This is a genomic window from Flavobacterium hydatis, from assembly GCF_000737695.1.
GTDB lineage: Bacteria > Bacteroidota > Bacteroidia > Flavobacteriales > Flavobacteriaceae > Flavobacterium > Flavobacterium hydatis.
In genome coordinates, this window is the sequence record NZ_JPRM01000010.1 from 57,672 (window position 1) to 115,342 (window position 57,671).

57 protein-coding genes and 1 tRNA gene (2 of these 58 cut by a window edge) are annotated in these 57,671 nt (G+C 34.4%); 14 read left to right on the top strand and 44 right to left on the bottom strand.

Annotated elements, in window-relative coordinates; all coding sequences use genetic code 11:
* Both IW20_RS07865 and IW20_RS07870 read right to left on the bottom strand, forming a co-directional pair.
* Positions 1 to 140, bottom strand: partial view of a helix-turn-helix domain-containing protein gene (locus tag IW20_RS07865; RefSeq protein WP_035620649.1) — the 5' end (the start) only. Its footprint begins 709 nt before the window's first position; only the first 140 of its 849 coding nucleotides appear in the window; it begins with the start codon at positions 138 to 140; its stop codon lies off the left edge, out of view.
* Positions 141 to 450: 310 nt separating this feature from the next.
* Positions 451 to 1,173, bottom strand: coding sequence for a hypothetical protein (locus IW20_RS07870; protein ID WP_035620651.1), 723 nt, complete (start codon positions 1,171 to 1,173; stop codon positions 451 to 453).
* 413 nt (positions 1,174 to 1,586) lie between these two features.
* On the opposite strand from IW20_RS07870, the gene IW20_RS07875 reads away from it, so the two are divergent.
* Positions 1,587 to 3,200 (top strand): helix-turn-helix domain-containing protein, encoded by a 1,614-nt coding sequence (locus tag IW20_RS07875; RefSeq protein ID WP_051885643.1) that lies wholly within the window; start codon positions 1,587 to 1,589, stop codon positions 3,198 to 3,200.
* A gap of 53 nt (positions 3,201 to 3,253) precedes the next feature.
* Here the strand turns inward: IW20_RS07875 and IW20_RS07880 are convergent, their stop codons facing one another.
* The 7 genes from IW20_RS07880 to IW20_RS07910 all read right to left on the bottom strand — a co-directional run bounded on the left by IW20_RS07880 (position 3,254) and on the right by IW20_RS07910 (position 8,491).
* On the bottom strand, positions 3,254 to 3,622 hold the full coding sequence (locus tag IW20_RS07880; protein WP_035620653.1) for a hypothetical protein: 369 nt from the start codon (positions 3,620 to 3,622) through the stop codon (positions 3,254 to 3,256).
* 41 nt (positions 3,623 to 3,663) lie between these two features.
* Positions 3,664 to 5,421 (bottom strand): DNA integrity scanning protein DisA nucleotide-binding domain protein, encoded by a 1,758-nt coding sequence (locus IW20_RS07885; RefSeq protein WP_205625905.1) that lies wholly within the window; start codon positions 5,419 to 5,421, stop codon positions 3,664 to 3,666.
* Positions 5,422 to 5,559: 138 nt separating this feature from the next.
* Entirely contained in the window at positions 5,560 to 6,075 is a 516-nt protein-coding gene (locus IW20_RS07890) for a hypothetical protein (protein WP_035620654.1), read from the bottom strand.
* A gap of 110 nt (positions 6,076 to 6,185) precedes the next feature.
* The gene (locus tag IW20_RS07895) at positions 6,186 to 6,986 is read right to left on the bottom strand and encodes a hypothetical protein (protein WP_035620656.1); all 801 of its coding nucleotides are present in this window, start codon (positions 6,984 to 6,986) and stop codon (positions 6,186 to 6,188) included.
* A gap of 79 nt (positions 6,987 to 7,065) precedes the next feature.
* Entirely contained in the window at positions 7,066 to 7,512 is a 447-nt protein-coding gene (locus IW20_RS07900) for a hypothetical protein (RefSeq protein ID WP_035620658.1), read from the bottom strand.
* Between the two features lie 230 nt (positions 7,513 to 7,742).
* The gene (locus IW20_RS07905) at positions 7,743 to 7,985 is read right to left on the bottom strand and encodes a hypothetical protein (protein WP_051885646.1); all 243 of its coding nucleotides are present in this window, start codon (positions 7,983 to 7,985) and stop codon (positions 7,743 to 7,745) included.
* 77 nt (positions 7,986 to 8,062) lie between these two features.
* On the bottom strand, positions 8,063 to 8,491 hold the full coding sequence (locus IW20_RS07910) for a helix-turn-helix domain-containing protein (protein ID WP_035620660.1): 429 nt from the start codon (positions 8,489 to 8,491) through the stop codon (positions 8,063 to 8,065).
* A 687-nt stretch (positions 8,492 to 9,178) separates the two neighbouring features.
* Here IW20_RS07910 and IW20_RS07915 point away from each other — a divergent pair.
* From IW20_RS07915 to IW20_RS07925, 3 genes are read left to right on the top strand one after another with little or no spacing between them, the layout of a single operon-like run.
* Positions 9,179 to 12,214 (top strand): SusC/RagA family TonB-linked outer membrane protein, encoded by a 3,036-nt coding sequence (locus IW20_RS07915; protein WP_035620662.1) that lies wholly within the window; start codon positions 9,179 to 9,181, stop codon positions 12,212 to 12,214.
* Between the two features lie 13 nt (positions 12,215 to 12,227).
* Positions 12,228 to 13,613: a RagB/SusD family nutrient uptake outer membrane protein gene (locus IW20_RS07920; RefSeq protein WP_035620664.1), complete on the top strand. Its 1,386-nt coding sequence runs from the start codon at positions 12,228 to 12,230 to the stop codon at positions 13,611 to 13,613.
* Positions 13,600 to 16,200, top strand: coding sequence for an alpha/beta hydrolase family protein (locus tag IW20_RS07925; protein WP_035620666.1), 2,601 nt, complete (start codon positions 13,600 to 13,602; stop codon positions 16,198 to 16,200). The genes IW20_RS07920 and IW20_RS07925 overlap by 14 nt, the downstream gene beginning before the upstream one ends.
* 142 nt (positions 16,201 to 16,342) lie before the next feature.
* On the opposite strand, the gene IW20_RS07930 is transcribed toward IW20_RS07925, so the two are convergent.
* The 3 genes from IW20_RS07930 to IW20_RS07940 all read right to left on the bottom strand — a co-directional run bounded on the left by IW20_RS07930 (position 16,343) and on the right by IW20_RS07940 (position 19,221).
* Positions 16,343 to 16,624: a DUF6520 family protein gene (locus tag IW20_RS07930; protein WP_123869462.1), complete on the bottom strand. Its 282-nt coding sequence runs from the start codon at positions 16,622 to 16,624 to the stop codon at positions 16,343 to 16,345.
* A 76-nt stretch (positions 16,625 to 16,700) separates the two neighbouring features.
* The gene (locus IW20_RS07935; protein ID WP_035620669.1) at positions 16,701 to 18,212 is read right to left on the bottom strand and encodes a MauE/DoxX family redox-associated membrane protein; all 1,512 of its coding nucleotides are present in this window, start codon (positions 18,210 to 18,212) and stop codon (positions 16,701 to 16,703) included.
* 244 nt (positions 18,213 to 18,456) lie between these two features.
* On the bottom strand, positions 18,457 to 19,221 hold the full coding sequence (locus IW20_RS07940) for an XRE family transcriptional regulator (protein ID WP_035620671.1): 765 nt from the start codon (positions 19,219 to 19,221) through the stop codon (positions 18,457 to 18,459).
* An 85-nt stretch (positions 19,222 to 19,306) separates the two neighbouring features.
* Between IW20_RS07940 and dinB the strand changes: the two genes are divergently transcribed.
* Positions 19,307 to 20,488: a DNA polymerase IV gene (gene dinB, locus IW20_RS07945; RefSeq protein ID WP_089052153.1), complete on the top strand. Its 1,182-nt coding sequence runs from the start codon at positions 19,307 to 19,309 to the stop codon at positions 20,486 to 20,488.
* A 3-nt stretch (positions 20,489 to 20,491) separates the two neighbouring features.
* Positions 20,492 to 23,551 carry a DNA polymerase III subunit alpha gene (locus IW20_RS07950; protein ID WP_035620673.1) on the top strand — a complete coding sequence of 1,020 codons (3,060 nt, stop codon included), beginning with the start codon at positions 20,492 to 20,494 and terminating at the stop codon, positions 23,549 to 23,551.
* A 111-nt stretch (positions 23,552 to 23,662) separates the two neighbouring features.
* Here the strand turns inward: IW20_RS07950 and IW20_RS07955 are convergent, their stop codons facing one another.
* Positions 23,663 to 23,884 carry a helix-turn-helix domain-containing protein gene (locus IW20_RS07955; RefSeq protein ID WP_035620677.1) on the bottom strand — a complete coding sequence of 74 codons (222 nt, stop codon included), beginning with the start codon at positions 23,882 to 23,884 and terminating at the stop codon, positions 23,663 to 23,665.
* 62 nt (positions 23,885 to 23,946) lie between these two features.
* Between IW20_RS07955 and IW20_RS07960 the strand changes: the two genes are divergently transcribed.
* Genes IW20_RS07960 through IW20_RS07985 form a run of 6 tightly spaced genes read left to right on the top strand, consistent with a single transcriptional unit; the run spans position 23,947 to position 29,498 of the window.
* Positions 23,947 to 25,311: a hypothetical protein gene (locus IW20_RS07960; RefSeq protein ID WP_035620681.1), complete on the top strand. Its 1,365-nt coding sequence runs from the start codon at positions 23,947 to 23,949 to the stop codon at positions 25,309 to 25,311.
* Between the two features lie 3 nt (positions 25,312 to 25,314).
* Positions 25,315 to 26,358 carry a hypothetical protein gene (locus IW20_RS07965; protein WP_035620682.1) on the top strand — a complete coding sequence of 348 codons (1,044 nt, stop codon included), beginning with the start codon at positions 25,315 to 25,317 and terminating at the stop codon, positions 26,356 to 26,358.
* Between the two features lie 5 nt (positions 26,359 to 26,363).
* A complete protein-coding gene (locus IW20_RS07970) occupies positions 26,364 to 27,398 on the top strand; it encodes a JAB-like toxin 1 domain-containing protein (RefSeq protein WP_035620684.1) in 1,035 nt (344 codons plus the stop codon).
* Entirely contained in the window at positions 27,340 to 27,882 is a 543-nt protein-coding gene (locus IW20_RS07975; protein WP_035620686.1) for a hypothetical protein, read from the top strand. The genes IW20_RS07970 and IW20_RS07975 overlap by 59 nt, the downstream gene beginning before the upstream one ends.
* 54 nt (positions 27,883 to 27,936) lie before the next feature.
* Positions 27,937 to 29,019 (top strand): RHS repeat-associated core domain-containing protein, encoded by a 1,083-nt coding sequence (locus IW20_RS07980; protein ID WP_035620687.1) that lies wholly within the window; start codon positions 27,937 to 27,939, stop codon positions 29,017 to 29,019.
* A 5-nt stretch (positions 29,020 to 29,024) separates the two neighbouring features.
* Positions 29,025 to 29,498: a hypothetical protein gene (locus tag IW20_RS07985; protein ID WP_035620688.1), complete on the top strand. Its 474-nt coding sequence runs from the start codon at positions 29,025 to 29,027 to the stop codon at positions 29,496 to 29,498.
* Between the two features lie 60 nt (positions 29,499 to 29,558).
* Here IW20_RS07985 and IW20_RS07990 read toward each other — a convergent pair whose 3' ends face one another.
* From IW20_RS07990 to IW20_RS08000, 3 genes are all read right to left on the bottom strand, one after another.
* The gene (locus IW20_RS07990) at positions 29,559 to 29,837 is read right to left on the bottom strand and encodes a helix-turn-helix domain-containing protein (protein ID WP_035620843.1); all 279 of its coding nucleotides are present in this window, start codon (positions 29,835 to 29,837) and stop codon (positions 29,559 to 29,561) included.
* A 212-nt stretch (positions 29,838 to 30,049) separates the two neighbouring features.
* Positions 30,050 to 31,285, bottom strand: coding sequence for a site-specific integrase (locus IW20_RS07995; RefSeq protein WP_035620690.1), 1,236 nt, complete (start codon positions 31,283 to 31,285; stop codon positions 30,050 to 30,052).
* Positions 31,286 to 31,582: 297 nt separating this feature from the next.
* Positions 31,583 to 31,657: transfer RNA gene (locus IW20_RS08000), tRNA-Pro, on the bottom strand.
* A gap of 151 nt (positions 31,658 to 31,808) precedes the next feature.
* Here IW20_RS08000 and trxB point away from each other — a divergent pair.
* Positions 31,809 to 32,756 carry a thioredoxin-disulfide reductase gene (gene trxB / locus IW20_RS08005; RefSeq protein WP_035620691.1) on the top strand — a complete coding sequence of 316 codons (948 nt, stop codon included), beginning with the start codon at positions 31,809 to 31,811 and terminating at the stop codon, positions 32,754 to 32,756.
* Positions 32,757 to 33,005: 249 nt separating this feature from the next.
* Here trxB and IW20_RS08010 read toward each other — a convergent pair whose 3' ends face one another.
* The 5 genes from IW20_RS08010 to IW20_RS08030 form a co-directional block, all read right to left on the bottom strand.
* Positions 33,006 to 33,839, bottom strand: coding sequence for a GIN domain-containing protein (locus IW20_RS08010; RefSeq protein ID WP_035620693.1), 834 nt, complete (start codon positions 33,837 to 33,839; stop codon positions 33,006 to 33,008).
* 80 nt (positions 33,840 to 33,919) lie between these two features.
* Positions 33,920 to 34,660: a head GIN domain-containing protein gene (locus IW20_RS08015; RefSeq protein WP_035620695.1), complete on the bottom strand. Its 741-nt coding sequence runs from the start codon at positions 34,658 to 34,660 to the stop codon at positions 33,920 to 33,922.
* Positions 34,661 to 34,662: 2 nt separating this feature from the next.
* Entirely contained in the window at positions 34,663 to 36,393 is a 1,731-nt protein-coding gene (locus tag IW20_RS08020) for a PspC domain-containing protein (RefSeq protein WP_035620697.1), read from the bottom strand.
* Between the two features lie 2 nt (positions 36,394 to 36,395).
* Positions 36,396 to 36,728: a PadR family transcriptional regulator gene (locus IW20_RS08025; RefSeq protein WP_035620699.1), complete on the bottom strand. Its 333-nt coding sequence runs from the start codon at positions 36,726 to 36,728 to the stop codon at positions 36,396 to 36,398.
* A gap of 225 nt (positions 36,729 to 36,953) precedes the next feature.
* Positions 36,954 to 37,433, bottom strand: a complete 480-nt coding sequence (locus IW20_RS08030; protein ID WP_117614467.1) for a DUF4870 domain-containing protein — start codon at positions 37,431 to 37,433, stop codon at positions 36,954 to 36,956.
* Positions 37,434 to 37,664: 231 nt separating this feature from the next.
* Here IW20_RS08030 and IW20_RS08035 point away from each other — a divergent pair, with 231 nt between their 5' ends.
* The gene (locus tag IW20_RS08035) at positions 37,665 to 38,117 is read left to right on the top strand and encodes a DUF4442 domain-containing protein (RefSeq protein ID WP_035620700.1); all 453 of its coding nucleotides are present in this window, start codon (positions 37,665 to 37,667) and stop codon (positions 38,115 to 38,117) included.
* A 97-nt stretch (positions 38,118 to 38,214) separates the two neighbouring features.
* Here IW20_RS08035 and IW20_RS08040 read toward each other — a convergent pair whose 3' ends face one another.
* From IW20_RS08040 to IW20_RS26690, 23 genes are all read right to left on the bottom strand, one after another.
* Positions 38,215 to 38,427: a hypothetical protein gene (locus tag IW20_RS08040; protein WP_035620701.1), complete on the bottom strand. Its 213-nt coding sequence runs from the start codon at positions 38,425 to 38,427 to the stop codon at positions 38,215 to 38,217.
* Positions 38,428 to 38,753: 326 nt separating this feature from the next.
* A complete protein-coding gene (locus IW20_RS08045) occupies positions 38,754 to 39,395 on the bottom strand; it encodes a DUF6891 domain-containing protein (RefSeq protein WP_035620703.1) in 642 nt (213 codons plus the stop codon).
* Positions 39,396 to 39,440: 45 nt separating this feature from the next.
* Positions 39,441 to 40,397: a hypothetical protein gene (locus IW20_RS08050; RefSeq protein WP_123869464.1), complete on the bottom strand. Its 957-nt coding sequence runs from the start codon at positions 40,395 to 40,397 to the stop codon at positions 39,441 to 39,443.
* A gap of 66 nt (positions 40,398 to 40,463) precedes the next feature.
* Positions 40,464 to 40,826, bottom strand: coding sequence for a hypothetical protein (locus tag IW20_RS08055; protein ID WP_051885647.1), 363 nt, complete (start codon positions 40,824 to 40,826; stop codon positions 40,464 to 40,466).
* Between the two features lie 44 nt (positions 40,827 to 40,870).
* The gene (locus tag IW20_RS08060; RefSeq protein ID WP_035620705.1) at positions 40,871 to 41,752 is read right to left on the bottom strand and encodes an alpha/beta hydrolase; all 882 of its coding nucleotides are present in this window, start codon (positions 41,750 to 41,752) and stop codon (positions 40,871 to 40,873) included.
* Positions 41,753 to 41,767: 15 nt separating this feature from the next.
* Positions 41,768 to 42,253 carry a DinB family protein gene (locus IW20_RS08065; protein WP_035620706.1) on the bottom strand — a complete coding sequence of 162 codons (486 nt, stop codon included), beginning with the start codon at positions 42,251 to 42,253 and terminating at the stop codon, positions 41,768 to 41,770.
* A 10-nt stretch (positions 42,254 to 42,263) separates the two neighbouring features.
* Complete coding sequence (locus IW20_RS08070) at positions 42,264 to 42,944, bottom strand: GNAT family N-acetyltransferase (RefSeq protein WP_035620708.1); 681 nt, start codon at positions 42,942 to 42,944, stop codon at positions 42,264 to 42,266.
* A gap of 88 nt (positions 42,945 to 43,032) precedes the next feature.
* Positions 43,033 to 43,665 (bottom strand): LysE family translocator, encoded by a 633-nt coding sequence (locus IW20_RS08075; RefSeq protein ID WP_035620710.1) that lies wholly within the window; start codon positions 43,663 to 43,665, stop codon positions 43,033 to 43,035.
* A gap of 79 nt (positions 43,666 to 43,744) precedes the next feature.
* Complete coding sequence (locus IW20_RS08080; protein WP_035620712.1) at positions 43,745 to 44,272, bottom strand: MepB family protein; 528 nt, start codon at positions 44,270 to 44,272, stop codon at positions 43,745 to 43,747.
* Between the two features lie 241 nt (positions 44,273 to 44,513).
* Positions 44,514 to 45,440, bottom strand: a complete 927-nt coding sequence (locus IW20_RS08085) for an alpha/beta hydrolase (RefSeq protein WP_035620714.1) — start codon at positions 45,438 to 45,440, stop codon at positions 44,514 to 44,516.
* A 51-nt stretch (positions 45,441 to 45,491) separates the two neighbouring features.
* Positions 45,492 to 46,022 carry a hypothetical protein gene (locus IW20_RS08090; RefSeq protein WP_035620716.1) on the bottom strand — a complete coding sequence of 177 codons (531 nt, stop codon included), beginning with the start codon at positions 46,020 to 46,022 and terminating at the stop codon, positions 45,492 to 45,494.
* Between the two features lie 10 nt (positions 46,023 to 46,032).
* Complete coding sequence (locus IW20_RS08095; protein ID WP_123869466.1) at positions 46,033 to 46,611, bottom strand: hypothetical protein; 579 nt, start codon at positions 46,609 to 46,611, stop codon at positions 46,033 to 46,035.
* 67 nt (positions 46,612 to 46,678) lie between these two features.
* The gene (locus IW20_RS08100) at positions 46,679 to 47,503 is read right to left on the bottom strand and encodes a pepsin/retropepsin-like aspartic protease family protein (protein ID WP_165571415.1); all 825 of its coding nucleotides are present in this window, start codon (positions 47,501 to 47,503) and stop codon (positions 46,679 to 46,681) included.
* A gap of 190 nt (positions 47,504 to 47,693) precedes the next feature.
* Positions 47,694 to 48,734 carry a helix-turn-helix domain-containing protein gene (locus IW20_RS08105; protein WP_240478468.1) on the bottom strand — a complete coding sequence of 347 codons (1,041 nt, stop codon included), beginning with the start codon at positions 48,732 to 48,734 and terminating at the stop codon, positions 47,694 to 47,696.
* Positions 48,735 to 48,948: 214 nt separating this feature from the next.
* Positions 48,949 to 49,521: a pentapeptide repeat-containing protein gene (locus IW20_RS08110; RefSeq protein WP_035620723.1), complete on the bottom strand. Its 573-nt coding sequence runs from the start codon at positions 49,519 to 49,521 to the stop codon at positions 48,949 to 48,951.
* A gap of 41 nt (positions 49,522 to 49,562) precedes the next feature.
* Positions 49,563 to 49,763 (bottom strand): hypothetical protein, encoded by a 201-nt coding sequence (locus tag IW20_RS08115; RefSeq protein WP_035620725.1) that lies wholly within the window; start codon positions 49,761 to 49,763, stop codon positions 49,563 to 49,565.
* A gap of 70 nt (positions 49,764 to 49,833) precedes the next feature.
* A complete protein-coding gene (locus IW20_RS08120; RefSeq protein WP_240478469.1) occupies positions 49,834 to 50,748 on the bottom strand; it encodes a helix-turn-helix domain-containing protein in 915 nt (304 codons plus the stop codon).
* Between the two features lie 105 nt (positions 50,749 to 50,853).
* Positions 50,854 to 51,363, bottom strand: a complete 510-nt coding sequence (locus IW20_RS08125; protein WP_035620727.1) for a hypothetical protein — start codon at positions 51,361 to 51,363, stop codon at positions 50,854 to 50,856.
* A 17-nt stretch (positions 51,364 to 51,380) separates the two neighbouring features.
* A complete protein-coding gene (locus IW20_RS08130) occupies positions 51,381 to 51,941 on the bottom strand; it encodes a hypothetical protein (protein ID WP_035620730.1) in 561 nt (186 codons plus the stop codon).
* Between the two features lie 36 nt (positions 51,942 to 51,977).
* Positions 51,978 to 52,514 carry a GNAT family N-acetyltransferase gene (locus IW20_RS08135; protein WP_081912455.1) on the bottom strand — a complete coding sequence of 179 codons (537 nt, stop codon included), beginning with the start codon at positions 52,512 to 52,514 and terminating at the stop codon, positions 51,978 to 51,980.
* A gap of 236 nt (positions 52,515 to 52,750) precedes the next feature.
* Positions 52,751 to 53,128 carry a nuclear transport factor 2-like protein gene (locus tag IW20_RS08145; protein ID WP_035620733.1) on the bottom strand — a complete coding sequence of 126 codons (378 nt, stop codon included), beginning with the start codon at positions 53,126 to 53,128 and terminating at the stop codon, positions 52,751 to 52,753.
* Positions 53,129 to 53,481: 353 nt separating this feature from the next.
* Entirely contained in the window at positions 53,482 to 55,641 is a 2,160-nt protein-coding gene (locus tag IW20_RS08150; RefSeq protein WP_035620734.1) for a S9 family peptidase, read from the bottom strand.
* Positions 55,642 to 55,829: 188 nt separating this feature from the next.
* Positions 55,830 to 57,671 carry the 3' portion of a PKD domain-containing protein gene (locus tag IW20_RS26690; protein ID WP_081912456.1) on the bottom strand. Its footprint extends 1,827 nt past the window's final position, so only the last 1,842 of its 3,669 coding nucleotides appear in the window; its start codon lies beyond the right edge, outside the window; its stop codon occupies positions 55,830 to 55,832.

The window sequence follows — 57,671 nt, forward strand, 5'->3', positions numbered from 1 at the left end:
TATATTGTGCCGGACACCACCAAAAGGAGAGAAAACCAGTCTGGATTCATAAGGGTTTTGCGTGACTTAACAGATTTAAAATCTGTCAGATACAGGACTTTTAAATCCTTTTGCCAGCGTTTATTTTTTAAGGTGTCCAAAATGTTAGTGTTTTATATTAATAAAATGCCAGTCAAAGCGTTTCCTCGCTTAGTCAGCTTTTAGTACAACATGCGCACAGTGTAGTAAAAACAAATAGGATATTGCATAATGCAGGAATTAGAAAAACATAAACAAAGTCATGTGGATCGGAACTCTTAAGTCCCCCGTCAGCGAGATAACCCACCATTTCATCATAGCTCAGAAGATCTATGATGAAATAAAGGCTACCTACATTCAATGTTATGAGCAGAAATCCTGAAGCTATAGCAACAGTTCTCTCATAGCGTTCCAGCAGAATAATAATCCAGTTCACAGAGTGGGGTCGTTGCTTTGATATATCTCGACGGTTAATGCCATTTTTAGCCCAAGAATCAAGTTTTGCTCTGCACCGCTAACCGTCGCAGCAATACTGGTAACGTTGGTCTCCCAGTCTTTGTCCTTTCTTTTTTTCTCATAGGCTGCATATCTGGCAATTGAAGTAGCAGTTAGGATTATACGTTTATCCTCACCAGAGAATCCAGTATTGGCGAGAACACCTGCCTCATAGGAAACAATAACTGAATGGATATTATTATATGGATCATTAGCAACTAAAGGAAGGTTATTTACAAATGTTATAAAGCTTGCCTTGGCACTTACTCCCATTGTACATGATGTCAGCACATCATTAATAGCATTTCCGTTATTTACTATCCATGTGATTTCTGACAGTCTTCCGGACAGATTATAATCGCTGGATAATGGTATCAGCTCAGGGTGGGCAGCTGAGACCGAATCAATTAAAATAGCGATCTCTTCAATAGACTGGGAGTTAAAGTCGGTATCGCCGATAATCTCTAGGATTTCATTATGCATACTTCCTGCGGTATCGAAGGGATTCGCTGAATTACCAGGTCCAATGCCTGATTTTTTTGCACTTTCATTTAGATAAGCAATTTCCGTAGTCTTACCTGTATAATCACCTGTATAATCATCTGAACAGGCAACAGTGAATAATGGCAGGATTGCCAACAATACTTTTAAATTTTTCATGTGTACTAGTGTTAAATGTGACTGATTACTTTTTTTTCGTCAGTTCATTTTTCACCTCGAGGGAAAGCAGAACGGTGCTGGTTTTAAGCCAGACTTTGCTTTTGAATTCAGAGCAAAACTATTTGCTAAATGCAACATCGACAAATGGTTGTCTGGACATTTACAGTATTTTTACTATCGTTTTTCAGAAAATCGACACAGCCTTTTTGTGTCCGCTTTGTAGGTTTTTCCTGTTTTTATAGTATATTTGATATATTCATCACTATTTCGTTCGCCCCAACTCTCACTATGATACTTATTGTATTAAATGGGGGTGCCTACCAATGAAAATAGCTTAAACTTAACCTATGATTGTAAGATATTTCCTTGCAATATCTTTATGCTTTAGTCATTGTATACATGCACAAAAGCATATGATTCAAATTCCTGATTCGTTAAAGAGTAAGGATTTCGACTATATATTTGATCGTATCGAAGATGATAGTATAAGTGATGGTGTCAGATCAGTATACCTGACCTCATTTCTGATAAAGGCCAAGTCGGAGGAAAACTGGGAAGAACTTTCCAATGCCTATAAAAATTATGTCCATTATGCCACAGACCAGTCAAAGCTTGTCTACGCCGATAGTATGGTTTGGGCAGCTAAAAAATCAAACATCGATGAAATTATAGGATCAGCATACCTTTCCAAAGGCATTGCGTACTATGGTCAAAAACGTCTCAAAGAGGCAATGGATATTTACTTAGTCGCCGACTACTACATAAAAAAAACAAATGATCCATACCTCATTCACAAAACCAGGTATCAAATTGGGCAGATAAAACTTTATTTGGGATATTATAGGGAAGCGATCGCGCTTTTTAAAGAGTGCATCAGTTACTTTAAGAATTCCAATGTCAGGGCATACTTAAACTCTCTGCATGCATTGGGCGTCTGCTATAAAATGGTAGGCAATCACGGGCTGTGTTCTTCTACTAATAAAATAGGTATAAACGAAGGAATCAGGACCGGAAACCTCGACATGCAATCCTACTTCATATTTTCAGAAGGTGTCAACCAATGCCTGATACGTAACTATGCCATAGGCATTGAAAAGCTGCAAGCTGCAATGCCAAGCATTATGGATAGTAAGGACTTCTCTAATGAAATGGTGGGATACTTTTATATCGGGAAATGTTACTGGGGATTAAACAATAAGGAAAAGGCCCTGCGATACTTTAAAAAAGTTGACCAAATTTATATGGAGCGGGATTTTATGCGTCCTGACCTTAGGGAAGCATATGAGTTTATGATTACTTACTACAAGGACAGGAATATGATCAAGTTGCAATTACACTATGTCGAAAAATTACTCGAAATAGATAAAAAATTGCATCATACCTATACCTATCTTCAAGGAAAAATCCGTAAGGAATATGAAACTAATGAATTGCTGGCTGTTCAGCGCACGCTTAAGGGAAGGCTGGATAGGCAGAACTATAACAATCAGATATTGTTTTCTATCATTGGAGTAATGTTCATTTTTATAATATACGGGATAGTTAATTATTTTAAAAATAAGAGGGAGGCTAGGATTAAGTATGAAGAATTGTTGAAAAAAATTGAAAACTCAGAAAAGACTAAAGACAATAAGGTAGACGAGCACGATTTTTCAATGAGCAAAGATGCCGAAGACGCAGTTTTACATAGTTTGAAGAAATTTGAAAATAGTAAAAAGTTCCTTGAAAAGGATCTGAATCTAACTAAGCTGGCAAGCTATTTCAAGACCAACACTAAATATTTATCACTGATTATTGCCCGTCACAGAAATAAAAAATTCAATGAATATATCAATAGCCTTAAGGTAGACAATATCGCCAAGAGGATTCGTAAGGAAAAAAATCTTCAGAATTATACTCATGACGCACTCGCTGATGAAGCGGGATTCAGCAGTACGCGAAGGTTTGTAAAGGCCTTTGTAGCCGATACTGGAATAACCCCTAAATATTTTATTGAAGAATTAAAGAAGGAAGATATCCAGTTATAAAATGCAAAGAATCACGCTTAATATTAACCAGACAATTAAATGCAGTACTTATTTTAGTTATCAAAGTTTAAATTTATCCATCTATTACTATTATAGATCAATTTTGAGTAAAGAATTATTTGTCTCTCATTAAACTCTCTATCTGTTAGTTTGCTAAGAATTAAAATTATCAAATCTTTAATAATTCGATATTCGATCATTTCGTTTGAAAATTCTCTGTGGCTTAAAGTAATCAAATCGTGCAAATCTCTATAGACGGTTCTTTCGATAATATACCTATCATTTTCACTATTATAGCTAAAAATCAAATTGGCTTCAGAATTTGTTCCCATTCTGATTTGCTGAAAACTTAAATTGTCGTTACTCCAAAAGTAAAGATTATAGTTACTCCATAAATCTTTCAAAATATCTTCTGTGTTCATCTATTTGTTTATTTTATTTATTTATGAATTTAGCACCATAATTATTTGTAGTAGCTGTCGTTCATTTCCGGATTAGATTTCAGGTCGTCGTAAACGATTCGCATCTCTGCCAAATCAGTTTTAAATTTTTCTTCAATTTGCTTACGAGTATCGTTTATTTCATCACATTCGGATTGAGTTAAATAAAAGTTGATATTCTGGAAATCGCTCATTCCATAATTAAAAGATTTATGGTTCAAAGTACTTCCAGAAAGTATATCCTTAAATTTTGATATAGCTTCACTAATATCGTGTTTTTTTATTTGGGGCTTTAAATCAGGTATAAGATTTATCATGCCGTCTTCCGATATAATTACTAAAGCCAAACCACCTTTTTTACCGAACTGCTCATAATAACGAATTGCCGAATTGTATCTCGCTCCACGCGACGAATCTCCTTTTTCAGTTGCAAGTCCGTCCAGTATAACTCCAATTGCATAACAAAAACAGCTCCTGTCTAATAGTACAGCTCCATCTATGGAAGTAATCTGCTGAACTAAACTGTCAGTTAACTTAATAGGTTTTAGCGGGAAACACTGATTACCCAATCTTTCCGATTCCAAATTTGCATTATCGGAAATTACAAGCATCGTCCCATGCTTCTGTTTGGTTGCTTCCAAGGCAATATCCCACAAGTCGTTTATATCATCTTTAGAAATGGAATCAAAAAGCCGTGGAAGGTCGGAATAAAACTTTTCTCTGTTAATTTTTTCCTTTGGTAAACGAGGTTCCCGATATTCAACTTCCATCAGGATATTATTGTCATGAGAAAGCTCCCATTGAAAATGGCTTGTAAAATTGACTACGAAGACAGATTCTTCCTTTGGATTGTATTTGCCTTTTAATTCTCCAAGACCGTAAATGACTGCAGAGTCTGAAACTAATGCTGATCTATCATCAGAAATTTCCAAAAACTTTCTAACCTTTCTGTAATCACTCACCCTTATCGGAGCCTTGAGTTGAAGTGTGAATTTAAGATTTTTATGGTCTTTGGGAGCTAGTATCATTTTCCCCAATCCAATAGCACCTTCATATTTCATTGAAGCAATTTCATTGCATGCATCATATAAGCCATGCAATCCCATAATGTCGCCACCTGAAGATGCGGCAGTGTACATAAACTGGCGTCCAGCTTCTCTCAATAGCTCTTCAGCACGACGGTCAATTGCTCCGCCAGAAGTATTAGGATCCTTTAATGCATTTGAACACTCACCTAAAAAAATATTTATTGCACTTTTTATCAGAGATCGGAATATTGTATATCTGTCGTTAAAGAAGTCCTTGGCTAGCTCGTAATGACTGTTAAGCACTTTTTTATTTAAGGATAAAACGGTAAAGACGTGGTAGCCGTCAATATATGTTGGCGTTGCAACAAAATACTCCTTTTCTCCAAATACACTTTCCCGCTTTAGAATTTTGCTTATCGCCTCCTTGTATGATCTGGTAGTAATTCTTCTGTTATGGTTTTCCTGTGCTATCTCATGAGTGTGGAAAATTCTATTCTCTTCATCGACCTTTTCCAATTCTTTTGCCAATGAGTGCACGTCGGAAAAACGCTCCGGCAAAAAACCGATGTCTTCAGGTTCAAGGCAGATAGGATGCCTGTCTGGTTTTTCTTCAACGAGAACTCCAACAAAAAAAACTTCCGGATCAAGTCTAGCATCTATTTTTTTAAATAAACTTTCAGCACTCACTTTAAATGATACCTGTACGTGTAGCTGATATCCCCACATAAAATAATTAATAAGATTTCCCTTCATGTTTATTGTTGAATAATTTATATATTGGTGGTATTGTGAGTGAGATAATATGCCTGTGTTACTGACACATTCTTTGACGCGAAAGATACAAATTTAAGAAAATCTTGATCTCACTTTAGTTATATCAAATATAAATTATCAAATCGTTAAGGTTGGCAGTGTTATTTTCTTAACCTTTCCTCTTAGTAGTAAAAGGTCTTTTTTTGAAATATTGGTGCCTTGATAATGGTTTTTCCCATCATATAGATCACCGTTACTTAAATCTAGTTTTTGTCCCGTTTCTTCATTATGTGCATGCGGATTAGATGGAAGTGGATCTTTATCATATTTATGGATAACCCAAATTTCACCCTTGCTTTTTATTGTTTGCTCGTCAAGCCTCTTTAAAGCTCCATCGGGAAGAATAGATTCACTTAGCTCAATGATTTCTGATTCATCTGGAAATTTAAAATCGTGATCTTTCAGCATCTCAAATATTTGTTCGGCAGTGAGATTGTGTGATGCGGTGCGTGTACTATTCTCGGGTGTATAACCGTAATGTTCTGCCAAAGCCAGCTGGATGTCTAGGAACTCCAGATCATGAGACAGTTCCTCAATAAGTAGTAATTTTGCTTTTTCTACTTCTTCAATAAATTTGTTTAATTGTGAACTCATATTTTTAATATTAAATATATTTGGACAATATATTAGGTGATTTTACCATTGGATAACAATCTCTTTAAAAGGCTTATCATGACTAGACTTTCAGTAGCGATTCCCAGAATTTATTCTTGCAGATCTTTCATTAAGAAATAATCTTTTCTAGTTTTCAGATCTTCGAATATTTCGGTAAGCTTATGATCTACATACTTGTTTGTATAATCATCAGAGAAATATTTTAGATCTGGATAGTTTTTGAGCAATGAGCTTTTGTAAGTGGCTTTAAGTTTAGATTTATCGGCTGTCAGTCTTTCAATATCTGCAATTGCGTCAAAACAGTATTCAGCGGTTACGTGAATCAATTTATCTTTCGGATCACTTATGACAGAATTGTATTTTTCAAGCGATTCTACTGAATCTAAGTCAAAGAAAAAGTGCTTGTAAAACTCTTCAAAACCCGGGACCAAATCTTGCACGTATATATCTTTTTCACTTGATATCAATGCCCTAAAAGGGGCTCTTTCCATTGGATTAATATATTTTAGAATTCCTGCACCGCGACAGATTCCAAGGAGTATGAAAAGATAATTATGAAAGCGTATGTTGATTTCCTGAAAGTATGGTATCATTTCTCCCCAAGTGACTTCCTCTCCGTTTTTTAGTTCGATTCCGTCATCGAAGCCATGGGCTTCAATATGTAAAATAAAAAAATGATTCTCATCAACGGCCTTGCGTACCAGCTCCTTTAAAAGCCAGAATAAATTTTTTCGGTCACTGACATCATAAAATTCAGCACTTAGGTCTGGAAATTCAAATGTCTTATATTTTATTATCGTTGAATGTAAATTGAAACCGGTCTTTTTTTCATCATCAGGTAAAGACTCAATAATTACCAATCCAAACTGTTTAATTTCTTCGCTTGTCATAATCGAACTGTTGAGATTGATTTCAGATTAACACCAATATAAAATTTCTTTAGTAAACCGGGTATAGTTGGGATTATCGTCATTTGGTAAAATTAACCTCTACATTATCCGATGTATCTCTTATGATTGTACAGTTTACAAATCCTAGTTTTCTACACCATTTGCCGGTTGGAGTATTTTTAGCAGCATCAATATCACTCATCACTTTTTTATGATTTGAATACTCTAAAAGGTTAGTAGACATTCCATTTTCAAAATCCTTAAATTCTCCATCTTTATTCCAACTTGCCTTGATGGTTGTAATTGGAAAATCAGAATCAATTAGTTCAAATGCCTTTTGGAAAGCTGCGAAACCTATACCATATTTAAAGTTTGCAGAATCATAAATCTTTACAACACTAATAAAATCGCCATACTTATTACCAGCGCCCTCCGCAGAGCCAATTTCAATGCCCGATTCATCTAAAATCTGAAACGTTAGGTAATCTTTTGTTACGTAATTCGGGTTACTAAAAGTATATTTCATTGTATTTTTTTTACATAACAACTAAATTGTAAATAGTCATTATCAGTTTTTATCACCAAACCTACAAAACCATTTTTTCTCTACTTTACGGGTTTCCGTAACTCACTATTAAAACTTGCAAAATACTTATTTTAGTGATTAAAAGACCCAAGTATAATTACCTGTTTTGATTTCGAAAGGTCATAAAAAAAGATGCAAATGCATCTTGGTATTTTTATTCCTTGATATACTTATAATAGCCACTTTGCCATTGCCAGAGCTATTATTCCAAAAATAATAAGCAGGCCACCGGCAAGTGTTAAAAGATTCTCCCAAAAAGGGGTTATCAGTGAACTTCTATAATTTTTAAAGCCTTCGCCACCTAAAGAATTTCGGCGATAAAATCTTCTTCTGCCAATGAAGAGTTTAAGGAGAATTCCAATTACCAAAGCTAAAATGCCAAAAATTATTAAGACAGCATTGTTTCTATCCATAAGATTTCTTCTTTTTTATACTTATTTAATCACAATTAGATGTAATATGTTATAACATCTTAATAACTCCTTATGTACTATTTCTCAATAATGGTGCAATACTTATAAGTTTTATTTGCTTTTAGTTGCTCTATTTCCTCAATTGATATTGATGTTTTTTTAAGCTCGATTAGTCTTTTAATAACTTCACCATTCTCGTCAATATTTTGGCTTCGACTATTTATATCAAACAATTCTATTTTAAGACGAACCATATCATTAGTCATAATTTCATCTGGAAAGAAGTCAATATAAGATTTTAATTCAAGAGCATTCGCAATTCTTGCAAGCATTCTAATATTTGCCTTTGCAGTGTGTTTCGGATTTTCAATGTTCCCTATATAACCTTCCGACACACCAAGTTTTTGTGCTAGAGCAACTTGGTCAAGTCCAGCTTTAATTCGCAACTCTCTTATCTTTTCAGTGATATAGAAGTCAAGTTCAGATGTAATTATTTCAATAATCATAAGCTATTAATTCTATAGCAATGAAGGCATTTCAAAAATTAATTTCACATACCTATAGGTGTGTGATAAATTTTTAATATATTTGTTTCTGATTCAGAAATGAATCGTAATTTTGCGATTCTTCAATAAAAATATTTGAAGCATTCGCTTTGAATCTTGCTTAGAAAAACTGGACACTTTTTTAGCACCCAAGATGATAAGTGTAAATGCTCACGCCTTTAAAGGGCGTGGGCTCACTTATTTGCGTGCGGGTAGTCCAGTAAATCCTTCTAAGCAATAAGCTGAGTTCCGCGCCTCTTTTTTTTGGCTATATCTCAACTTATCAAAGCTACTTCACAATATCTAAAAGGATCGCAGCGTATCTGTACAACCTTTAACCGGTTTGCCTATGTTGTAGTTTCTTTATTTTCATTTTTATAATACCTGGCCCGTACTGGTATCCTGCTGAGTTAGTCGGGGGAAGGGCCGGGTTATTATGCTATCAGCTTCGCCACCCACAAATACTGCAATATGCAGATTCGAAAATCACACAATGAACAGCTATTAACTTATTGAATGACCAAAAAACAAATTATGCCTATGGAGTATTAATTAACAAGAAAAGCCTTCTATAACTCGTGGTCGAATACTAGCATAGAAGGCGAGAGAAAACCAAACTTTCGTTCAATTTTAATCTTTTTTAAATTTATGAAAAATCTTTCATTTAACAAGGGCAGGCCATCCTGTCTTTGCATATTTATTTTCGCGATTCTGCTTTCTAATCATATTTACGCCATCGAACCAACGTTCGGAAGCTACACGAAGCAGTCACAACATCAAATTACAGGTACAGTTACCGATGCCACTGGACCACTTCCAAGCGTGACGGTTATCGTTAAGGGAACCGCTCATTCAGCCGTAACAGATGAAAAAGGCAACTTTTCAATAACGGCTAATCCTACTGACGTACTCGTCTTTTCGTTTATAGGCTATGCCACGCAGGAAATCATCATCGGAAACCAGACTTCTCTTAATGTAATATTGTCTGAAGACAGTACTCAGCTTAAGGAGGTTACTATTAATGCCGGATATTATTCGGTTAAGGATAAAGAGCGTACGGGAAGCATTGCGAGAGTTACCGCAAAGGACATCCAAAAACAGCCGGTCAGCAATCCCTTGGCTGCCATGCAGGGAAGAATGGCAGGAGTCAATATTACGCAGACCACTGGAGTGCCGGGTGGTGGCTTCAATATCCAAATCAGGGGGAAGAGCAGTATGCGGGCAGATGGAAATTCTCCCCTTTATATTGTCAACGGCATCCCTTTTGGCAGTGAAAATCTTGGTAATACGCTTACCTCTTCGGGCATACTTCCTGAAAATGGCCTAAGCCCGCTTAACAGCATTAACCCTGCCGATATAGAAAGTATAGAAGTACTTAAGGACGCAGATGCCACCGCTATTTATGGTTCCCGTGGAGCCAATGGCGTAGTGCTTATTTCGACAAAAAAGGGTCAGACAGGAAAGACAAGATTTAGTATCAATACATATACAGGCGCAGGCAACGTGACACGTAAGCTAAAACTGATGAATACAAGCCAGTATCTTGCTATGAGAAGACAGGCTTTTTCCAATGATGGTTTTACCGACTATCCAGCCTATGCTTATGATGTGAATGGAACGTGGGACCAGAACCGTTATACAGACTGGCAGGAAGAGTTAATTGGCGGTACAGCCATGACAAATAGTATTCAGGCAACCATTTCTGGAGGATATGAAAAGACACGCTTTCTGATGAGCGGCACTCATTATAAGGAAACTACTGTGTTTCCGGGTGATTTTAATTACAGGAAGAATACTTTTAATTTTAATCTCAACCATATCTCAGAAGATAATAAATTTTCGGCATCGCTTTCGGGGAATTACACAGGAGACAGCAATAATCTCTTGGGAACCGACCTTACTGCAGAAGCCTACTCACTCGCACCCAATGCACCCAAGCCTTACAATGAAGATGGAAGCCTGAACTGGGAGAATTCGACATGGAACAATCCGTATCGCTTGCTGGAAGAAAAATATCTAGCTAAAAACAACAATCTTATTGCTACCGGAATGCTCGCTTACAGACCTCTTGAAGGCATGGAACTAAAAGCGGGATTGGGCTATACGGATGCGAGGCTTCAGGAATCTAAAACCTCACCACACACTATTTATGATCCAGCATTTGGATTTGGCAGTGAAGCATCGAGCCTGCTTTTAAGCAACACCAATGTACAGTCCTGGAATTTTGAACCGCAGATATCCTATCAGAAAGAAATTCTTGGCGGCAAATTAAATACCTTGGTGGGCGCGACCTTTCAAAGCAGAAATGGAAGACAGTCAGCTTTTTATGCATGGGGATTTACCACCAATGACCTCATTAATAACATTGTCGCCGCTTCAAGCTTGACAGCATTAAGCAATACCAACACCCAATATCGCTATAATGCTTTGTTCGCAAGGATCAATTATTCACATGCCGATAAATATTTCTTAAACCTGACCGGCCGCAGGGATGGTTCCAGTCGTTTTGGCCCAGGTAAGAGATTTGCCAATTTTGGAGCAGTCGGCGCGGCGTGGATTTTCTCAAATGAAGAATTTTTAAGCAATAACACCAAATGGTTAAGTTTCGGAAAATTGAGAGGAAGTTTTGGTACAACAGGAAATGACCAGATAGGAGATTATCAGTACTTAAATACTTACAGTCTCTCAGGATTGCCTTATCAGGGAACTATTGGCCTGCAGCCTACAAGGCTTTTCAATCCTGATTTTAGCTGGGAAAACAATAAAAAGATTGAAGCGGCCTTAGAACTTGGTTTCTTCAGGGATAAGCTGTATCTGACAGTAGCACATTATCGCAACCGCTCTTCTAACCAGTTAGTTGGAATTCCTTTGCCTGGCACAACAGGTTTCACCTCTGTTATGGCCAACTTAGACGCAACGGTACAAAATACAGGCTGGGAATTTGAGCTACAGGTTCGTCCTGTAAGCGGTGATCATTTTAGCTGGACTACGGCCTTGAATATGACCATTCCACGAAACAAATTGATTTCTTTCCCTGATCTTGCAGGCTCGACCTATTCCAATCAGTACGTTATAGGACAACCTTTGGATATTCGTAAGGTATACCATTATACAGGGATGAACCCACAAACCGGAGTATACGAATTTGAAGACTATGATGGCGATGGGCAAATTACTGCCAGCGGCGACAGGGAAAGCATTGTAAGGACCGCACCTGAATTTTATGGTGGCTTGCAAAACAGCATCCGTTACAAAAACTGGCAATTCGATTTTTTAGCGCAGTTTGTAAAGCAGTTGGGCAGTAACTATCATTATCTTGGAATTCTGCCAGGTGTTGCCAACAATCTTCCAGCGGACTTCTCAAATGCCTGGCAGCACCCAGGTGACAACAGCACAATTCAGCCTTATACTACAGGACTGAACAGCGAGGCAACCAATGCCTACTATCGGTACTTAGGGAGTGATGGCGCGTACAGCGATGCTTCTTTTATCAGGCTTAAAAATATTTCCTTATCCTACACGCTTCCACTTGCTTGGCTGGAGACTACAAAGTGCAGGATTTATATGCAGGGGCAAAATCTTTTTACCATTACCAGATTCAAAGGCCCGGATCCCGAAAACCAATCCTCAGGAAAATTACCACCCCTGCGTATTATTTCTGTGGGTGTCGAATTGAACTTCTAACCACTATTACATTATGAAAAAATATATCACATACAGCAAGTGCAATTGGCTATTGATCCTCCTTACTACATTACTTATGAGCTGTGAGGATTTTATAGAGACTGGACAGCCTGATTCGCAACTTACCGGAGAAACGGTATTTAATAATGTCGCAACAGCCGAGGCTGCTTTGACCAATATCTACAGTAAATTATCAAACGATGTATTGGTCTGTGGCAATTCAAAGGGAATATCAATATTGTTGGGGAGCTATGCCGATGAGTTGCAAACTTATAATACCGGACTAACAGAACATCAGTTCTTTTTGAATAATATCATTCCTGCCAATACCGATATTGCAGCTTTTTGGAACGGGAGTTATAATTTGATTTATGCCGCCAATGCTGTAAAGGAAGGTGTTCAGAATTCAACTGGAATTCAGCAGGACGATAAAAACCGTCTGATTGGAGAAGCATTGTTTCTTCGCGCCTATATTCACTTTCACTTATTGAACCTGTTTGGTGAAATTCCATATGTTACCACTACTGATTACGTCATAAACAAAAAGATTGGAAAGCTGACATCATCCGAATTGTACACTGTATTGGTTGATGATCTGGAACATGCAAAAACACTGATGCCTGCAATAAATCAAAGTATGCTCAGAGTCCGACCAAGTGTAGATGCTGTAAAAGCACTACTCGCAAGGATTTATTTATATAACAATAATTGGGAAGCTGCTCAAAGCGAAGCGAATGCTGTTATTGGTTCAGGAAACTTTGTCTGGGTGGAAAATCTGGATGCAGTATTTCTTAAGAACAGTACGGGTACCATCTGGCAAATTATGCCGGGGCAGGAAGGACTCCCAACACAGGAAGGGCAGAGCTTTGTTTTCTCAACGGCTCCTCCACCCAATCGAGCCTTAAGTCAGGAATTAGTCAACGGATTTGAAATCGGAGACCAGCGTAAAGAGCATTGGACAGGAAACGTTTCAGAAAATGGGATCATCTATTATTATCCTAATAAATACAAGCAATTTAATAATGGAACGGAGTCGAGCGAATACTCTATTCTGATGCGGCTTGAAGAACTATACCTCATAAGGGGCGAAGCGCGAATGCACCTAGGAGATTTTGACGGTGCAAGGGAGGATATTAACAAAATCAGGAACCGTGCATCGCTTGACAACATTATAGCAAATACAGAACAGGAAATTCTTGACGCGATTATTCAGGAAAGACGCATCGAGCTTTTCAGTGAACTGGGGCATCGCTTTTTTGATCTAAAACGTACGGGCAGGATAAACTCTGTGCTAGCATCAGTTAAGCCAGGATGGAATGCCACAGATATACTTTGGCCAAAACCAGAATCTGAATTATTACTTAATCCAAACCTGCTGCCTCAAAATGCTGGATACTAAATCTGTAATGTTAGTTCATATGAAAAATTTTAGTTTCCATATCTATTTATGGCAGCCCTATTTATTGTTTTTAATAGGCTTGCCTTGTTTTTCACAAGAAAAAAGACAACTTACCGTTGAGGATTATAAATTGTGGAATACATTGCACATAGGAGCTTTGTCAGATGATGGAAATTGGACTTCGTACTCCAAATCATATTTAAGTAAGTCGGATACCCTGTTTTTAAAAAGCACAGTTACAGATGTTCAATATACATTAGCTGGAGGCTACGGAGATAAGATAACTGCGGACGGAAGCCTGTTTGCATGGATGAGAAATGATTCTCTATTCCTCTTAAGAACGGTAACAGGAAAGACAACTTCTTATCCAAATGTCTCTGGGTTTGAACTTCTAAGAAAAGGCAGTCATTTTATGTACTTAAGTGCAAACAACGACCATAACTCCTTGACCCTTTATAATTTCTTTACGGGCAGGTCAGAGCTTTTTGAGAATGTAATTGAGTATAGACTGAACCCGCAAGAGACAAAACTCTCCGTTGTTCAACATAACGAGAATGAAACTGTAGCAAGCATAATCGATCTGCAAGGCAAAAAAAAGCCCAAAGTATTAGCGAAAAGTAATGATGAGGAATTTCAATACCTTACTTGGAATAAAGCTGGTACTTCGCTGGCTTTCTATAGTTTTGACGCAAATAAAGGCGAACATGCTATCATCCTTGCCAGTGAGAATGGGCACATAAAAAGACTTGATCGTTCATCTGCTGGTTTAGCTTTTGATAGCAGGATTTTCAAGGGAAAATTGTATTTGACGGAAAAGGGAGACAAAGTTTTCTTTGATGTCATTGCAAAAACAGATTCTCAGCAGGAACAATCGCAAGTCAGGGTCTGGAGATCTTCGGATATGGAGCTGCGACCGACCCAGAATGATAAAATGCTGTATTGGCACGTTTGGCTCCCAGAGAGAAACAAGGTTTATCAAGTTGAGGACGACAAGCTCAGAGCATGCGCTTTAATGGATAATGACCAAAAAGTAGTCTTGCTGGATAATGAGGCTTATTTACCATTTTATAAGTATAATGACTATTACAGTGATGTTTACTTGCTGGACCTTGCTACGGGAGATAAGAAAAAAATTATTGAAAAGCAGTTAAGGGTTCATAAGCACCTTGTAGCCAATAAGGATGGGGAATTTATTGCTTATTTCAAGGATTCGAACTGGTGGTGCTACAATATAAAGAAAGATTTACACATCTGCCTGACGAAAAATCTTGATACCCATTTTAATAAATCTACAAGTGATCGTTTAGATCAGCATCAGGCCTACGGCTTTGGTGGGTGGACAACTTCCGGACAACTTCTTTTATACGATGAGTTCGATATTTGGCTTATATCGCCTTCAGGAGATAAGAAGCAGAAAATCACCGCTGGCGGACCACTAAAGATAAAGTATCAGGTATATTTCGATTCAGGCTCCTCTATCAGGGATGGTTTTTTTGGTTTTTCGGCAGGAACTTATGATCTAGATGAAGATCTGATTCTAAAAACTATCAACACGGAAGAGCTCAGCGAAGGATTTGGTATCTGGAATTCTAAGACGGGATTCCAGAAAATTATACACCAGAATTCAAAAATAATGTATGTAAGGAGATCAGGAAAAAGAAACATTTTCCAATATATGGAAAGCTCGTTTGATGTTTCACCTCAGCTCATATCCTTAGATGAAAGGGGACAGCCAAAACTTATAGCCAAATCCAACGAACAGCAGGAAAAGTTTTTTTGGGGCAAATCTGAAATCATCCACTATTATAGTCCGGATGGAAAGAAACTGAACGGAGCTCTCTTTTATCCAGCAGTTTACAAATCAGACAAAAAATATCCGATGTTAGTTTCCATCTACGAAAACGTGGCATCAGCAGTTCATGAATATATACCGCCATCCCTTGAAAACTATGAAGGGTTGAATATAACTAAATTAACATCGGAAGGATATTTTGTACTGCTTCCAGATATTGCGTACGTATTGAATAAGCCTGGATACTCGGCACTTCAGTGTGTATTATCTGCTGTTGACCAGGCTGTAAAAACCAGTTCGATCGATGAACAAAACATAGGACTTATAGGGCATTCTTTCGGAGGATTTGAAATTTCCTACATTGTGGGACATACTAACAGGTTCAAGACTGCAGTGGCGGGTGCTGGCGTTACAGATTTATTGAGCTTCTATCTGGATATCGATTCATCTGATATCTCAAATATGGAACGTTTTGAAAATTCGCAATTCAGAAATAGAATTGCTTTCACAGATGACGAATTTTTATCAGAGTCTCCAATTATGAATGTCAAGGGAATAAACACACCACTTTTGATCTGGACAGGCGACAATGACCAAATGGTAAAATCTTCCTATGCTATTAAATTGTTTGCTGCTTTATGGAGACTTCAGAAGAAAAGTACAATGCTAATCTACCCCGATGAACCACATGTAATTGTCAATCCAGTTAACCAGAGGGATCTTACTCTCAAACTAACCCAGTGGTTTGACTACCAACTTAAAAATTCACCCAAAGAAGATTGGATGAATGACTAGGTTTATACTTATTGAATTTTGTATTGACCCAATATGTAAATCAGGTTATTATAGTGGATGAAAATCATGTTTAAAAGAGTTGCTCTCATCAAATACTTATCAAATAAAAGCGGTGCCTGTAAAGGACACCGCTTTTTTAAAATTAATTAGCAGGTCGTGAGAGTACTTTGTTACAAGCCATCGCCTGTGGATTTAGTTTTCCAAAAGCTTGGTGTGAAGTTCCCTGATAAATTGCTGTACATACAGGTCCTGGGTCATTATTACATTGAACCTGAACGGCACAAGGCTGTCCCGGCAGGTTAATCCATCCGCTCTCTGGAGCGAGAACTGCTTTACTATCTGCACCTTTAAATGCAAAAGCACCAAACACTGCCAACAGTAATACAAATGCTGGCAAAACCATTTTAAAAAATTGTGTTCTCATGATATTTATTGTTTGATTATGATCTACTCTTTTTCAGGTTTTCGATCTTCCCCTGACACGGCCGGCCCGTATATTTTTAGTTGCCAATATCGAAATTGAGTGATTGCAGACGATATAATACCAAATAATGATCGCTCAAGCCAATTAGTATATTTCCATACACATTGAAACTCTTGATTTTTTCTCCTTCATAATCATAGAGATAAAAACTGAATTCGTAACTCTGTTTTTTTACGTCGTAAACATCTATAATTGATGCATCTTTTAGCATTTCTTCAGATTCATATTTGCCCAATCTATTTGATTTTGTGAACAAGTATTTTCCAGATACGGTAGACTGTTGTTGTACCAATACTGGGCGCTTCGCCAGTGTTCTTATGCGGCCAGAATCCTGATATGCCAATTTAATTGATGATTGTGTGATCGTATCGATTGTGCGGCCTTTATAATTTAGTTTTAGGGTGGTATCTGATGTCAAATATTCATTTCTATAGTAATATACGTATACTACTTTTTCGAGATTCGCATTATATCTGAGCATTCCATCTGTATCAAATACGCCGTCAATCTTCTTTTCAAGTAATTGACTCGTTTCTATAATAGGGATGCCCTTGGAAAAATCAAGATAACTGATAACATTCTGACCTCTGGTTTTATCCAGGCCACTCAAAATAAATCTTGAGGGGGAAATAATTTCAAACTGTGAAAATGTATGATTGCCTTGCCAGTATTTTTTGGCTTTCCAATCTGACAGATATCCTCTAAATATTGTAGGCACATTGCCGTCAACTAAAAAGAAATATGGCGGGTGAATTCTGATTTGAGGTGCATAGAACGTGGTATTATTTTTATTGTACAATTGTATATTTATTGTCTCTGGGTTACTAAGAGTAGTATCAATACTAAAAACATGGGATGGAGCTGTAGTATTACCAAGATAGATACGATCCTTATCTACCCCTGCAATATAATAAGAGTTGTATTTAACATTGAATCCTTTTATTGTAGTTACGGGATGTGGAGGATACCTTCTTAAAAAGTTATTGTTTCTATGTATTTCATTTTCAGATAACAAGTATAAAAGAGAGACTGCAGAAACACCTCCAATAAAACAGCTAAGTAAAATTATAATAGGACTGTTGTATTTTTTATTCTTTTTATTGTGTACATTTTCTCTTTCAAGCAGTATACCCACAAGTGCAATGATTGTAAAACAAATATTAAATATTAAATGTTCTGTCCATCCCATTTTTTCCAGGACACCTCCGCAGGAACATGGAACAAAAGAGCTAAAATTTAATATAATGATTATATACATGGTAAACATAACCATCAAAGTAAACGCTCCAAGTATAGCCCAAAACCGAATACGCTGGTAAAATAAAGCTAATGCTATAGCAATTTCAATCGCAGGTACAAGTAAAGAAATGATTCCTGCATATGCACTCAACATAGGAGATTGTCCAAGTTGGATACGGAAATTTTCAAAATCCAGTAGTTTACTTACAGCTGCATACACAAACAACAGAACATAGAGCAAACAAATTATGTCAACTATAGCGTTTTTAAAAGATGCTGATATTTTCATGTCGTCGATTTTAACTCTTCCAGTGCTTATAAGACATATTAAACCAGCCTCACATTAGCGGTCTATTGTTATTTAATTATCACTGTTTAAGTGTTTTACAAAGCGAAATTAGAATAATAAAATAAAAGGATTGTTAACAAAACCGAGCCAAAATTTATAAAAACCGAGCCATTTTACATTGTTCTAAATATTCAGGCATAAAAAAGGCTGACAAATGCCAGCCTCATATCGAAAAAGTACTTTGCTATCTTTTCCTTTCCAATTTCCTAATATCATTTTTTAATTCCAAAAACATTTCTTCAATACTGCCAGGAATAACGTTTGCACGCTTGGTGTCCTTTTTACCTAGATTACATTTGAATTCCCATATCTGCTCAATCTCCGATGCTTTAATCTCATAAGGAATATAAAAAGGTTCGTCCGATTCGACCACCAGTAAGTTTTTCTTGTTTTTATTCAATCGTTTATAGACAATGCCGTCATTTTTGGTCATGATGATATAAGTCCTGCCATTGACTACTTCACTAAGCTTTTCAACATATTTGGCTACTATCACATCTCCATCTTCATGCGGAGGCATGGAATCTCCATCAACAGTGAATCCCCTGTGCAAGCCTGAACTTAAAAAAGGCAATGAAATACGAGGTAGGCTTTCAATATACTCCGGATCTGAATATCCATTCATATAGCCTGCCTTTGCTTTTTGCGTAACAATTTCTATAAAATTCTCACCGTCGTTATTTGCAATAACCGGCAATAACACCTTATTATCTTCAAGATTAACCAAATCATCAATTTTGACTTTCCTTACGTCAACACATAATAGTATATCGATGCTGATCTTGAAATATTTTGATATTCTTTTCAATATTTCATAGGGCGCTTCAGAGGTTCCGTCTTCATACTTTGCGTAGCGTCCACGCGTGATTAGAAGACTTTCAGCAAGTTTTTCCTGCGAAATTTTATTTTTCAGCCTTAGGCTTCTGATGTTATCGGAAAATAAAGACATATTGTTTTTGTTACAAATTGTATCAGCAAATATAATTTATTTGTTACAATCTGTACTAATTTTGTCCAGTACAAAGATGAATATTATGGGAAGGGCAATTGTACATATGGATCTGGATACTTTTTTTGTGTCTTGTGAAAGGCTGACCGATTCACGATTGAACGGTATCCCGCTTATTATTGGCGGAGGTGAAAGAGGTGTAGTTGCCTCTTGCTCTTACGAGGCTCGTACCTTCGGTGTGAGGTCAGCAATGCCAATTAAAATGGCATTGCGTCTTTGCCCGCAGGCAAAAGTAATGAAGGGAGACATGGAACTCTACTCCAGGCTGTCACACACCGTTACGGAAGTTATCGAAGAAAAGGCTCCGGTTATGGAGAAGGCCAGCATCGATGAATTCTATCTTGACATTAGCGGCATGGATAAATTCTACGGTTCCTACACCTGGACTAATGAACTTGCACAATCCGTAACAAAAGAAACAGGGCTTCCCATAAGTTTTGCACTGTCTGTCAACAAGACTGTTTCCAAAATTGCAACTGGCGAAGGAAAGCCTAAAGGGAATCTGGAAATACCGGAAGATATGGTAAGACCTTTCCTGAATCCTCTTTCCATTAGAAAGATACCAATGGTTGGCGATGCAACTTTCCAATTGCTGTCGCGAATAGGCGTTAGAAATATTCAGACACTTTCAGAAATGCCGGCTGAAGTACTGCAGCAGATGATTGGCAAAAACGGAATTGAGCTGTGGAAAAAAGCAAATGGTATAGACAATAATCCTGTCGAGCCTTATACGGAGCGTAAATCAATTTCTACTGAGCATACTTTTTCAGAGGATACCATAGATCTTGATAAGCTTAAACGAGTCCTTCAGGGTATGGTGGAAAAACTGGCCTTCCAGCTTCGTTCTGAAGAATGGCTTACCTCGACGGTGGTCATTAAAATTCGCTACGCAAACTTCGATACCGAAACCAAGCAGTGCAGGGTGCAATATACTTCTGCAGATCATATCCTGATAAAGAATGTCACAGAACTGTTCAATAAACTTTATCAGCGGAGGATGCGCCTTCGTTTGATTGGCATCCGATTCAGTGGTTTGGTAAGAGGTACCTATCAAATCAATATGTTTGAGGATACCGAGGAAATGCTTTCACTCTATCAGGCTATGGACAGGATGAAGACTCGTTATGGTTTTGATTCAGTTATGCGCGGGGGTGGCGCTATTCTCAAACCCAATAACAAAAATGAAATATTAAAGCGTAAAAAGTAAGCCGTGTACCTAAACTGCCATTCTTTCCACAGTCTTCGTTATGGTACCATTCCTGTTGAGGAATTGGTAGAACAGGCCTCGCATTGTAATGTAAGGGCTATGGCGCTGACCGATATCAATACGGTTACTGGGATTTATGATTTCATCAAATTATGCAAGGCCGCAGATATAAAGCCTTTGGTTGGAATTGAATTTCGCTGCCAGAATGCATTGCGATATATAGGTCTGGCTGTAAACCGTGACGGACTCGGGGAAATGAATCGTTTTTTGACGCAGCACAATTTTGAGAATTTGCCACTTCCGGTTCAGGCTCCTGCTTTTGAAAATGTTATAATTATTTATCCATTTGAAAATGCTCCTTCAATATTACAAGAATATGAGTACATTGGAATAAGACCTGATGAGATCTTATTATTGTTTCATGACAAATGGAAAAGCAGGCTTAAAAAAATGGTGCTATTGCACCCTGTCACTTTTAGGAACAAGAAAGAATACAATTTGCATAAGATATTGCGGGCCATAGACCTAAATATTTTAGGCTCTAAATTATCCCCAAAGGACTACTGCAGCAACCTAGAGATAATGCTGCCACTATCGCAATTATTGGAAAAGTTTGCTCAATATCCTGCTGTCATTGAAAATACCCAAAGTGTTATTGACCAATGCAATTTTGAATACGAATTCGGCATACCGCGAAATAAAAAATACTACACCAAGAGCCGCCATGAGGATATGCAGCTGTTGCGCCAAATCGCTTTGCAGGGTATGCTCAAAAAATATGGAACAGATAATGAAATTGCTGTCGAACGGGTAAACAAAGAACTTAAGGTCATTGAAGAACTGGAGTTCAGCGGTTACTTTCTTATTACCTGGGATATTATTCGTTACAGCAACAGCATGGGCTTTTTGCACATAGGGCGCGGCAGTGGTGCTAACAGCATAATTGCTTATTGTCTGGGTATTACCGATATCTGTCCTATTGAACTTGATTTATATTTTGAAAGATTCCTAAATGTAAACCGTAAAAGCCCTCCGGATTTTGACATCGACTGGTCTTGGAAAGAACGTGATATAATTCTTGAGTATATTTTTAAACGCTACGGCGCCGAGTATGTCGCTTTCTGTGGTACAAATGTTGAATTTAAGTACAGGTCTATATTCCGGGAGGTTGGCAAAGTATTCGGCCTGCCGAAAGAAGAACTTGATGCCTTGGCTAAAAACCCGATGGATCTCCATGATACCAATAACGTAGTTAGGATGGTTCAGGACTATGGCATGATGCTTGAAAAATATCCCAACCAGAGAAGCATGCATTCGTGCGGGATATTGATATCTGAGGAACCTCTTACGAATTTTACAGTTTTGGAAATGCCTCCAAAAGGTTTTCCAATTGTTTTGTTCGATATGCATACGGCCGAAGACATCGGTTTTGAAAAGTTTGATATATTGAGCCAGCGCGGAATAGGTCACATTGACGATAGTGTTAAGCTGATACGGAAAAACCGTGGCATCAATGTCGATATTAGGGATACTTCACTTTCTAAAGATGAGGTTTTGTGCAATCAGTATTTAGGTCGTGGTAAAACTATTGGCTGTTTCTATATCGAAAGTCCTGCAATGCGTGGGCTTCTCAGAAGACTACAATGTAATAACTACAAAATCCTTGTTGCTGCATCGTCCATTATTCGTCCTGGTGTTGCCCAAAGTGGAATGATGAAGGAATATATTTTCAGACACAACAACCCGACACAATTTGAGTACTTCCATGAAGTATTTAAGGAGCAACTCGGTGAGACGTATGGCATAATGGTTTACCAAGAAGACGTAATAAAGATAGCCCTTCATTATGGAGGACTTCCCGCGGCAGACGGGGATATATTGCGCAGGGCAATGAGCGGAAAAGGAAGGTCAAAATCCGCACTTCAGAAAGTAAAAGATAACTTTTTTGAATGCTGTGAGCGTCAAGGCCATCCTTTGGAACTTAGCCAGGAGATTTATCGCCAGATCGAATCGTTCGCCGGATATTCTTTCTGCAAAGCACACTCAGCATCCTATGCAGTGGAAAGCTATCAGAGCTTATACCTTAAAGTACATTATCCAATTGAATTTATGGTTGCTGTTATTAATAACCAAGGAGGTTTCTACAGAACTGAAGTGTATGTGCATGAAGCCCGGATGTCAGGAGCAGCGATACATAATCCATGTGTAAATAAAAGCGAATATGAAACTACACTATATGGTATCGACGTTTACCTTGGGTTTATGCATCTTGAAGGATTGGAAACAAAAATAGCAGGGCACATAGTTACCGAGCGTCAGTTAAATGGAGAATATAAATCACTGGAAGATTTTATAAATAGAGTACCGATTGGTATCGAAGGAATCCAAATATTAATATTTATCGGAGCATTCCGTTTCACAGGAAAAACAAAGAACCAGTTATTAGTCATTGCAAGGCTGATAATGGTTAATTTCAAACCTGAAAATCGCAGTTTGATGCTTCTTCAGGAACCGGTAAAGGAATACAACCTCCCGGTTTTGGAGCGTTCAACATTTGAAGATGCTTTCGATGAAATTGAATTATTAAGCTTTCCTGTTTCGTGCACGCCTTTCGATCTACTACAAACAAAATTTCGAGGCGATGTAATGGCAAAAGACTTATTACAACATCACAAAAAAACGGTAAAAATGCTGGCTTATTTGATCTCTCGAAAGCACGTTCCTACAAAGATGGGCGCAATGTTTTTCGGAACATGGATAGATGCAGAAGGAGAACTGTTTGATACGGCTCATTTTACTGGCAGTCTTAAAGAATATCCCTTTCAAGGAGGAGGATGTTATCTGCTATTAGGAAATGTTGAGGTCGATTATCACTTTCCTACGATAACAGTAACCAAGATGGCTAAAATGCCTTTTATACCAGATCCAAGGTATTCTGAAAGTGATCAAAAACAATACGATGCACATAGAAATATTCGCGAAGATATAAGTATGACCCAGAGAGCGCCATACCCGCAGGAGCATGAGATAGGTCTGCCGCGACATAAAATGGGAAATGCCTAAAGATGATCATTAAAAAAACCACGTAAAAATACTTGTTTTTACTTTTTGAGGTTTTTCCGTAAGGATATAGGAAAAATATTTTGTATGTTCGCTTCGGAAAAGTCTTACCTACTAGAAGCCAATTAGCTGCTTCATATCCACTCCAAGTGCGTCAGCAAGATGTGTGATATAGATTAGGGACGGACTTATCCTGCCGTTTTCAATACGGCTGATATAGGAGATATCCAAATCGCTGTCAATAGCAAGCTGGGCTTGAGTAAAGCCTTTGTCTTCGCGAATTTTCTTAAGGTTGGCTCCAAAATTTTGTAAATATTCTTTGTCTTTATCCCTCACAGGACAAAATTCAGAGTTCTAATAATAAATACTGTAGGACGTACGTCCAAGTTAGAAATAAAGTGAGAAATAATAAACTTTTCAAAATTTACAAGCTTATTAAGATAACCTTTTGTGTTTTTCTTTATACAGCACAAGTTATTGGTCAATCTGTACCTAAGACAGATTTGCCAGTAATTCAACCAACTCTGCCAACTCTTATTTCTCCGAGTATGCAGAATTTTGTTATACCTACATCAAATTCAACATCATCTGGTAATACCTATCAGCAACACCAGATTAAGAGTATCATGAATGAAGTAGATCAGCATGAAAAGCTTCGTCAAGAGACTTTGAACAGCGTAAAATCTGACATTGAAGAGTTTCGGCCTTCAATATATGACCTTCCATCCCAGTCAAAAATCCCTGGAACAGAACATTACAGAGAAGTGTTTGACAAGATGCTTCATATTGATGTAGATAATTATTCGGTGAAAGATGTTAATTTCGATATTGAAAATGCATACTTCGAAAACAAACTTGATAAAGTAGAATTTGATAAAGTTATAAAACAAACTGCTGAATTTATTTTGGCGAAGATGAAAGAAAAAAACTTTGATACAAATAGTAACACAGCTAAAAACTTTATGCTTTTTGAATTCTTTACTCAACCTATGCAGGTTAAAGGATTTAAAGAAAAACACTTTCCGATCAAATATGATTTTGAGGATTATTGGGGGAGAGAAAATTGGGCGAAAATGTTTGTAACAAAACTCCTAAAAACAAATTCAGGACAGTGTCATTCAATGCCGTTACTTTATTTGATACTTGCAGAAGCAATAGATGCAGAAGCTTATTTAGCACTTTCTCCAAATCATTCTTACATTAAATTCGAAGATGAAAAAGGAAAATGGTACAACCTCGAACTCACAAACGGAATGTTTACTGTATCATCTTTCATTCTAAATAATGGCTTTATAACAGCTGAAGCCATTCAGAATAAACTTTATATGCAGAATCTGTCAAAGAAGGAAATGCTTTCGCAATTTTATACAGATTTGGCCTCAGGTTATCTGCATAAATTTGGCTACGATGATTTTGTTGAACAAGTTGCAAATAAGGCTTTGGAGTTGAATCCCAACAGTATTAATGCCAATATGGTGAAGTCAAATTACAATGAGGCAAGGTTAAAATATGTTGTTAGAAAGCTGGGAATTAATACTCAAACTCAGGAAGGACGGGAAAAAATATTAAATTATCCAAAGGCAGTAGAAATTCTGCAACAAATGTATGCACAGTATAGTATAATTGATGAATCAGGTTTTCAACAAATGCCGGCCGAAGCATATGAAAAGTGGCTGGGCTCGTTAATGGCAGCTGAAAAGAAAGAGGAAAGCGAGAAATTGGCAAAACAATTTAAGGGAACAATAATAAAACTTAAAAATTAATTAATGACAAAAAAAAACTTGACGCTTATTTTACTGTTGTTCACAACATTCTGTTTGGTTGCTCAGGACAAGCAAAAACTATTTGATAACAGCTATGCTCTGCTAAATAATATGATTGAAAATGAGAGTAATTACAGTTTTAAAAAAGCAGTATTCTCTGTTGAAAATGCTTATTTAGATGGTAATCTGGACACACTTAAAATAAATAAGCAAATCAAATTATTAAATACTCTAAGTAGGTCATTAATCAAGGACAGGTTTTTGGTTTACATTGAAAAAGACAAAGAAAAGGTGAATAAATGGGCTTCTGTTTTTGAAGTAATGCACGACACAATTCCATTAAATATCAATGACACCATTTATAAATATGTGCCTTTCGGATATGATTTTAATGATGTTTTTGGCCATAGTACTAGAGAAAATCTCTTCGTGTCTAAACTATTAGAAACTCGAAAAGGTAATTGTCATTCTTTACCTTATTTATACAAAATATTAGCTGAAGAACTAGGTGCCGAAGCTAATTTAGCACTAGCACCCAATCATATATATATCAAGCATCGAAGTATAAAAGATGGTTGGTATAATACTGAACTCACAAGTGGAATTTTTCCTATTGATGCGTGGATTATGGCTTCAGGTTTTGTACATATAGATGCAATTAGTAATGGAGTATATATGAAAGCATTAAATAACAAAGAAAGCATTGCCCTTGTTTTAATTGATTTAGCAGATAATTACAATGCTAAATTTCCCTATAATGACGGAACTTTTATTTTAAAATGTTGTGAAACAGCAATAAAAGCTTATCCCAATTTTGCCACTGCATTGATTTTAAGAGCAGAAACACATTACAAACAAATTGAGAAAATACAAGACAAAGTAAAACATGATCTTGAATTTAAAGATTTAGAAAAAGAATATGCACATATTCATCAAATTGGGTATAGAAACATGCCGGAAGAAATGTACCTCAACTGGCTGGTATCTTTAAAAGAAGAACGCAGTAAATATGAAAATAAAAAAATGAATATCTTTAATAAAAATTAATACTTATGAAGAAGTACTATTTCTTAGGTATTTTTTTGTTCACAATCGGAATATGTGCTCAGAAAAAAGAAAAACTTTCTAAAGAAGAAAAAGCCAGAAGAGAAAAAAATATTCAAGCAGGAAATCCTTTTATAAAATTTGGCAGCAAAGCACCAGTCGCGACCTTGAGTAATGGGAAATATTTAGAAGTTCAAGACCTTGATAGTATTGTAACGATTGGTACAATGCGTTGGCACGTTGATAAAAAAGAAATTGTAGGCAGAATCAGTGTTGATACATTAAATATTGATGCACAGCCCATTGGTGATACTGCAGGTAGATGGATGTCACCTGATCCACTGAGTGAAGAATACCCCGACTGGACACCGTATAGATATGGACTTAATAATCCTATATTTTATAATGATCCAACAGGATTATTAGAAGATGATTATGGTGTTGATGCTGATGGTAATATCGAACTAATTAAAAAAACTGATGAAAAAGTAGATAGACTTTTTGCAGTTGATGATTCAGGAGCGAAAAAAGATGTTAACAATAGTGGTGAAGTAGATAATAGTGATAGTGTTGAAGTAAAAAAAGGAGTATTAGGAAATGTTAAAGAAGGAACTGATGCAAGTGGTATTGCTTATGATTTTATGAAAACGGATAATAATTCTCAATCGAAAAATTTATTTGAATTTTTAGCGGTTAATACAAATGTTGAATGGGGAAAAGTTGACGTAAATAGCAAAAGTTTTATTTCAACAGAACATAATACTACCAGAGAGGCTGGAAGTGCTGATATTCTCTATAAAAGTTTACTTCAGGGCTCAGCAACATCAATTGCACATACACATAGTCACCCCGCCGGAAGTTATCCAGGTTACGTTGGGCCTTCTGGTTTCAATAAGAATTCAGCAACATATGGAAAAGGAGACGATGCTTTGGCAAGATGGACAGAGCAATATTATAAATCAAAAAATGTAAATTTTAAAGTATATGAAACTACCACAAAAAAATATATTCCATACAACAGTAAAGGTATTATCAAAAAGTAAACTGTTGCCGTTCTTATTTATTTTCTTTTTTATAAGTTGTAGATCACAAGAGCTAAAGTATGAGGATTTAAAAGCACTACCTTCAACACATAATATAAAAAATGATATTGTTTTTAAGTTGTTAGATAAACTAGAGTTACGCAAGAATTTATTTAGTAATAAATCTGATTGTATTTATTTGGATTTTAAAAAGATTAAAACAAATGATTATACTGTTTCAGCAACACAATTAAGTTATCTTGATTCTAAAATCCTAGCACACGATAGTACTAAAATTTTAAAAGGGTATATTAACAACTCTAATAAAATAATATTTCTTTTTGGTGATATTGATGATTTTTTATTTACTAGAAATAATGTAAGGATGGAAAGTGTTTTAAAAACTTCATATAAAGTTGATAAAAATCATCCACCACTTCCTTTACATATCAATTTTATCACATACCAAATACTTAATAACAATCTTATTGAGTTAAATGATTAATAGAAGGATGAACAAGGTGTATATATAAAGACAGCTTTTAACAAAAATAATTTTATGAAGAACTACTATTTTTTAATTTTTCTTTTATTCACAATCGGAACTGTTTCTGCACAGAAAAAAGAAAAGCTTTCGAAAGAAGAAAAAGTCAGAAGAGAAAAAAATATTCAGGCAGGAAACCCTTTTTCGAAATATGGCAGTACAGCACCTGTTGCAACATTGAGCAAAGGAAAATATCTTGAGGTGCACGATTTAGATAGTATAGTGACTATAGGCACAATGCGTTGGCATGTTGATAAAGGAGAAATCGTAGGCAGAATTAGAATTGATTCATTGAATATTGATGCTCAGCCAATTGGAGATACTCCAGGACGTTGGATGTCTATCGATCCACTAAGTGAAGAATACACCGAATGGTCTCCCTATAACATGTGTTTTGATAATCCTGTAAAGTTTGTTGACCCTGACGGAAGAGGCCCCTTGACAGATTTATTTAACCTTTCTGGCAGAAAGATTGGTACAGACGGTGTTAATAACGGAGTTAAGATGGTAGTTACTGATAATAGAGAAGCTCGACAAATTTCACGAACACAAGGAAATGTAGATTTAAGTACTGTGAATTCCGGTGTTACGTTACCAAGTGATGCAGTATTACAAGAAAGTCTAAATGTATTGAGCCGAACAGTTGCCAATGGGGGGCAAAGAGAAGAATCTTCATTAGTTATGAATACAGGAGCGGTCGTTCAAGGGCAAACTGGTCCTATGCCAACAGTAGTAAATGGTGTGCAAATTGCTCCTTCAAGTTTACCCGCTTTACCTGCAGGTACAACCCCTGCAGATGTTGCATCTACAATACACTCTCACCCAACAACTGTAGCTCAAGTAGGCAATCAAGTTTTTCCTCAATCTGCTAGCGTTCCGTCAACAGGGGTTGGCTCAGATGGTCCAACTTTTCAACAATATAATACTAATATAATAGTTGGTCCAATTGGAACAATTTCAAATGTTACTTCAAACCCTAACGGAACATTAAACATTCCAAGTAGAACTAACGGAGCTGTTATCTATAATAGCGACTCTACTCCAAGGGTTACATTAGAAAAAAGAGCAATTGAAAGAATATTAACTCCACAAAATTAATAAGAATGAAGAAGATAATAATAATCTGTTTTTTGCTCCTGAGCTCAAAAAACCTTGTAGCACAGGAAATAAAGAATCTAAGTTTTATTTTAGTTGTAGATGACGAAATCATAAGCACGCAATCAAAACTTACTTTTATAATCACCACAGACACATCAACAGAAAATTTGTCAGCGCTATATTATCCTGGTACCTTATCATTAAGTAAGTCAGATTATGAAAAAATAGTGTCTCCCGCGACAAAGACTATTTATTTAAAATACAATAGCACAGTTTATTTAGATGGTAAATCTACTTATTACGATTTTGAGATAGAATATCAGAAAGCATGGTTACAGGATCTTTATAATATACTTAGAATCTACGATCTGAATAGCAAAAAATACAAGAAAAAGTTCGAACCTTTATCTTCAACTAAAAACTATACTTTTGAACTTTCAAGTCCTAATTCAACATTTTTGAGGGTTAGAAAAAAATAATGCGAAGTGAATTATCTAAATAGTTATGTTTTCTTGTTAGTAAATATATACTGCGGATGCTCACGAAACATTACTAACCCCATCCATCAGTTTTTGAATATCCTCATAGCGATAGTACATAAGTCCACCTATTTTATTATAAGGAAGGGTGCCATTTATCCGTAGGTTTTGCAAGGTTCCAGCGGAAATATTTAGAAGTTTACGAACTTCGTAACTTTTGAGCCATACCCGCGTTTCCTGACCTGGTTTGCGAGGATATTGCTGGTATCTTCGAATTTCTTCTAAAAGTTCTTTTTTAAATTTATCAAGGTCATCCTTGGTAATAAGATCTACATTCATAATTCTTACTTTTACATTAAACAATATCTAACTTAGATTTTGGCAGCTTTTACAAACCATTTGCAAAATAAAGTAATGACTGAACAAAAGGAGTGATACTGTCCATGTTTGGCTGATGATGGCACTTCTTTACCACCAAAATGCATTTGTTATATTATACACAAAAGGTGGTCGATATCGACCACCTTTTAAATTTCTATTTTTTGATTGTCTTACATACCAGTAGACATTCGTAGTTTAAGATTATGCATATCTTCACTAAGTTTAGACTCTACAACCTTTGCATATATCTGAGTAGTTCGAATACTGGTATGGCCAAGCATTTTTGAGACGCTTTCAATTGGTACACCATTGCTCAATGTAACAGTAGTTGCAAAAGTATGACGTGCTATATGAAATGTCAACGTCTTGGTTATCCCACAAATGTCAGCGACCTCTTTCAGGTAACCATTCATTCGCTGATTTGAAATTACAGGGAAGACTGTACCGTTATTCAGAGCCCTCGGATCATCTCTATACTTCTCCATCAATTCTATTGCCTGTGGCAGCAGTGGTACACGCACACCTGTATCTGTTTTTGCCCTGCTTGTAGATATCCACAGTCCTCCGTCTATACCTGTGATAATATTGTTCGGGGTAAGTTCAGCGAGTTCAATATAGGAAAGACCAGTGTAGCAGCTATATAAAAACATATCCCGAACATGCCTTAGCCGCTCAATAGTAAACTCTTTATTTGCTAATGCTATTAGCTCTTTGCTGTTTAATGACTCCCGTTCCACTTTATCAAAATGCTTCTTGAAACTAGCGAAGGGATCTTTGGACAACCAATCCAACTTAACAGCCATATTTATCATTTTGCGCAGCCTTTCAATATGCTTCATGATTCCGTTATTGTTAAGCGGCTTTTGGTGGTCCTTGGGAACATAATTAAAAAGGTAGCGTTCAAAGTCCAGAATAAATTTATAAGTAAGTTGTGAAAGGATAATATCATTCCTGTAATATTTCTCCCTGAGAAATTTTTCTATATACCTCTGTGTTGTATAGTAGTTTTTCATGGTGCCGGGAGCCAATTTAATTTCCTGTTGTTCATTATGATATTCTATCAATGATACCAATGTAGGTAATAGATGGTCAGTGCCCAATACCTTGTCACGGATTGCTGGACCGTCTATCGCATCATCACTCAGTACCATCTGCTGATACGTATTTATGATCTTTGCCTTAAACTGATTAAGGTACATGTTGAGTTCAACTGTTTCTTTACGGCTTCCCTTTGCCATACCTTTTCTTTCATCCCATTCATTTGCGTTCACAGAACGCTTTACGGAAATCTCAGTGCGTTTTCCATTTACAGTAACCCTGGCGCATATTGGCGCCTTGCCTTGCATGGAGGTTTTTTGTGTCTTTAAATAAAAGAGCACCCCAAATGTTGTAGTAGCTGTTTTCATATCTCAAAAATTTAATGTTCAGGACATTTGCACATTAAATGGGTCCCAAGAAAGCTGGATTTCTGCTGAAAACTGGCATACTCAGAGAAGCATAAAATGTTAAAATTTGAGTACAACAGACTGAAAACGAAAGTGTTAAAATGATTTTTGGGACCTAAAGTTAAAAAAAGAAAAGGGGTAGCCGAATAGGTCCCATTTTCTTTGATATAATTTGAACATTTTGGAGTTGAATAAATAGAAAAACCCCTTAAATCGAATGATTTAAGGGGTTTTGACGGCCTTTGAAAGGCGTTAGTGTCGGGGTGGCAGGATTCGAACCTGCGGCCTCCTGCTCCCAAAGCAGGCGCGATAACCGGGCTACGCTACACCCCGTAAGCGGCTGCAAAGATAGACATTTATTTCAGTTGTCAAAACATTTTTTGAAAAATAAATAAAATTTATTTCTATATAGTTAATTAGGATTTATTTAAGGCTCTAATTTTTATAATATAGATTACATTTGCATCTCAGTAAAATTAAAAATATGTCAGATACAATCGAAAAAATTAAATGCCTAATTATAGGTTCTGGACCAGCAGGTTATACTGCCGCTATTTATGCTGCCAGAGCTAATATGAATCCAGTTTTATATCAAGGAATGCAACCTGGAGGACAATTAACAACTACAAACGAAGTTGAAAATTTCCCTGGTTATGTTGATGGAGTTACTGGGCCAGAAATGATGATACAATTACAAAACCAAGCACAACGTTTTGGTGCAGATATACGAGATGGTTGGGCTACTAAAGTTGACTTTTCTGGAGATATCCATAAAGTTTGGATTAACGATACTATCGAATTACATTGCGAAACGGTAATTATTTCTACCGGAGCATCTGCTAAATATCTTGGATTACCATCTGAGCAACATTATTTAAAAATGGGAGGTGGAGTTTCTGCTTGCGCTGTTTGCGACGGATTCTTTTACAGAAACCAAGAAGTTGTAATCGTAGGAGCTGGAGATTCAGCTTGCGAAGAAGCACATTACTTATCTAAACTTTGTAAAAAAGTAACGATGTTGGTAAGAAGCGAAAAATTTAGAGCTTCAAAAATTATGGAAGATCGTGTTCGTAAAACCGAAAATATCGAGATTTTAATGAACCACGATACTGTAGAGGTAGTTGGAGACGAGCAAGTAGTTACTGCTGTAAAAGCTAAAAACAAAACTACTGGTGAAATTTTTGACATTCCAGCAACAGGATTCTTCGTTGCCATTGGTCATAAACCAAACACAGATATCTTTAAAGACTATTTAACACTAGACGAAACAGGATATATCATTAATACACCAGGAACATCATATACAAATGTACCAGGAGTTTTTGTAGCTGGAGATGCTGCAGATCACGTATACCGTCAGGCAATTACTGCTGCAGGTACAGGATGTATGGCTGCTCTGGATGCTGAAAGATATTTGGCATCAAAAGACTAATTAAGTAAGTCGAAAGTTTTAAAGTCGTAAAGTCAAAAGGACGAATATTGGTTTTAGTTACAGAAAATCAATGTATTGTTTGTTTTGTCTAATTTTAAAATACGACATTATAATGTGATTATTACTTAGTTCTTTAGAACTCATAAAAAAAGTTCCATTCGCCGAGGCGAATGGAACTTTTTACTTTTATACAATTATTGATTGAAGTTTCTACTCTGCTTAATTTAGCAAATTGATTATAGCATTTATTTACTTCAATCTTTTAATCAGTTTTGCTTCTTCAGAAAAACGGGTAATTTCAACTTTAGGTGTTCCTAAAAGCTGAACTTCGGCTTTGTCACCCGCAGCAATAACAATGGTAGTTTCGGCAAGTAAGCTAGAAGTACTATAACCTTCGGCAGTAAGATTAGCGTTCTTTACAGTAAATTTATTTCCTGTTAGTACAGAGTTGTTATCTAGCCTAAAAGTTGCATTAGTAGCAGAACCTTCGATAGCTGCATTTGCTTTTTGATATAAATCGCATTTAAAATCTGTTGCAACAACCAATGCTTTTAAACCAGCATTTTTACTTAATTGCACACTTCCACTTTCTGATTTTAAATTCAGTTCTGTTTTCGATTTATCATCAGCTATCAAAGCAAATTTCTTAGAATTTACATTCAGAAATAACTTCGAGTAATCCACAGAGTTAAAAGTAATATCCTCAAGCTGAATTTCCTGAATAGCATTTACGACAGTTGCATTTTTTGCAGTAACTTTAATTAAATCTTTAGTATAGGTTACTCTTACGATTAGCTTTTTAAAAATAGTCGCATCCTTAGAGGTGTAAAGACGAAGCAATTGCCCGTTTAAATCCATGCCAATAATTTCATGAAGATTATCATCGGCTTCGATTTTTATTTCATTTTTTTGTCCACGTTCTAAGTAAACTTCAAGATTGTCATTAACTTCAAGACTATTAAATTCACCTACTTCTTTGGTTGCTATAGTAACTGTTTTAGAACCTTTTATCTTTTCCTTTTTTTGTGCAAATGTTGTTGTAGTAACAACTAAAAGCAGGAGCGCTAGTGTGTAATTTTTCATTAAATTTTGTTTTTTACAAATATAAAAAAATCATCCACTTTGGGTGGATGATTAATATAATTTTAAGTACTATTTAAGTATTAGTCTTGATCAATGCTTCCGCCAGAACTAGATTTTTTCTCGATAGATTTTGGTACAGAATTGTAATTAATGTTACCTCCACTGCTCGCATCAGCTTTCAAACTTACTATTGGATGTACATATACAGTAGCTCCACTAGAAGATTGAGCTTCAATCTCGTTTGCTAATAATTTTTTAGCACTAATATCGCTTCCGCTAGATGCAGATACATTTAGTTTTAATGCTTTTCCTTCTATAGAGATGGAGCTACCACTACTTGTTTCGCAAGTTATAGCGTCCGACTCTATGTTTAGACTCATGTTTGCAGAGCTCGATGCATCCAGGCTAATATCTTCACCTCTTAAAATATTCTGACTTTTTACAGTTGATGCACTCGAAGCTTTTATCTTATCAATGATTGGCATTTTTACAATTACCCTTTTAGATTTTATGTTTTTAAAAGAGTTGTAGTCAGATTTTATTACCAAAGTATTTCCTTCCACTCTTGTGGTGATTCCGTTTATCAAATTATCATCGGCTTCTACAGTAATTTCGGTTTTGTCCGATTGTTCAATTACAAGATCTATAGCATTGCTAACAGATACATTTGTAAACTCTCCCTGAACATTTCTTTTTTCAGTAATAACTTTTCCGCTTCCTACTATCGATTTAAAATTACCCGAGTAGTTACAAGAAGCAAATAACAAAGCTGTTAAGGCAACAACTATAAACTTGGTAATCCACATAATTATCTTGATCATGACTAATTAATTTTAATTATAACTCCGTTTTTATCTGTAGTTAAGTGTCCTGAAGTTTTCTTTCCGTTCAAGACTTCTTTACCATTTATTTTAACCGATACTTCATTTATAGTATCGTTAGGATCATTATCTTCATCATTTTCAACATCGTCAAATTCATTTTCAGATATCGGGCAGTTCAAACATTTAACTTTAGAACTTCCTACTTTATAAATGTAATTATCAGAACTAAAATGCAAATTAAAGAAATTGTCATCAGACTCATCATAATCTTCTACCGAAGCATCTGGTTTTAGTAATTGACCTTCTGGTAAGTATAAATATATTTTTACTTCTTGGTCTCTAAATTTGTTTTTAACATCAGTAAGAAGATAATTGTCAAGTAATAGTTGATTCCCTTTAATTTCGAATTTATAGTTTATTTTTTCAGCTCTTTCCTTAGCATCGATAAACGATTTACCTCTTGCTTGTTTTTCTATTTGTATGTAAGCTGTTTTTTCATCCGTATGCAATACATGAAAGCTAACATTTGTAGAATAAATTAATTGTTGGTTTGCCGAATCCTGTACAAATTCAAAATCTCTGTGATGATCAAGATCTTTTGAGTAATAATCATTGTATTTAAACTTTACAAAAAGAGTATCCGTTGTTTTAATGTTTATAGGTTGTTTTTGTACCGTTTTGTTTTCATAAGAAATCTCAGTTGCTTGTTTTATCCCAACACTTATTGCTAATGCCATTGCAATAATCCAAACTGCAAGAAGTGTATATTTAGCAATATTACCAATAGATTTCATGTTTGGCGCTAATAATTTAAAACCTAAAAGCGTTAAGAAAAAGAACGGAATTCCAACAGCAAAGAACATTAATAAACCAAACATCCATATAGGATAATCAGTAAAGTTTCCAGCGTCTATAAAGTTTTGCCAAGGAAAGTCAATAAATATGTTTGTTCCCAGAGTAAAAACCCCAATAAGTAATAAGATCAGAGTAGTGATACCAGACATGATTAAAATAATTCCTAAAAACTTAGCAAAGATTTTAAAAACAGTCATGATAAAATCACTAAAACCATTTCCTATTTTCTCAGCGCCAGATTTTACCTGGTTTCCCATTTTGTCATAATCTGCATTTTTAAATTTTTCCGAAAGAGAATCAATTTCCTCACGTACCTTTTTTTCGATATTCGAAATCGTAACCGGTTCCCCAGTCATTTCTAGTTTTTCCGAAGTTGTTACAGCTTCGGGAGTTACAATCCATAATACGATATAAGCAAGTATTCCAGTTCCAAATCCAGCAAAAACAAATATCAAAAACATGATTTTTAACCAAACAGAATCTATTCCAAAATAGTGACCTAAACCAGTTGCTACACCACCAATCATACCTTTTTCTTTATCACGGTATAATTTTTTAGATCTACGAGTTCCAGAATCGCTAAATGATTGATGAGATGCATTAGCTTCTTCCTCGATAATGTAGTCCTCTGGTTGTCCCATTACAGCAATAACCTCATCTACATCTTTTAATCCCACAACATGTTTTTCACTTTTTTGTTTCTCGGTTAATAATTCCGATACACGCATTTCAATGTCTTTAATGATTTCATCCTTACCAGAAGAGTTACCCAAAGAACGTTTTATAGCGTCAAAATAGCGCGTCAGTTTCAAGTATGCATCTTCATCTATATGAAAGAACATGCCTCCTAAGTTAATATTTACAGTTTTGTTCATGACTATTGTTTTTGATTGGTGATTAGTGTTACAGCTTCCGAAAGTTCATTCCAGGTGCCATTTAGTTCGTTTAAAAATGTTTGACCTATTTCAGTTAATCCATAATATTTTCGTGGTGGTCCAGAAGTCGATTCTTCCCAGCGATAATTAAGTAAACCGTCGTTTTTTAATCTGGTTAATAATGGATAAATAGTTCCTTCTACAACCAGTAATTTTGCGTTTTTCAAAGTGTCTAATATTTCCGATGTATAAGCATCTTTTTCTTTCAGTACAGATAAGATACAAAACTCAAGAACACCTTTGCGCATCTGTGCTTTTGTGTTTTCAATGTTCATAATTTCATTTTGTTTTGTTTAGATTGACGTTTCGTTTTTTGATCGATGATTGATTGTGATTGATTGATGATTTTTTTTTGAAGCTATTTCCTGCTCTCCGCTATATCTTTTTCTGGCAAAAAGAGCCAGAAAAAGGATGCCGCTTCTATCAGGGCTAGGCTCATATATTGTATATAACTTTTAACTTTTTATCTTGTCATCCTGAGCGGAGTCGAAGGATAAGTATTATTTAATAAAAGGAATCGTAAGCGGGTATTTGTATAATTCACCGTTCGAAGCTTTTATCGAAGCATAAATAACCAAGAAGAACTCAACTACTTTAAGCATTCCAAAAATTAAGATTGCTAAAACTCCAATACTTAAGATTCCGATATTGTCGCTAAGATTAAAATTATTCATTGTAAAATCATTGTCATTAATAATTACATCCATCGGAATGTTCTTGAAGATTACAAAAACAAAAATTGGAATAGCAATTAAGGCAAGAATCAAAGTGTATAACAATAAACTTAACTGAAAATTTAAAGCTTGTTTACCATGATGATCCACAAATTCTGATTTGTCTTTTTTACTCGACCATAATAGTATTGGGAAAATATAATTCCCAAACGGAATGAAATATTGAGTTAATGTACTCAAATGAGTAAACGTTGCGAAGTTTCTTTCTGATGATGTTTCCATGATTAGTGGTGTTGATTTTTCCATGATTAAAAGTATATAGTAATTTCTTATACAAATATATGGCTAAAAGACAGTATCTTGTTTTGCATAGTACTAATTATTAACAAAATTTTAACAAAGTTGAAATTTTATTTCTACAAAAAAGGTGCTGGAAATCAGTGGTAAGTATTGTATTTGTTGAGGTTTTAGGAAAGTAATAACAATTTATTGTGCGTGCATAGTTTTTTTGTATTTTTACATAAAAAACAAAACGGTATGGCACTTTCAGTTTCTAAACTCAATAAATTTGTATTATTCAAATTACCATCGGCCTTCATTTGTGGAGTACGAGTAAAAGAAATCGACGATAATAAATGTGTCGTAACGGTAAAACACCGTTGGATAAACCAGAATCCTTTCAATTCAATGTACTTTGCAGTACAAGCTATGGCAGCCGAACTTACAACAGGAGCATTGGTAATATCCGGAATCCAGAAAAGCGGACGCAAGATTTCTATGCTTGTGGCTAATAATAAAGGAAACTTTACCAAGAAAGCAACTGGGCGTATTACATTTGTATGTAACGATGGTCATTTAATAGCCGAAGCGATACAACGAACAATCGAAACAGGCGAGGGGCAAACCTTCTGGATGAAATCGATAGGAACCGATGAAAAAGGAATTCAAGTATCCGAAATGGATTTTGAATGGAGCGTACGCGTAAAATAGACATATTCAAGAAAGACTACTTCATTCTTTGTAATGAACAAACATAAAAAAATGCCTCAATTTCTTGAGGCATTTTTTTATGGAATACAAAGAAGTATTATTTCTTAGCGCAACATTTTTTGGCATCTTTACCAGCCATGTCTTTATCGCATTTTTTTCCTTCGGCTTTGCATTTAGCTTTACATTTTTCAATATCAGCTTTGCTCATTGTTTTCGAAGTAGTTTCTTTTTTAGCAGTTGGTTTAGCTTCTTGAGCACTTACACCAATTGAGAATAAGGCAATGGTTAGAACAGTGATTACTTTTGTCATTTTGTTTAGTTTTTTTGAATGTTGATGATTTCATTTTTAGATAGTTCTAAAAAGATGAATCAAATATAATATGAATTACTCTTTGTAAGAATAAGAGTAATGTTAATGTTTTTGTAAAAAAAGGAAGGTTCTTAGTTAAGGTTCAAAGGTTTCCTGTAGAGACGCACCGCAGTGCGTCTACATAATATAGGTTTACGCATAAAGTAACCCCAATCTTGTCTTTCTGAGGAACGAAGAATCTCCGCTAGGAGCTCGACTAAGATTATACGCGTGTATCTTTGTCAAAGTTCAAAACTTTGACAAAGATTAAGGAGTTTCTAATAGAGTTATTTTACCATAAACGGCAACACTCTATTATGATTTAGCAAATCCTCATCGGATTCACTATAAACTTTTTGCCAATCAAAATTCGGAATCTCTATTTTGGTAAGAGCAGTTCCGTCCCAAATTATTTCGAAGCCATTATCTTTTAGTTTTTCGGCTACTTTTTTACCTACCTCTATAGTAACCGAATCATCTGAATTGTCGATTTTCTGAAAAGCAATCATTAAGTTTCTGCTTTCAGGATCTATAGCTCTTTCTAAATCCTGTTGGTGGTAAAAACAATACCCATCCGATTGTACATTTTGTTTTCTTAATTCTATTTCTACCTCAACAACTTCATATTCACCTTCGCTAGTAGTGTAACCTGCATTATGAAGCGCAATAATATTTGATTGGCTCAATTCATTAAAAGCTTTTATGAGTCTTTCGGTATCAGTTGGCGATTTCCAATTTTTGCTTGCTTCTTGGTGTTTCTTAAATTCGGTATCAATAGTTTTATTAACCCATTTTTCAGAGATATCATCTTCCATCCCTTCATCTTCTACTTGTTCCCAAGTGATATCTTTAATTTCATCAACAGGAAAAAATCCCATTTTTATTTGGTTCACTAATGAATCGTATATGTATTCTTGATCTTCGGTCATTATTTTTAAATTTATTTGTTGAGAGAAACTGCTTTTGATGGGGTATTATAATTTTACTTTAAACTCTTTAGCGGCATTATATTCAGGTTCATAAAGAATAAACTCATTATCTAAGTTTGAAACTGCTGCAATCATGATATATTCAGGATTTTTAGGCATCACATTTTCAGGCTTAATATTTTTCTTAAATTCATCAAAAGTAGTATTTGGGTTTTTTGAGATAAAATCATAATAAGTACTATCTATTCCTCCTGTCCAAAGAAGTGAATTTTGGGCTCTATTGCCATCGTCAGACACTATTAGTTTTTTGTTTTTGTCAAATAATAATATTTTAATATTTCCATCATATTTAAAATCATAGAGTTTTTTTAGAATAATCTTATTACTGGCTATTTCTGTAACTTCATATTTTAGATGGTTTAGAACGATAGTTTTTCCAACATCTTGTTTCGTTAATTTCTGAGTAGAGTAATCAGTCAGAATTGATAATTCATAAGTAATGTCACCTTTTATATTTGCATTATTAGTAAAAGCAACGGTTTGGTTTTCGATACTTCTGTACTCAAGTTCAGAATTAGAATTTTCTTTTATTTTTCCTCCAATACTATTAGAATTGGAATTTGCCATTTTGATTTCTTTGCCCTTGGAATCTGTTATTGCACTGTTTTTTCTTTTTAAATTAACGATGCCAAACAATTCTTCCTGATAAGAAGTTGGGAAATCAGAATTTAATAAAACATTGAGTTGGTTTTTATCTTTTTGTTCTAATGAGATTTTTGCGTTTTTAATAAAAAAATCGATATAAGTAACCAAGGACTCTTTACTATATTTCGATTTAATGAAAGTTATATCAGGATTATAGGTGATCGATTTTACTTTTTCGAGAGTAGGATTTTTATAATCTTTATACATTTCGTAGCTAAACCTTAATAAATCGTCCTTAGACTGAGAAAATGTATTTAAGCTCAGAAATAATAAAAAGAAAAGTGCAATATGTTTCATTTTGTTTTTAGTGTTAATATAAGGATTAGGTTAATTAGTTTTATTTCGGGTAAATGGTTCGTGTATTTAAAAGTCAATTTTGGGAGCTTTTAATCCGCACCAAGTAGTTACATCTTCAGGATCAAATCCGGCACAATTATCAATGTCGGCTTTAGGGAAAACAAGCACACTATTATTAGTATCACTTAAGTTAAAGTAATAATTAGTATAATCTTCTCCATATCGCCATACATCGCTAGAACCATTATTATGCACGGTTTCATTAAAAGTAAAAATAGAAGATTGCTTCGGGATAAAGTATTCTTTCTCGATAGCAAGCGAAAATATATTTCCTAAAAGAGGCGTGAAGAATAAAGCAATAAAGAACGAAAACAGAATAATAAGAAATATATTCTTCTTACTTAGAGTCCTTTTTTTATTAATATTCATATAAGGTTGTTAGTGTATTCTGTTCAATTAATATCTCTTTGATTTTATTTCTCATAAATAGTTTTAGGATAAAAAGCTTTAAAAGCATTGTAAACTCCCTGATGTATTACAGTCGAGTGAATTTCGTTTTGGATATAATCATAATATACTTTAGTATTCTTTTCGTCATTTTGCTTTAGCGTTTCGCTTAACGATACAGCAACGTCATACATTGTTTTGTCTTCGTCTTTATCACAAGCAGCAATATATACTAGTGCTGGTTTGTTCTCTTTTGCTTTAAGCAATTTAGGAGCTTCGGCTAATAATGATTGATCTCCCCACCATAAACTTGGCGCAATGATGATATAATTGTCAAATAGATTTCGGTGTTTTAATAAAATTTCCGTTGCCAAAAGTCCAGCTAATGATTCACCGATAACAGTTTTATGATTGCTCGTATTGAATTTTTTATCGATATAAGGTTGTAATTCTTTTTCTAGAAAAGCGATGTATTTATCCGATCCGCCGTATTGAGGAAAGTTTTGTTTCTTGAATCCCATTTTTTCTACAAAGTCCAAATTAGGAACAGCAAATGTAAAATCACGTCTTCGGTTTGTATTCTCGATACCTACAACAATAGATTTCGGGAATCTGGCAATCCACGCTTGGGTATTAAAACGAACGATTCCTGTAATATGAATAAAGTCTTCCTCGACACCACCGTCTAGGATATATATTACGGGATATTTCACAGTGTCTTTCTCCTTATATCCTTCGGGTAAGTATATGTTTATTGTTCTTGTTTCGCCCAGTTCGGTCGATTTTAATTTATCTGTAATCCCAAGAACTATCGGTTGACTTTTATCTGTGGTTTGTTTGCTTTTTGTTTGTGCAAAATTAAGGTTGGTAAATAAAAGGAAAATAAAAAGGTAGAATGTTTTTTTCATGAAATGGGTAATGTATTATTGGCGTACTATTATTTTATATTTTTCTATTTGGCGGCGATGTCTCAAGACGTGTACAATGGCGTGTTCTAAAATTTGTTCGATATCGTAAATTTGCCCCCAGGAAGTGATTAGTTTTTTATTGTTATCAGATTCTTCAAGCTGATTATCATTTATACCATTGAGAGAATCAACCATAAAATTAAAAGAATCATTTAAATGATTGTTATAATCTTGTATAGAAGTATGAAATATTTCATCTCTAAAATTTATTGTTTCTCCTTTAAAACGTCTGATATAAATAGCATAAGCATAACCAGAACAAACAACATGAGATAAAATTGTCTGGATAGATCTGCAACTAGAATCACTTGTTTGATTGTCTACAATTTTTATAAGTTCAGTTTCTGATATATCCGAGATCGTATCTTGTAAATCGATAATCGCCCGTTCATACTCGTCAAGCAATGCGCCACTGGCTCCTTGTCTGTATATTTTTGTCATATTAAATTGTCTATTTGGATATGTGCCAAAGGCTCATTTTTCGTCTTGTCGTGAATCCTAGTTTCTCATATAGTTTTATAGCTCCAACGTTACTTTCTACAACATGTAAATAAGGCATTTTGTTCTGGTCAAAAATATTGTTTACCGCGTGAGCAATTAATTGTTTAGCAAATCCTTGTCCTGTATATTCAGGATGAGTAACAATTGCACTTACCTCGGTAAAATCATTCATTTTCATACGTTCGCCAGTAACTGCAATAAGTTTGTTGTCTTTAAAAATTCCGAAATAATTACCTAGCAAAGCAGTTTGTCTTTTAAAATAACCAGGCTGAACCAAATTAACCAATTCAAATAAAGCATCAATATGTTCGCTGGTTTTAAGGGGAATGATTTCTTCTTTTATCTCCACATCTATTCGGCTATTGATAATCATTTGCAAACAGATTAATTCGTTATTCAATTTTAGTTGATTTGAAAGTTGAGGTTTTTCTCCAACTACAAAAAAGCCATCTGTTAATTTTGAATATTCATCAATAGATTCTGAAATGTTTTCTGGAATTATAAATCCTCCAAAAGGACAATAATCAGGATTGTAAAATTTGATGTTATTGTAATTTATTGAAAATTCCTGATGCGTTTCGGATAAAGAATACCAAGCAGGATTGTCTAATTTTGTGTAATCGGTATTCATATATTTGATAGTACCAGAATCACTTCGGGCATTTAATATTATGGGTTTGAGTAAAAAATATAATTAATGAGTTTTAGTCATTGTTGTTTTATCTTTTTGTAAAAGCTACTTTTAAACCAAGTAAGATGAAAACAATTCCAGTCATTTTGTTTAATCGGCTTTCGGCATTTTTGTTTTTATTAAAAAGAGTTGCAACGTTGCTTCCCATTAATGCAAGAAAAGAGCACCATATTAAGGTTATTATAAAGATAATAAAACCTAGTAATAAGTAAGGAACTGGATTGTTTATCTCGGAGGTTTTTACAAATTGAGGTAAAAAAGCTAAGAAGAAAATGGCAATTTTAGGATTAAGAACATCGCTTAAAAGTGCAGTGAAAAACAATTTTCTGTTAGCCGTATTCTTAACTTCAATAGATTTTATTTCTGTTTGGTCTGCTTTTGCTGTAAGCGATTTATATCCTAGATAAAATAAATAGGCAGCACCTAAATATTTAACAATGCTAAATGCCAGAGCTGATTGCGCCAGAATAAGCGAAAGTCCAAATGTAGCAGCAAGCGTATGAACAATTAGCCCTAAACTAACTCCTAATGCCGAATATAATCCTGCTTTTTTGCCTATCGAAATACTTCTTGTTAATACCATGATAGTGTCAATCCCAGGGGTAATAACTACAATTATTGCTGCTATTATAAAAGTTCCTAAGCTTTCTATTCCTGTCATGGCTATCGTTATTTGGTGTTAATAATCGGTTTTGTTACCTACTTAAGTTTTAAGCATTAGCTAAAATATGATTTATTTATCAAGGAATCAATTTTTTTATTAAATCCAAATCAGCTGGTTTATCGCTCGGAATAGTTACAAAATAGTCTAATTGCCATTGTTGCGTTTTCTGGGCTTGTTTACTTGTTGTGTTATCCCAAGGCGGATATACACGAATGGCACGTTTGCCTTCTTTCTTATCATCAGATAAAATCCCTTTTTGATGCAATACCGATTTAGGAAAGATAAATTGTCCAAAATGAGAATCATTTCTAGTGCTTACAATAAACAAATCGATATCGTCTGTAATCTCAAAAGGGGCAATAGGACCTTTCTCGCTTCTTTTCCATAACGTAACAAATTGTCCCACTTTAGTAGGGGTAATTTTAGCCACACGATATACAACGGCCTGTTTGTTAATTTTAAAAGTATAAGCGCCATAATCGGCACTTTCGGCTTCTGCAATTGGTTGTGTACAATCTAAGTTACACGTATCGTATAATTGTTCTTTTGCTTCAAGCAAATCTTTATGAATAGTATTTGCAGACCAAATAGTTGAGGTTTCCATGTTTTTTTATTGAATTAATCCGTAGGGTAATTGTTTTTAGATGTGTAGAAATATAGTTTTGAAAATTTAAAAAAGAAGTTTTGCTCAAAACAAACTACATAAACTCTTAATTCCTCAAAATCCTTTTTACCATATAAGTTATATAAGTAAATATAAGTGTGACTAATCACAATAAAACTTAAATGAACTTATATGACTTACATGGTTAATTTTTGTTTGATTTTGAATTTATGTAATTCAATTATTTTTTATTGGTTTTCAAAATCCAATCAATGCAGTTGTCAATCCATTGTACATCGCTGGTAGGATTGTCCATCCCAAAACCATGACCCCCATTGGCATAAAAGAAAGATTCAACTGGAACTTTGTTTTTTTGCAAAGCAGCTATAAACACAAGAGAGTTTTGCACTATAACATCATTATCATCTATGGCATGAGTTATAAATGTAGGAGGAGTATTTGACGTTACATGCAATTCATTCGAAAATTCTTTAATTTCTTCGGGAGATGCATCTTTGCCAAGTAAATTATTTCTGGACCCCATATGAGTTAACCCGTCTGTCATGCTAATAACAGGATAAGTTAGAATCATAAAGTCGGGACGTAAGTTTGTTTTTAGCGGATTATCGATATATGATTTTGTATAATGTGTACCTGCTGTGGCTGCTAAATGTCCTCCGGCAGAACTACCCTGAATTCCAATTTTGTTTGGATTTATTCCCCATTCCTTGGCATTTTCTCTAACCAACTCGATAGCACGTTGGGCATCTTGCAAAGGAACTATTTCTTTGTTTTCGACGTATTTTGTAATTGGTAAACGATATTTTAATACAAAGCCTGCGATTCCGCTTTCGTTTAGTTTTTTTGCAATAGCATAACCTTCATGATCAATTGCAACTCCCGAATAACCGCCGCCAGGGCAAATAATTACAGCAATTCCTGTAGCTTTATTTTTTTCGGGAAGAAAAACAGTCAGATCAGGAGTAGCAACTCTGGTAATTACGGTAATTTTTTTAGGATCAGTTCCATAAACCATAATGGAATCTTTTAAGTCTGCAATGTCTTTTGAGTTGGGAACTTTTCCGTTATATAATGGGATAACTTTTTGTGCGTATTGAGAATTGGACATTCCGATAAGTAAATAAAGAGTTAGAAGTAATTGTTTCATGGGATTGCATAATAGAACCCGAAATATAAGGAAAATATAAGAAAGAACAGTTTACATTACTACTCGATTCTCTGTTATTGCAAGTTTGTATTCTTCGGAGTTGTGAAGTTTTTGAAGATTATCGATTAGATAATCTATTTGAGCAATACCTATTTCTTTATATTTTTTTATGTGTTCCTCGCTTAATTTTATTTCACGTTGTGCGTCGGCAAAACCTCCAAGAAAACACCAAAGAAAGTAATCATTGTCTTTTTCTTCAAAAACATAATCCCAATCTTTCCAATAAATTAGTTTTCCTTTTAGTTTTTTGATTTCCAAATAAACAGACTCAATTTTAAAATGCTCGTATTTGATACATGTATATCTATGGTACTTTATTTTTTCGTTTTCAAGACATTTCTCAATTTCTTCAATCTGGGTTTGATTAAGGTTGTACTCATAAGTAAGTTGTTTTATGAGTTCGTTATCATCAATAAAAGCGGTATATCTAATGAATTTATCCAGTTTTTCAGCCCATTCTTTAATCGAAAGTTCTTCTCGGGTTATGAGATTTGTGCCTTGAGAATTAATTATAAATATCATTTGAGAGTTTTTAATTTCGAATGATTTTTTCGAGTTTTTCTAATTCAGTTTGTAATCCGAATCCATCAGTATCTACTTTAGTACCTAAGAATTGAGAAATCCCACATCCAAAACAAACTTTTGCTATTCCAATTATAGAATCATTCTTTTTGAAAATAAATATATCGCGATATTTAGGAATACATGCAGCATATTCATTTCGTAAAGAATCCTGTTGACTAAAAATATTTTCAACTTCTTTTTTCTTTTCTTTGCTTAGTTCATGTTTTATAAAATGAAACTTTTTTAAGTTTAATTCAAAGTTAGGTTCTGAAACAGAATCTGGGTAACTGTACATTAAAATTTTATTCAATTTTATTGTATCTTCATTTTTACTTTTTATTCGGATGGGGTCAAAAAAAATGTCTTCTGAAATGTCTAAATAGTAATGGTCTATTTTATCAGACTCATAGAATTTTTTTAATTCTTTTTTTTGAGCAATATTTTCTTTTGGAATAACTTTCGTTGAATTGTTACAGCTAATAATAGTTAAGATTAGTAATAGGTAGTATTTCTTCATATCAGCTTTTTGTTGTTTTATTCTAAACAAAAATAGAGATTAAAAAATAATCCTACTAGAATTACTATTTCTTTAAAATGGATATTTGTAAAAAAACTTAATCAATCCAGACTTCTTTTTTCTTAAAATCGATAGTAAAAATATATTTACTGAGGGATTCAAAATTAAGTACACCATCGTAAATTATATTTCTTGTAAATGGTTTTACCATAAGTTTATTTTTACCGATTAAGAATTCAGATTTAGGGTTGGTTATTTCAATCGCATTGTTTTCGGGTTTTAATCCCCAAACGATAGCACTTTCATTTGAGAGTAATAATGGTCCACTGTTACCAGAGTCAAAAAGAAACCAGTAATAAAAATTATTTTTAGGTATTCGAACGAAAATATTTAATTCAGAACCTTCCAAGCCATTGGCAAATTGAGTTGGTAAAAGAGACTTTCCTTTAATTCTTTTTTTTGCGGAAACGCTATTTTCAATAATTAGAATATTTTTAGAAAGCTCTATAGTCAAAATAGTATTGTTAAAAGATTTAAGAGAAATAATGCCGTCAATTTTAGGAAATTCTTTTGGCAAAATACTCATAATGTCCCAAACACCAACAGTTGGGTGGAATAGAGTTGTAGTGCCAATTATAAGTGATATACTATCACTTTTTTGTGCCTTTATTATTTCTCCATCCATTCTAAATCCTGTTAAACTTCCGTATATGCTTTTGTTTAGCATATTTGCTATTTCAGGTGAAATAAGAGTTTCTGCTCCGCCAGTATCAAAAAGGAAATTGTATTTTTTTCCTTTTATAAACACATCTACAGTTTTCATGTTTTCGATGTACGTTTTAAGTGGTATTGTGTCTTGTGCGAGACTAACTATAGCATTGCTTAAGAATAGCAAGCTAAATACTATTTTGGTTATTTTCATGATTTGATTTTTGCTTACTCTAAACTTGGTTTTCAGCATATCCCATTTTGGCAAATTTGCCTGTTTTTATCTGAGGCAAATTTGGTTTAGATATTTTGTAAAAACGTCCGATTAAAAAAAGTCGAACCAAATAGTATGAATAAATTTGGTTCGACTTTCGCTAAAATATTGTCCGACTTATGTAAGTTGTTTATAATAAGCTATTTCTGTATTCTGTAGGAGTTAATGAAGTATGTTTTTTAAACGCAGTATGAAAGGAAGATTTAGAATTGAAGCCTACCTTGTATAAGATTTCCAGAACAGTCAATTCACTTTTTGAATAATTTCGTAAAATTTCCATTGCATTCTCGATACGATATTGGTTTACAAAGTCAAAAAAATGTTGATGCATGTGTAGATTAATCAGAATTGATAATTCACGTACAGGAATATTAATTTGATTTGCGAGGTCTTGTATAGTAAATGATTGATCTAGATATGGTTTTTTATCTAACATGTGTTTTTTTAAGATATCTATTTGTGATGCAATCACGGTAATATCTTGATTTTTGGAAGCTGCTGTTTTAGAATTAAAATCTTTCGCTAATTGTAATTTAGAATCGATACCTCTAAAAAGCTCAGGATGGTTTAATGCTTTTAAGACAAACCAACATGTTATCAATAAAGCTATAATACCTATAAAATCATTAATAAAAATCAAGAGGTTATGATAATCGGTATACCTTAAGAGATTTTTAAAAGCATCAAAGTAATGAGCAACTAGAAAAACAATCGTCATCTGGAATAACCATTTGTATGTTGCAGTATTAGAGTTTGCAAAATTCTCAAGATAAATTTTCCTGTATTTTTTCAAAATTAAAAAGATACCAATGATATAAAGTAAATATTGGACTTCTATTAGAAATTGAAAAAACACCATTTCGGTTGTTTCAAAATGATGTTCGAAAAAGTATTTTTTATAGGTATCATTTGCTAAATATATTCTCGGTATTAAAATTATATTTAAGATTATAAATGGGACTGCATGTAATGTATGTTTAAACTTTAATCGGAAATCGATATAACAAAGTGATAGTACATACAAATAAAACAATGGAATGTTTAATAAACAGAGTGTCCATCTAAAAATTTCTAAGTTGGGGTAGTTGTTTGTAATTTTCTCTGCAATAAAGAATCCACTAATATCGATAGCAGTAAGGATTAGATAGCTTGCAATAAGTCGATTCGACAACTTGTTTTTAGTTTTTACTGTCAGCAAAAAAAAGACAAGAAGCAATAAAACAAAAACAGCAATTAAAGCGATGATTTTTAAATAACTAAAATTATTCATTTAGTGTTCTTATGAATTGTTTTCTATATGTTTCAATTAAACGAAAATACAAATAAAAACTACAGATCTACTCAAATCCTAAACTTCCTAATTCAATCCTGTCTTTCTCTTAGATTTACTGAATATCAAGATTAAATTTCTCTAATAATCCCGCAAGTTCCAAACGGGAGAATTTAGCGTTTTTGACTTTGTTTTCTTCGGGATCGAATGAATAGTTTTTTGCCGTACGAAAATCGGCTTTCTCCAGAATGCTTCGTACAAATGTTGCGTTCGACAGATCACAATTTTTAAATACAGCCTGAGTTAAATCGGCTTCGGAGAAATCTACATCTTTTAGAGAACAATCAAAGAAGTTTGTTTTCTTTAATTTTCTTTGTAAAAAAGTAGAGTAATCCAAGATACAACCCTGAAAGTTCATAGAGAATAAAAAGGCATTACTATCACTAAAGTCTAATCCCATTAATTTGCATTCGGTGAATTTAATGTTTTTTAATCCTGTGTTTCGTAAGGTTGCCAAAGAGAAATTACAGTTCTTAAAGTTGCAATCTATAAAGTCATTATTGCCTAAATCGCTTTTTGAAAAGTTACAGTTTATAAAATCACAATTTAAAAATTCGAAATCAGTTAATTTCTTTTCTGAGTAATCGATGTTCTCAAATGTCTTGCCTTGATGAAGTAATGTGTCCATAATAAATTGATGATGAAAGTTAATTGTTGCAAATGCGATATTTATTCTAATTCGATACAATCGAAAACATTGTTGTTAAGTATCATTTCGACTATATCGGTTTTACTATCAATTCTTAAAATATTGTCCCAATCTTCAAGGTCGAAGTTCCACTTTGCGTCTGGTAATAATTCGTTAAGGATTGTTGTTGCCGATTCTAATTTCGATTCTGTGTTTACCGAAGTTTTGAAAACGTAAATCATTATTTGCTTTTTTTAGTTTGCAAATGTCAATAATAAAGAGACAATCCTATTAGGATTCAATAAGCAAGAGTTAGGATTTATCAATCATTTTTCGATATTCGATAGGAGTAATACCTTCGTGCTTTTTGAAGATACGACTAAAGTACGATTGATCATAATGACCTACTTGTATTGCAATTTCGTTAATGGTAAGATTGGTTTGGTACAATAAGTATTTAGCTTCTAGAAGAATCGTTTCGTCTATCCATTTTGTAGGCGATTTTCCTGTAACCGATTTTACCGATTTGTTTAAATGATTTGGTGTGACATTTAAGAGTGAAGCATAATAACTCACCTGATGTTGGGTTTTTATATGCAAATATATAAGCTCTTTAAACTTAGTTGTAAGCGTTGTTGCTGCTGTGAGGGTTTTGTTGGTTTTTACAGCGTTCTTATTTATTTCGAAAAGTAAAGCAATAAGATAAGGCTGTATAATATCCAGATTAATACCGCCAGTTTCGGTATATTCTATAAGTAAACGGTTTAATAGATTCGAAATAAATCCAGCTTCTTGTTTTTGGAAAGTTACACTAGGATTTCCCCAAACCTTCAAAAAATCAAAATCATTAAGCATTTCTCTATTGCCATATTTCCCAACTAATATATCCTGATGAAACTGACATATAATACCTGTTATCTTTTTACTCATAAAATCTATAGCGTAAATCTGTCCAGCAGGAACTAGTATCATTTCATTGGCTTTGGTGGTATATTCTTCGAAACCAACTTTTAGTTTATGAATTCCAGAAGTGATAAAAAGTAAAGTATGACAAATGTGTTTAGATGGAGGTACGGGATATTTTAGTTGATTTACATCTTCAATCCTCAAACAAAAAAAATGTTCTGAGTTAGATTTAAAAAGATGTTCTACCGTGTTTTCAGATTCAAGGAATTTGTCCCGAAAATCTTTTGCACCATAGGTTTTTATATCTTCCTCTTTTTTCATCTTCATTTTCCTGATTGGTATTCGTAGTAAAATTTACTCAGCGAAAATAGGAATTAAAAAAGGAAATTCTGTTTCCATTTCAATCATTCGAAAATGTAATATCATTTAGGATTTAAGAATTGGATGGTTTTTCCTTTTAAGGATTTCTGTGTATTGATTATTCTTATTTACATACTTTTTACGATTGTACATTTTATAATAAATATAGTAAATTATGATAATCACTATAAAAGCGACTAACATTGCAAGGTCGAATAAGCTATAGAAATTATTAATAGTTTGCCCGTTTATTGATAATACTTTTGAATTAGTATTTCCTACGTACAATTTTTTTAATGTGACAAAATCACCGATATTAATATTGTAATTGAGTCTTTCATATGAGGTTAAGAAGGATTCATTTTTAGCAGTATTCATTTTAAATTCAAAAGCATTGAGAGTACCGCCACCATTTTTTGAGTATGTATTTAATACATTGACAGCTGTGACTTTCCCGCTTATAGTTTCGTCTTTAAAGAGATGCTTTAAATTGTTGAAAGTTGTTAGGCCAGCAACAACAAAAATGAATAACCCCAATACGTTTGCAATAAGAATAGCAATGAAATTCTTTAACATGTTAGTTTTATGTATTCTTACTTTTCAATTTCAAGACCAAAGCTTTTAGTAGGGAAGATTACCCAACGATCATTTACTTTCATTGCCTTATTTACTTTTATACGATATATTTTATTATCATTTAATTCGATTATGATTTTTAAGTCGTAAATAGCAGCATCAATCGTTACTTTGTTTCTTATTGTATTTACTTTTTTGGTTTCTACCAAAGTAGATTCTGTTTTTACAGATTTGATATTTTCCCAATTAAATAAAGCATGTGCCTCCGAAATAAACTGATTTATACGTTTGATATCTTCAGGTTTTCTTTGTTTTCCTTTTCGGATAATTAACTTTATTAAATCCTCATTAGATTTTAATCTCGAAGATTCTTCTGGAGTTATCGTACCATTTACAAAACCATATGAAGCATTTTCTTTGGGAGATATAAACAAAGAATACAAATCGTCTGCATCTTTATCCTTGATGCTATTTGTAATTTCTATGGCAAATTCATCTATGTTTTTAGGCTGATTACAAGAAACTAAAGTAATAAGACCAAAAAGTAGAATGAGTTTTGCGAATTTTATATTTTTCATTTTAAGGGATTTAATTTTTGAATGTATTTTGGTGTTTTATTCAACGTCAGATTTAAGAAGTGAATATAAATTCAAGTCGATAAATTTGTCGTAAAGTAATTCTCCTTGGCGAATAATGCCTTCCTTGGTAAAGTTAAGTTTTTCTGGGATTGTTTTGCTTTTAAAGTTTTCGGTTCCACATTTTATTTCGATTCGATTTAATTGCAAACCCGAAAAACCAAAGTCAATAATCGCTTTACAAGACTTAGTTATAATACCTTTTCCTTGTAGGTTTTCGGCAAGCCAATATCCGATTTCGCCAATTTTATTCTGACCATCAATTTTATAAATACCAATTCTTCCAATAACTTTCTCGTTATCAACAATAACAAAACCATATTCGTTTCCGTCTCTGTTTCTTTGCATTGTGCCTTTTACAAAATTCTCTGCAAAGTCTACAGTTTGCATTCTGTCTACAAAAGGTAACCATTCTCTTAAATGAGTTCTGTTTGCATCAACAAGGTCAAAGATTGGTTGCGCGTGATTCTCATGAATTAACTCAAGTTTTAGGTTTTGGTCTATGTTTATGGTCATGATCAATGGGATGAAGTATTATTTTTTATTTGTATCATAAATATTCCTAAAATTATTGAAGGAACCCAACATATAAAAGATATTTCACCAATAAGTTTTATTAATGGATTTAGTGTTCCCATATAACTAAACAACGCTCCAGTTATAAGAAACATTATTATACCATTTATGATAAAACCAATTCCTATTTTTTTGTAAATACTCATGAGTTGAATTTTTTTGTTGTTTATAGGATGTTAGCTTATATCTGTTAGTTTAGAAATTTTATCACCTGAAAATTCAAAGATTGATTTTCCTTTTAAATTTAGTTCTTGCCCTTTTTTGAGTCCATTAGGGAAGTCTATTCCTAAAACAGCAAAGTAGTTAATCTCTATTTCGGTTTCGTTTTCAAAATGTTTAAACGATGTTATGCTTTGTGTTCTGCTTGAGAAATAAGCTTTAGCCTGTTCCGCTTGTTGCTTAAAAGAGGTTAATCCCGTTAAAGACATATTTGTTTCGCCACCTTGAATATTCTCAAAGATTATGGCTTCTTCAAAATCTGAAACCATTTTGTCAATATCAAATTGGTTATAACCGTCAATGTAATTCTGAATTGCTTTTTCTCTTTTGATCATGATAATAGTCTTATATACGAGGAATCTATTTCTTTAGCTAATATATAAAATATTTATCAAGAATTTCTTCAAAGATTTCTATTTGAGGCAGGATTACACGAGCGATAGCGAGCTAGAGAATGTAAATATTGCCAACGGTTTTAACCGTTGGAGCGTAATGCATTATCACAATCCGTATCCCACGGTTGAAACCGTGGGCTATGCAAAATACGATAGAATCGTAGCACCTCTGCGGCTTAAAACCTTTGTACCTTTGCTTCTCTGAACCTTAGTGCCTTAAGCAAAAAAACTCAGCCCCACCATTCCGAAGAATGACAAGACTGAGAAATATGACACGTTAAAATGTCTTTATATTATTTTGCTCCTGGAGGAGAATTTTCTCTTATGTATTTCATGAAGGTATCTGCAAGATGTTTGCTTGTTCCTTCGCCTTCATATATTCCATGCGAGCGATTTGGATAAATCATCAAGTCGAACATTTTATCATATTTAACCAATTCGTTAATTAAAACTTCGGCGTTTTTATAATGTACGTTATCATCGCCAGTTCCATGTATGTATAATAAATTTCCTTGTAGGTTTTTGGCATGAGTTACAGGTGATGCTTTAATATAAGTTGCTTCGTTTTCGCTTGGCAATCCCATGTATCTTTCTGTATAAATATTGTCATAAAAATGCTGATCGGTTACAGCAGCAACGGCAATTCCTGTTTTGTAAATCTCAGGATATTGAAACATTAAATTTAATGTTACTGCTCCACCGCCGCTCCATCCGTGAATAGCAACTCTATCATTATCGATAAATTTCCATTTTAGAACTTCTTTGGCAGCCATCGCTTGATCGCGAGTATTTACGATTCCGATGTTTTTATAAATCGATTTTCTCCATTTTGTACCTTTTAGTACAGGAGTTCCTCGGTTATCCATTGCGATTCCTATATATCCTTCTGGAATTAAATAGGCGATATATGGGTAAAAATCTGGTTCATCATTTGCTACAGAAGCCATTGGTTCTCCGTAAACATAAAAGAATACAGGGTATTTTTTATTAGGATCAAAATTTAATGGTTTAGCCATTATCCCGTCCATTTCGATACCATCAACCGTAGTAACTTTAAATTTCTCTAAAGAATAATTACGGTCTGGAGCCGAAAAAGAATCTGGGGTTAGTGGGAATATTTTTTTATGACTTGGTAAAGCGACTAAGCGTGTGTTGAAATCACGATTAATACTTGAATTGGTATGTTTTGCATATTTACCATCTGTAGAAAAACGATATCTATTTGTTCCTTCAAATTCTTTTGGAGTAATGCGTTTTGTTTTCTTGGTATTTAAATTAGTTTCATACAAATAACGCTGAGTAGCATCTGTAGGGCTTGCAATATAATAGATAGATTGTGTTTCCTGATTGTAAGCTTTGTAATAAGCATCAAAATTTTCGGTAGTAATTAATTCTTTCTTTTTACCATCGGCACTAATTTTATAAACATGCATCCAACCATCGGCATCTGAGCTCCATAAAAAAGCTTTTCCGTTATCTACAAACTGACAAGGAAAAACATCGTATTCTCCCGATGAGATGTCAAAAACATCAATCCATGATTCTGATTTTTCTTGGTAGATTAAATTTGCTGCTCCAGATTTTGCATCACAAGTATAAATAGAAGCTTGGTTTTGTAATCTGTTTAATTGTACAACCATTACATTTTGGTTGTTGGTCCATTCCATTCTAACCAAATAGTTATTGTCTGGCTCGCCCGGAATATTTAACCAATTTGTTTTTAATGAAGTCATATCGATTACTCCAATTTTTACAGATGATGGTTTTTCGCCTGCTTTAGGATATTCTACCGGAACTGTAAAAGGATATAGTGCATCGGTATTGTTTATCATTAAATGGAATTTTGTTTTTGATGCATCTACGCGCCAAAACGAAATACTTTTTCCATCAGGACTCCATCTAAAACCATCTCGAGCTGCAAGTTCTTCTTCATAAACCCAGTCAAAAGTTCCGTTTATAATTTTATCCGTTCCATCGGTTGTTAAAGGAGTTATTTTTCCTGTAGTAAGGCTTTCCAGATAAATGTTGTGTTGCGAAACATAGGCTACGTTCTCATTATCATTAGAAAATTTAGCAAACATTAATGATGATTTTTCTAAGCTTGTACCAAGTTGTTTTCCTTTTCCAGTTGCAAGATCAAAAAACCAATAATCACCTTTAGTATTCGCTCTCCAAACTTTCTTAGAATTAGTGTAAACCAATACTTTTGTTTTGTTTTGGTTCCAAACCAATTGTTCTATTTCGCCTGTAAAACCAGATTTTTGTAACTGCTCCTGAGTTAAAATAGTCTTGTTTTGGTTTAATTTATCAACATCGTAAACAACTACGTTTCCTTGCGAGTTTACCCAAAAAGAATGGGAGTTTGGTAGCCAATTTAACTGATTAATATCAATACTTTCCTGAGCGAAGATACTCGAGGAGATTAATAATAATAGTAGAAAATACTTTTTCATTATACTTATGTAATTATAGATTAATAATAGCGCTATGGTTAATAGCGCTATAAAATTAATGATTAATGCGAATCAAGAGTTGAATTTGTGAATTTTAGTTTTGATGTAAATCTAATAGGTTTTTAAAACCTGTTAAATTTAATCTTAGGATGTAGTTGTGTTGTTTTGCCCCTCGATTCGCATTTTTGTTATTCCTTTATTAGTTTGCTTACGGATATTTTTCCGCTTGACGATTTAATTTTTAAAATGTAAACACCATTTACTTTTCCTGATAAATCAATTGTTAGGGCATTTGAGTTTATCTTCGAAGAAGTAGCGTTCAAAATTAATTGTCCTGTAACACTGTAAACAGCTGCATCGTATTGTTCTGTATTTATTGAAGGAAGAGATATTGTAAATAAATCTTTTGATGGATTAGGATATACAACGATTCCGTCAATTTTGTTTTGTTTAATATTTAATGTTGGACTGTTATTGATTTTAAAATTATCAAACCAAACTCTGGTTCCATAACCTGATGTGTTTCTTATTTTAACTAAAACACTCGATTGGTTTTTTACAACACCTAAATCTACAGTTTCACTTCTCCAATCAGAATCTTGAGTTGGTTTCCAGTCATTTGTTTCATTTGCCTGAGCAGTAGCTGGGTCATCCTGAATAGGAGGGGACACTGTTTGTAATTGCAATTGGTTTTTAGAATATACATTTGTCCAACTTACACCACAATCTGAAGAAACCAAAATGTCAATTTTATCTGGTGCTGGAGCAGGATCGTAAGCGCTTAAATATTGTGTATATCCAAGATCAAAATGTAAATGAGGTTTATCGGCAGTTGTGAAATCCATTGATTTTAAAATCAATTCATCAACCATTCCAGTTGGAGCATCGGCATTATTAATTACCAAACAAGACAAATCTCCTTTTCCTACATCAGTACGTTGTTCCCAAGTAATAGGATCTCCGTCTAGATTTAGAATTTGCCAATCTTGTTGTGGGAAAGTAGTATTAAAGTTCTCACTAACTGGTAAACTATTTTTACCTTTTATTGTTACAGCGCTAGTTTTTACCATATTTGTTCCTTGTCCATAAGAGTTGGTAGCAACTAGGGTAACATTGTAATTCCCTGGAGTGTTATATATTACTGATGGATTCTTGCTTGTAGAAGTTGATGGTGTTCCTCCCGGAAAAGACCATAACCATGAAGTTGGCTCGCCAAAAGAAGCATCTGAAAATTGAACAGGTAAATCACTACAAATCATTGAACTTGTAATTTTAAAATCAGAATATGGTTTTTCTTTACTATCAAAAGTAAATTTTAAATTATCGATCCAAATTCTAGCACCATAACCAGACGTGTTTACAAACTTAATTAGAACATTAGGATTCCCTTTGAAAACAGTTAATGAAATTCTTTCGGTTCTCCAATCTGCATCTGATGTCGGAACCCAATTATTAGCATCTGTACTTACGGCAGTTTCTAATACGGTGTGCGTTTTAGAGTATAAAGTTGTCCAGGTAGATCCACAATCTTTAGAAATTAAAACATTTAGAAGATCTGGGCTAGCGGCATCAAATTTTGCATAAGCAACATCAAAAGAAAAATCGGTTGCTCCAATAGCTAAGTTTACTGGTTTTAATGTGATTTCATCTACATCGCCTGCAGCATTATCGGCATTATTTATAATCATACAAGAAGAAGAATTTCTGCCAGCTGCAGTGCTTTTTTCCCACGTTAGGTTATTATTTAGGTTCGTGATTTCCCAACCTGCAGGAGGGAAAACTCCTTCGAAGCTTTCTGTAAACGAAGCACTTATGGGAGTAGTCACTGTAATGAAGTTTGGTTTGTTTATAACTGTACCGGCACCAGAACCATTTAAAGTTGATAAAGAAACAGCATAAGAACCATTTGTAGTATAAGTTACAGTTGGGTTTTGTTCTGTAGAAGTTGATGGTGTTCCTCCTGGAAATGACCATAACCAAGTTGTTGGGTTTCCTGTTGAGGTATCTTTAAAAGGTACAGTTAAACTTGC

Bases quoted from the DNA above. Each gene is read 5' to 3' on its own strand.
- IW20_RS07870 (WP_035620651.1), bottom strand. From the start codon at position 1,173: ATGAAAAATTTAAAAGTATTGTTGGCAATCCTGCCATTATTCACTGTT.
- IW20_RS07875 (WP_051885643.1), top strand. From the start codon at position 1,587: ATGATTCAAATTCCTGATTCGTTAAAGAGTAAGGATTTCGACTATATA.
- IW20_RS07880 (WP_035620653.1), bottom strand. From the start codon at position 3,622: ATGAACACAGAAGATATTTTGAAAGATTTATGGAGTAACTATAATCTT.
- IW20_RS07885 (WP_205625905.1), bottom strand. From the start codon at position 5,421: ATGAAGGGAAATCTTATTAATTATTTTATGTGGGGATATCAGCTACAC.
- IW20_RS07890 (WP_035620654.1), bottom strand. From the start codon at position 6,075: ATGAGTTCACAATTAAACAAATTTATTGAAGAAGTAGAAAAAGCAAAA.
- IW20_RS07895 (WP_035620656.1), bottom strand. From the start codon at position 6,986: ATGACAAGCGAAGAAATTAAACAGTTTGGATTGGTAATTATTGAGTCT.
- IW20_RS07900 (WP_035620658.1), bottom strand. From the start codon at position 7,512: ATGAAATATACTTTTAGTAACCCGAATTACGTAACAAAAGATTACCTA.
- IW20_RS07905 (WP_051885646.1), bottom strand. From the start codon at position 7,985: ATGGATAGAAACAATGCTGTCTTAATAATTTTTGGCATTTTAGCTTTG.
- IW20_RS07910 (WP_035620660.1), bottom strand. From the start codon at position 8,491: ATGATTATTGAAATAATTACATCTGAACTTGACTTCTATATCACTGAA.
- IW20_RS07915 (WP_035620662.1), top strand. From the start codon at position 9,179: ATGAAAAATCTTTCATTTAACAAGGGCAGGCCATCCTGTCTTTGCATA.
- IW20_RS07920 (WP_035620664.1), top strand. From the start codon at position 12,228: ATGAAAAAATATATCACATACAGCAAGTGCAATTGGCTATTGATCCTC.
- IW20_RS07925 (WP_035620666.1), top strand. From the start codon at position 13,600: ATGCTGGATACTAAATCTGTAATGTTAGTTCATATGAAAAATTTTAGT.
- IW20_RS07930 (WP_123869462.1), bottom strand. From the start codon at position 16,624: ATGAGAACACAATTTTTTAAAATGGTTTTGCCAGCATTTGTATTACTG.
- IW20_RS07935 (WP_035620669.1), bottom strand. From the start codon at position 18,212: ATGAAAATATCAGCATCTTTTAAAAACGCTATAGTTGACATAATTTGT.
- IW20_RS07940 (WP_035620671.1), bottom strand. From the start codon at position 19,221: ATGTCTTTATTTTCCGATAACATCAGAAGCCTAAGGCTGAAAAATAAA.
- dinB (WP_089052153.1), top strand. From the start codon at position 19,307: ATGGGAAGGGCAATTGTACATATGGATCTGGATACTTTTTTTGTGTCT.
- IW20_RS07965 (WP_035620682.1), top strand. From the start codon at position 25,315: ATGACAAAAAAAAACTTGACGCTTATTTTACTGTTGTTCACAACATTC.
- IW20_RS07970 (WP_035620684.1), top strand. From the start codon at position 26,364: ATGAAGAAGTACTATTTCTTAGGTATTTTTTTGTTCACAATCGGAATA.
- IW20_RS07975 (WP_035620686.1), top strand. From the start codon at position 27,340: ATGAAACTACCACAAAAAAATATATTCCATACAACAGTAAAGGTATTA.
- IW20_RS07980 (WP_035620687.1), top strand. From the start codon at position 27,937: ATGAAGAACTACTATTTTTTAATTTTTCTTTTATTCACAATCGGAACT.
- IW20_RS07985 (WP_035620688.1), top strand. From the start codon at position 29,025: ATGAAGAAGATAATAATAATCTGTTTTTTGCTCCTGAGCTCAAAAAAC.
- IW20_RS07990 (WP_035620843.1), bottom strand. From the start codon at position 29,837: ATGAATGTAGATCTTATTACCAAGGATGACCTTGATAAATTTAAAAAA.
- IW20_RS07995 (WP_035620690.1), bottom strand. From the start codon at position 31,285: ATGAAAACAGCTACTACAACATTTGGGGTGCTCTTTTATTTAAAGACA.
- trxB (WP_035620691.1), top strand. From the start codon at position 31,809: ATGTCAGATACAATCGAAAAAATTAAATGCCTAATTATAGGTTCTGGA.
- IW20_RS08010 (WP_035620693.1), bottom strand. From the start codon at position 33,839: ATGAAAAATTACACACTAGCGCTCCTGCTTTTAGTTGTTACTACAACA.
- IW20_RS08015 (WP_035620695.1), bottom strand. From the start codon at position 34,660: ATGATCAAGATAATTATGTGGATTACCAAGTTTATAGTTGTTGCCTTA.
- IW20_RS08020 (WP_035620697.1), bottom strand. From the start codon at position 36,393: ATGAACAAAACTGTAAATATTAACTTAGGAGGCATGTTCTTTCATATA.
- IW20_RS08025 (WP_035620699.1), bottom strand. From the start codon at position 36,728: ATGAACATTGAAAACACAAAAGCACAGATGCGCAAAGGTGTTCTTGAG.
- IW20_RS08030 (WP_117614467.1), bottom strand. From the start codon at position 37,433: ATGGAAAAATCAACACCACTAATCATGGAAACATCATCAGAAAGAAAC.
- IW20_RS08035 (WP_035620700.1), top strand. From the start codon at position 37,665: ATGGCACTTTCAGTTTCTAAACTCAATAAATTTGTATTATTCAAATTA.
- IW20_RS08040 (WP_035620701.1), bottom strand. From the start codon at position 38,427: ATGACAAAAGTAATCACTGTTCTAACCATTGCCTTATTCTCAATTGGT.
- IW20_RS08045 (WP_035620703.1), bottom strand. From the start codon at position 39,395: ATGACCGAAGATCAAGAATACATATACGATTCATTAGTGAACCAAATA.
- IW20_RS08050 (WP_123869464.1), bottom strand. From the start codon at position 40,397: ATGAAACATATTGCACTTTTCTTTTTATTATTTCTGAGCTTAAATACA.
- IW20_RS08055 (WP_051885647.1), bottom strand. From the start codon at position 40,826: ATGAATATTAATAAAAAAAGGACTCTAAGTAAGAAGAATATATTTCTT.
- IW20_RS08060 (WP_035620705.1), bottom strand. From the start codon at position 41,752: ATGAAAAAAACATTCTACCTTTTTATTTTCCTTTTATTTACCAACCTT.
- IW20_RS08065 (WP_035620706.1), bottom strand. From the start codon at position 42,253: ATGACAAAAATATACAGACAAGGAGCCAGTGGCGCATTGCTTGACGAG.
- IW20_RS08070 (WP_035620708.1), bottom strand. From the start codon at position 42,944: ATGAATACCGATTACACAAAATTAGACAATCCTGCTTGGTATTCTTTA.
- IW20_RS08075 (WP_035620710.1), bottom strand. From the start codon at position 43,665: ATGACAGGAATAGAAAGCTTAGGAACTTTTATAATAGCAGCAATAATT.
- IW20_RS08080 (WP_035620712.1), bottom strand. From the start codon at position 44,272: ATGGAAACCTCAACTATTTGGTCTGCAAATACTATTCATAAAGATTTG.
- IW20_RS08085 (WP_035620714.1), bottom strand. From the start codon at position 45,440: ATGAAACAATTACTTCTAACTCTTTATTTACTTATCGGAATGTCCAAT.
- IW20_RS08090 (WP_035620716.1), bottom strand. From the start codon at position 46,022: ATGATATTTATAATTAATTCTCAAGGCACAAATCTCATAACCCGAGAA.
- IW20_RS08100 (WP_165571415.1), bottom strand. From the start codon at position 47,503: ATGAAAATAACCAAAATAGTATTTAGCTTGCTATTCTTAAGCAATGCT.
- IW20_RS08110 (WP_035620723.1), bottom strand. From the start codon at position 49,521: ATGGACACATTACTTCATCAAGGCAAGACATTTGAGAACATCGATTAC.
- IW20_RS08115 (WP_035620725.1), bottom strand. From the start codon at position 49,763: ATGATTTACGTTTTCAAAACTTCGGTAAACACAGAATCGAAATTAGAA.
- IW20_RS08120 (WP_240478469.1), bottom strand. From the start codon at position 50,748: ATGAAAAAAGAGGAAGATATAAAAACCTATGGTGCAAAAGATTTTCGG.
- IW20_RS08125 (WP_035620727.1), bottom strand. From the start codon at position 51,363: ATGTTAAAGAATTTCATTGCTATTCTTATTGCAAACGTATTGGGGTTA.
- IW20_RS08130 (WP_035620730.1), bottom strand. From the start codon at position 51,941: ATGAAAAATATAAAATTCGCAAAACTCATTCTACTTTTTGGTCTTATT.
- IW20_RS08135 (WP_081912455.1), bottom strand. From the start codon at position 52,514: ATGACCATAAACATAGACCAAAACCTAAAACTTGAGTTAATTCATGAG.
- IW20_RS08145 (WP_035620733.1), bottom strand. From the start codon at position 53,128: ATGATCAAAAGAGAAAAAGCAATTCAGAATTACATTGACGGTTATAAC.
- IW20_RS08150 (WP_035620734.1), bottom strand. From the start codon at position 55,641: ATGAAAAAGTATTTTCTACTATTATTATTAATCTCCTCGAGTATCTTC.